General features: G+C 59.5%; 58 protein-coding genes (2 of these 58 only partly in view). 25 read left to right on the forward strand and 33 right to left on the reverse strand.

Translation table 11 applies throughout. From position 1 onward, the window contains the following. The 5 genes from SMD27_RS10200 to SMD27_RS10220 form a co-directional block, all read right to left on the reverse strand. A protein-coding gene (locus tag SMD27_RS10200; protein WP_320508260.1) for a beta-ketoacyl-ACP synthase III crosses the window boundary here: on the reverse strand, positions 1-137 show its 5' end (the start). The gene continues 838 nt to the left of window position 1, outside the view; 137 of the gene's 975 nt are visible here — the first part of the coding sequence; it begins with the start codon at positions 135-137; its stop codon lies beyond the left edge, outside the window. A gap of 1 nt (position 138) precedes the next feature. Next, the gene (gene plsX, locus SMD27_RS10205) at positions 139-1,188 is read right to left on the reverse strand and encodes a phosphate acyltransferase PlsX (protein ID WP_320508261.1); all 1,050 of its coding nucleotides are present in this window, start codon (positions 1,186-1,188) and stop codon (positions 139-141) included. A gap of 40 nt (positions 1,189-1,228) precedes the next feature. Beyond that, positions 1,229-1,411, reverse strand: coding sequence for a 50S ribosomal protein L32 (gene rpmF, locus SMD27_RS10210; protein WP_320508262.1), 183 nt, complete (start codon positions 1,409-1,411; stop codon positions 1,229-1,231). A gap of 163 nt (positions 1,412-1,574) precedes the next feature. Beyond that, complete coding sequence (locus SMD27_RS10215; protein WP_320508263.1) at positions 1,575-2,138, reverse strand: YceD family protein; 564 nt, start codon at positions 2,136-2,138, stop codon at positions 1,575-1,577. A 20-nt stretch (positions 2,139-2,158) separates the two neighbouring features. Beyond that, on the reverse strand, positions 2,159-2,707 hold the full coding sequence (locus SMD27_RS10220; protein WP_320508264.1) for a ubiquinol-cytochrome C chaperone family protein: 549 nt from the start codon (positions 2,705-2,707) through the stop codon (positions 2,159-2,161). 151 nt (positions 2,708-2,858) lie between these two features. Between SMD27_RS10220 and SMD27_RS10225 the strand changes: the two genes are divergently transcribed. Next, positions 2,859-3,377, forward strand: coding sequence for an outer membrane protein assembly factor BamE (locus SMD27_RS10225; RefSeq protein WP_320508265.1), 519 nt, complete (start codon positions 2,859-2,861; stop codon positions 3,375-3,377). A gap of 77 nt (positions 3,378-3,454) precedes the next feature. Here SMD27_RS10225 and SMD27_RS10230 read toward each other — a convergent pair whose 3' ends face one another. The 19 genes from SMD27_RS10230 to SMD27_RS10320 all read right to left on the reverse strand — a co-directional run bounded on the left by SMD27_RS10230 (position 3,455) and on the right by SMD27_RS10320 (position 21,724). Next, entirely contained in the window at positions 3,455-5,545 is a 2,091-nt protein-coding gene (locus tag SMD27_RS10230; RefSeq protein WP_452094324.1) for a sodium-translocating pyrophosphatase, read from the reverse strand. A gap of 213 nt (positions 5,546-5,758) precedes the next feature. Further along, the gene (locus SMD27_RS10235) at positions 5,759-7,375 is read right to left on the reverse strand and encodes an AMP-binding protein (RefSeq protein ID WP_320508266.1); all 1,617 of its coding nucleotides are present in this window, start codon (positions 7,373-7,375) and stop codon (positions 5,759-5,761) included. Positions 7,376-7,573: 198 nt separating this feature from the next. Continuing rightward, a complete protein-coding gene (locus tag SMD27_RS10240; protein ID WP_320508267.1) occupies positions 7,574-8,020 on the reverse strand; it encodes a hypothetical protein in 447 nt (148 codons plus the stop codon). Positions 8,021-8,136: 116 nt separating this feature from the next. Further along, positions 8,137-9,156: a thiamine-phosphate kinase gene (thiL, locus tag SMD27_RS10245; RefSeq protein WP_320508268.1), complete on the reverse strand. Its 1,020-nt coding sequence runs from the start codon at positions 9,154-9,156 to the stop codon at positions 8,137-8,139. A 2-nt stretch (positions 9,157-9,158) separates the two neighbouring features. Continuing rightward, a complete protein-coding gene (nusB, locus tag SMD27_RS10250; protein ID WP_320508269.1) occupies positions 9,159-9,677 on the reverse strand; it encodes a transcription antitermination factor NusB in 519 nt (172 codons plus the stop codon). Positions 9,678-9,721: 44 nt separating this feature from the next. Continuing rightward, positions 9,722-10,183 (reverse strand): 6,7-dimethyl-8-ribityllumazine synthase, encoded by a 462-nt coding sequence (locus SMD27_RS10255; RefSeq protein ID WP_320508270.1) that lies wholly within the window; start codon positions 10,181-10,183, stop codon positions 9,722-9,724. A gap of 14 nt (positions 10,184-10,197) precedes the next feature. Continuing rightward, positions 10,198-11,307, reverse strand: coding sequence for a 3,4-dihydroxy-2-butanone-4-phosphate synthase (gene ribB / locus SMD27_RS10260; RefSeq protein ID WP_320508663.1), 1,110 nt, complete (start codon positions 11,305-11,307; stop codon positions 10,198-10,200). Positions 11,308-11,321: 14 nt separating this feature from the next. Further along, on the reverse strand, positions 11,322-11,915 hold the full coding sequence (locus SMD27_RS10265) for a riboflavin synthase (RefSeq protein ID WP_320508271.1): 594 nt from the start codon (positions 11,913-11,915) through the stop codon (positions 11,322-11,324). 76 nt (positions 11,916-11,991) lie between these two features. Continuing rightward, positions 11,992-13,092, reverse strand: a complete 1,101-nt coding sequence (gene ribD, locus SMD27_RS10270) for a bifunctional diaminohydroxyphosphoribosylaminopyrimidine deaminase/5-amino-6-(5-phosphoribosylamino)uracil reductase RibD (RefSeq protein WP_452094325.1) — start codon at positions 13,090-13,092, stop codon at positions 11,992-11,994. Then, positions 13,079-13,540 (reverse strand): transcriptional regulator NrdR, encoded by a 462-nt coding sequence (gene nrdR / locus SMD27_RS10275; protein ID WP_320508272.1) that lies wholly within the window; start codon positions 13,538-13,540, stop codon positions 13,079-13,081. Before nrdR ends, ribD begins: the two co-directional genes overlap by 14 nt. 35 nt (positions 13,541-13,575) lie before the next feature. Beyond that, complete coding sequence (gene glyA, locus SMD27_RS10280) at positions 13,576-14,868, reverse strand: serine hydroxymethyltransferase (protein ID WP_452094326.1); 1,293 nt, start codon at positions 14,866-14,868, stop codon at positions 13,576-13,578. A gap of 54 nt (positions 14,869-14,922) precedes the next feature. Next, complete coding sequence (gene rpiB, locus SMD27_RS10285) at positions 14,923-15,363, reverse strand: ribose 5-phosphate isomerase B (RefSeq protein WP_320508273.1); 441 nt, start codon at positions 15,361-15,363, stop codon at positions 14,923-14,925. A gap of 144 nt (positions 15,364-15,507) precedes the next feature. Next, positions 15,508-16,644: a branched-chain amino acid ABC transporter substrate-binding protein gene (locus SMD27_RS10290; protein ID WP_320508274.1), complete on the reverse strand. Its 1,137-nt coding sequence runs from the start codon at positions 16,642-16,644 to the stop codon at positions 15,508-15,510. Between the two features lie 159 nt (positions 16,645-16,803). Continuing rightward, positions 16,804-17,148, reverse strand: coding sequence for a DUF6867 family protein (locus SMD27_RS10295; RefSeq protein WP_320508275.1), 345 nt, complete (start codon positions 17,146-17,148; stop codon positions 16,804-16,806). Between the two features lie 15 nt (positions 17,149-17,163). Further along, positions 17,164-17,871, reverse strand: a complete 708-nt coding sequence (locus SMD27_RS10300) for an ABC transporter ATP-binding protein (RefSeq protein ID WP_320508276.1) — start codon at positions 17,869-17,871, stop codon at positions 17,164-17,166. 13 nt (positions 17,872-17,884) lie between these two features. Continuing rightward, positions 17,885-18,718, reverse strand: coding sequence for an ABC transporter ATP-binding protein (locus tag SMD27_RS10305; protein ID WP_320508277.1), 834 nt, complete (start codon positions 18,716-18,718; stop codon positions 17,885-17,887). After that, positions 18,715-20,265 (reverse strand): high-affinity branched-chain amino acid ABC transporter permease LivM, encoded by a 1,551-nt coding sequence (gene livM / locus SMD27_RS10310; RefSeq protein WP_320508278.1) that lies wholly within the window; start codon positions 20,263-20,265, stop codon positions 18,715-18,717. The genes SMD27_RS10305 and livM overlap by 4 nt, the downstream gene beginning before the upstream one ends. A gap of 2 nt (positions 20,266-20,267) precedes the next feature. After that, entirely contained in the window at positions 20,268-21,185 is a 918-nt protein-coding gene (locus SMD27_RS10315; protein WP_320508279.1) for an ABC transporter permease subunit, read from the reverse strand. 317 nt (positions 21,186-21,502) lie between these two features. Next, positions 21,503-21,724, reverse strand: a complete 222-nt coding sequence (locus SMD27_RS10320; protein ID WP_320508280.1) for a DUF6898 family protein — start codon at positions 21,722-21,724, stop codon at positions 21,503-21,505. Positions 21,725-21,856: 132 nt separating this feature from the next. Between SMD27_RS10320 and SMD27_RS10325 the strand changes: the two genes are divergently transcribed. Beyond that, on the forward strand, positions 21,857-23,047 hold the full coding sequence (locus tag SMD27_RS10325) for an acyl-CoA dehydrogenase (protein WP_320508281.1): 1,191 nt from the start codon (positions 21,857-21,859) through the stop codon (positions 23,045-23,047). Between the two features lie 44 nt (positions 23,048-23,091). Here the strand turns inward: SMD27_RS10325 and SMD27_RS10330 are convergent, their stop codons facing one another. Genes SMD27_RS10330 through SMD27_RS10340 form a run of 3 tightly spaced genes read right to left on the reverse strand, consistent with a single transcriptional unit; the run spans position 23,092 to position 25,465 of the window. Next, positions 23,092-23,796, reverse strand: a complete 705-nt coding sequence (locus SMD27_RS10330; RefSeq protein ID WP_320508282.1) for an acylneuraminate cytidylyltransferase family protein — start codon at positions 23,794-23,796, stop codon at positions 23,092-23,094. Continuing rightward, on the reverse strand, positions 23,790-24,551 hold the full coding sequence (locus tag SMD27_RS10335; protein ID WP_320508666.1) for an SDR family oxidoreductase: 762 nt from the start codon (positions 24,549-24,551) through the stop codon (positions 23,790-23,792). The genes SMD27_RS10330 and SMD27_RS10335 overlap by 7 nt, the downstream gene beginning before the upstream one ends. 2 nt (positions 24,552-24,553) lie before the next feature. Continuing rightward, positions 24,554-25,465 (reverse strand): Gfo/Idh/MocA family oxidoreductase, encoded by a 912-nt coding sequence (locus SMD27_RS10340; protein ID WP_320508283.1) that lies wholly within the window; start codon positions 25,463-25,465, stop codon positions 24,554-24,556. A 180-nt stretch (positions 25,466-25,645) separates the two neighbouring features. Between SMD27_RS10340 and SMD27_RS10345 the strand changes: the two genes are divergently transcribed. Next, entirely contained in the window at positions 25,646-27,286 is a 1,641-nt protein-coding gene (locus SMD27_RS10345; RefSeq protein ID WP_320508284.1) for an aldo/keto reductase, read from the forward strand. Between the two features lie 28 nt (positions 27,287-27,314). Here the strand turns inward: SMD27_RS10345 and SMD27_RS10350 are convergent, their stop codons facing one another. Then, on the reverse strand, positions 27,315-28,598 hold the full coding sequence (locus SMD27_RS10350; protein WP_320508285.1) for a hypothetical protein: 1,284 nt from the start codon (positions 28,596-28,598) through the stop codon (positions 27,315-27,317). Between the two features lie 276 nt (positions 28,599-28,874). On the opposite strand from SMD27_RS10350, the gene SMD27_RS10355 reads away from it, so the two are divergent. Next, positions 28,875-29,984: a mandelate racemase/muconate lactonizing enzyme family protein gene (locus SMD27_RS10355; RefSeq protein WP_320508286.1), complete on the forward strand. Its 1,110-nt coding sequence runs from the start codon at positions 28,875-28,877 to the stop codon at positions 29,982-29,984. A gap of 67 nt (positions 29,985-30,051) precedes the next feature. On the opposite strand, the gene SMD27_RS10360 is transcribed toward SMD27_RS10355, so the two are convergent. Next, positions 30,052-30,513 carry a MarR family winged helix-turn-helix transcriptional regulator gene (locus tag SMD27_RS10360; protein ID WP_320508287.1) on the reverse strand — a complete coding sequence of 154 codons (462 nt, stop codon included), beginning with the start codon at positions 30,511-30,513 and terminating at the stop codon, positions 30,052-30,054. 206 nt (positions 30,514-30,719) lie between these two features. Next, on the reverse strand, positions 30,720-31,739 hold the full coding sequence (locus SMD27_RS10365) for an enoyl-CoA hydratase/isomerase family protein (protein WP_320508288.1): 1,020 nt from the start codon (positions 31,737-31,739) through the stop codon (positions 30,720-30,722). A 223-nt stretch (positions 31,740-31,962) separates the two neighbouring features. On the opposite strand from SMD27_RS10365, the gene SMD27_RS10370 reads away from it, so the two are divergent. From SMD27_RS10370 to SMD27_RS10400, 7 genes are all read left to right on the forward strand, one after another. Beyond that, positions 31,963-33,276 carry an O-acetylhomoserine aminocarboxypropyltransferase/cysteine synthase family protein gene (locus SMD27_RS10370; protein WP_320508289.1) on the forward strand — a complete coding sequence of 438 codons (1,314 nt, stop codon included), beginning with the start codon at positions 31,963-31,965 and terminating at the stop codon, positions 33,274-33,276. A gap of 145 nt (positions 33,277-33,421) precedes the next feature. Next, complete coding sequence (hemB, locus tag SMD27_RS10375; RefSeq protein ID WP_320508290.1) at positions 33,422-34,513, forward strand: porphobilinogen synthase; 1,092 nt, start codon at positions 33,422-33,424, stop codon at positions 34,511-34,513. Between the two features lie 343 nt (positions 34,514-34,856). Further along, a complete protein-coding gene (locus tag SMD27_RS10380; protein ID WP_320508291.1) occupies positions 34,857-36,125 on the forward strand; it encodes an amino acid ABC transporter substrate-binding protein in 1,269 nt (422 codons plus the stop codon). Positions 36,126-36,344: 219 nt separating this feature from the next. Next, complete coding sequence (locus SMD27_RS10385; RefSeq protein WP_320508292.1) at positions 36,345-37,217, forward strand: branched-chain amino acid ABC transporter permease; 873 nt, start codon at positions 36,345-36,347, stop codon at positions 37,215-37,217. Between the two features lie 11 nt (positions 37,218-37,228). Beyond that, the gene (locus tag SMD27_RS10390; protein WP_320508293.1) at positions 37,229-38,215 is read left to right on the forward strand and encodes a branched-chain amino acid ABC transporter permease; all 987 of its coding nucleotides are present in this window, start codon (positions 37,229-37,231) and stop codon (positions 38,213-38,215) included. Beyond that, positions 38,212-38,964 carry an ABC transporter ATP-binding protein gene (locus SMD27_RS10395; RefSeq protein ID WP_320508294.1) on the forward strand — a complete coding sequence of 251 codons (753 nt, stop codon included), beginning with the start codon at positions 38,212-38,214 and terminating at the stop codon, positions 38,962-38,964. Before SMD27_RS10390 ends, SMD27_RS10395 begins: the two co-directional genes overlap by 4 nt. After that, entirely contained in the window at positions 38,961-39,674 is a 714-nt protein-coding gene (locus tag SMD27_RS10400) for an ABC transporter ATP-binding protein (protein ID WP_320508295.1), read from the forward strand. Before SMD27_RS10395 ends, SMD27_RS10400 begins: the two co-directional genes overlap by 4 nt. A 14-nt stretch (positions 39,675-39,688) precedes the next feature. Here the strand turns inward: SMD27_RS10400 and SMD27_RS10405 are convergent, their stop codons facing one another. Genes SMD27_RS10405 through SMD27_RS10415 form a run of 3 tightly spaced genes read right to left on the reverse strand, consistent with a single transcriptional unit; the run spans position 39,689 to position 41,962 of the window. Beyond that, complete coding sequence (locus SMD27_RS10405; protein ID WP_320508296.1) at positions 39,689-39,916, reverse strand: hypothetical protein; 228 nt, start codon at positions 39,914-39,916, stop codon at positions 39,689-39,691. 11 nt (positions 39,917-39,927) lie between these two features. After that, on the reverse strand, positions 39,928-40,782 hold the full coding sequence (locus SMD27_RS10410) for an alpha/beta fold hydrolase (protein ID WP_320508297.1): 855 nt from the start codon (positions 40,780-40,782) through the stop codon (positions 39,928-39,930). 28 nt (positions 40,783-40,810) lie between these two features. Further along, a complete protein-coding gene (locus SMD27_RS10415; RefSeq protein WP_320508298.1) occupies positions 40,811-41,962 on the reverse strand; it encodes a type III PLP-dependent enzyme in 1,152 nt (383 codons plus the stop codon). A gap of 233 nt (positions 41,963-42,195) precedes the next feature. Here SMD27_RS10415 and nthA point away from each other — a divergent pair, with 233 nt between their 5' ends. The 14 genes from nthA to SMD27_RS10485 form a co-directional block, all read left to right on the forward strand. Further along, complete coding sequence (gene nthA, locus SMD27_RS10420; RefSeq protein ID WP_320508299.1) at positions 42,196-42,840, forward strand: nitrile hydratase subunit alpha; 645 nt, start codon at positions 42,196-42,198, stop codon at positions 42,838-42,840. Then, on the forward strand, positions 42,837-43,499 hold the full coding sequence (gene nthB / locus SMD27_RS10425; protein WP_320508300.1) for a nitrile hydratase subunit beta: 663 nt from the start codon (positions 42,837-42,839) through the stop codon (positions 43,497-43,499). Before nthA ends, nthB begins: the two co-directional genes overlap by 4 nt. Further along, positions 43,486-43,884 carry a nitrile hydratase accessory protein gene (locus SMD27_RS10430; RefSeq protein ID WP_320508301.1) on the forward strand — a complete coding sequence of 133 codons (399 nt, stop codon included), beginning with the start codon at positions 43,486-43,488 and terminating at the stop codon, positions 43,882-43,884. Before nthB ends, SMD27_RS10430 begins: the two co-directional genes overlap by 14 nt. Next, on the forward strand, positions 43,881-46,190 hold the full coding sequence (locus tag SMD27_RS10435) for a penicillin acylase family protein (protein WP_320508302.1): 2,310 nt from the start codon (positions 43,881-43,883) through the stop codon (positions 46,188-46,190). Before SMD27_RS10430 ends, SMD27_RS10435 begins: the two co-directional genes overlap by 4 nt. Further along, a complete protein-coding gene (locus SMD27_RS10440) occupies positions 46,187-47,482 on the forward strand; it encodes a threonine ammonia-lyase (protein ID WP_320508303.1) in 1,296 nt (431 codons plus the stop codon). Before SMD27_RS10435 ends, SMD27_RS10440 begins: the two co-directional genes overlap by 4 nt. Before the next feature lie 111 nt (positions 47,483-47,593). Then, the gene (motA, locus tag SMD27_RS10445; protein WP_320508304.1) at positions 47,594-48,454 is read left to right on the forward strand and encodes a flagellar motor stator protein MotA; all 861 of its coding nucleotides are present in this window, start codon (positions 47,594-47,596) and stop codon (positions 48,452-48,454) included. 18 nt (positions 48,455-48,472) lie between these two features. Further along, entirely contained in the window at positions 48,473-49,492 is a 1,020-nt protein-coding gene (motB, locus tag SMD27_RS10450) for a flagellar motor protein MotB (RefSeq protein WP_320508305.1), read from the forward strand. A 115-nt stretch (positions 49,493-49,607) separates the two neighbouring features. After that, positions 49,608-50,117 carry an RDD family protein gene (locus SMD27_RS10455; RefSeq protein ID WP_320508306.1) on the forward strand — a complete coding sequence of 170 codons (510 nt, stop codon included), beginning with the start codon at positions 49,608-49,610 and terminating at the stop codon, positions 50,115-50,117. A gap of 110 nt (positions 50,118-50,227) precedes the next feature. Beyond that, positions 50,228-50,968 carry an arginyltransferase gene (locus SMD27_RS10460; protein WP_320508307.1) on the forward strand — a complete coding sequence of 247 codons (741 nt, stop codon included), beginning with the start codon at positions 50,228-50,230 and terminating at the stop codon, positions 50,966-50,968. A gap of 180 nt (positions 50,969-51,148) precedes the next feature. Beyond that, positions 51,149-52,252, forward strand: a complete 1,104-nt coding sequence (locus tag SMD27_RS10465) for a TRAP transporter substrate-binding protein (RefSeq protein ID WP_320508308.1) — start codon at positions 51,149-51,151, stop codon at positions 52,250-52,252. A gap of 153 nt (positions 52,253-52,405) precedes the next feature. Continuing rightward, positions 52,406-53,281 carry an N-carbamoylputrescine amidase gene (aguB, locus tag SMD27_RS10470; RefSeq protein WP_320508309.1) on the forward strand — a complete coding sequence of 292 codons (876 nt, stop codon included), beginning with the start codon at positions 52,406-52,408 and terminating at the stop codon, positions 53,279-53,281. 302 nt (positions 53,282-53,583) lie between these two features. After that, positions 53,584-54,786, forward strand: a complete 1,203-nt coding sequence (locus SMD27_RS10475; protein ID WP_320508310.1) for a polyamine ABC transporter substrate-binding protein — start codon at positions 53,584-53,586, stop codon at positions 54,784-54,786. 225 nt (positions 54,787-55,011) lie between these two features. After that, the gene (locus SMD27_RS10480; RefSeq protein WP_320508311.1) at positions 55,012-56,244 is read left to right on the forward strand and encodes a polyamine ABC transporter substrate-binding protein; all 1,233 of its coding nucleotides are present in this window, start codon (positions 55,012-55,014) and stop codon (positions 56,242-56,244) included. 81 nt (positions 56,245-56,325) lie between these two features. Continuing rightward, positions 56,326-56,519, forward strand: partial view of an ABC transporter ATP-binding protein gene (locus tag SMD27_RS10485; protein ID WP_320508312.1) — the 5' portion only. 952 nt of this gene lie beyond the right edge of the window; the window shows 194 of its 1,146 coding nt (coding positions 1-194); its start codon is at positions 56,326-56,328; its stop codon lies beyond the right edge, outside the window.

Consider the following 56,519-nt stretch of genomic DNA (forward strand, 5'->3'; position numbering starts at 1 on the left):
AGATGGCGCTGTCGAATGCCGGTCCGCTGCCGGATCCATTCGTCACTGGTATCGACCTCCCGCGCGAGGTCGTCATTGGTGACGATACGGTTGGGAAGATATGAGCCGGCACTGAGAAGACGGGAGCGGCTTACCATCTCAGACAGCCGCGGTTCCGGTGACGGCTCCAGGAATCGTCATCATCTGATCAAAATCCCGCTTCATATTTTCGATCGCGCCATTCTGCACCATATCGACGGCCACCCCGATCGCATTGGCAAAACCGAAAGCGTCCGTACCGCCATGGCTCTTGATGCAGATGCCATTCAAGCCCATGAAAATTGCGCCATTATAACGCCGCGGGTCGACCCGTGCACGCAAAGCATTCAAGGCGGGGCGCGCCAGCAGATAGCCGAGCTTCGCGAGCAAAGCCGACCCGAAGCTCTGGCGCAGAAAATACCCGTAGAGCTTCACGGTTCCCTCGATCGATTTCAGCGCGACATTGCCGGTGAAGCCGTCGGTGACAAAGACATCGACGGTTCCCTTGGCCAGATCGTCGCCTTCGACGAAGCCATGGAAACGTCCCGGCAGATTGGCCTGGCGCAGGATGGCGGCTGCTTCGCGGACGGCATCGTGACCCTTCAATTCCTCGGAACCGACATTGAGGAGCCCGGTGCTGGGTTCGCGCACGCCGAGCACGGTGCGGGCAAAGACGTTTCCCATGACGGCGAATTGCACCAGATTGCTGGCGTCGCAAACGATATTGGCGCCGAGATCCAGCATGACGCTTTCGCTGCGCATCGTCGGGAAGAAGGAAGCAATGGCCGGTCGGTCGATACCCGGCATGGTCTTCAGCACGAACTTCGCCATCGCCATGAGGGCGCCGGTATTGCCGGCGGAAACCACCGCATGGGCGCTGCCGCTTTGCACGGCATCGATCGCCAGACGCATGGAGCTGCCGCGCCCGCCCCGCAGGGCCTGGCTCGGCTTGTCTTCCATCTTGATGACGGTATCGGCGTGGTGAATTTCGCTGGTCGCGGCGAGCGCCGGAAAATCCTTGAGCAGCGGTTTCAGCCGCGCCTCATCCCCGAAGAAGAGAAAGCGCACCTGGGGAAAGCGCTGGCGTGCGATATCGGCGCCACGGACCACCATGTCTGGCGCGTGATCTCCGCCCATCGCATCCAGCGAAATAGCCAGGCCGGCGCTCAACCTCAAACACTCCCTTCCTGGCTATGCTCGAGATCGGTTGTTAGGCTGCTTGCGTCCCGGTAACTTCCCGGCCGTCGTAATGACCGCAGGAACCGCAAACGTGATGCGGACGCTTCATTTCGCCGCAATTCGGGCATTCCGTCGACTTCTGCACATCCAGCGCGTGATGGGCGCGGCGCATGTCGCGACGGGAACTGGAGACCTTTTTCTTGGGAACTGCCATGATCACTCACTCACAAAAAATAAAGGCAGCCACTAATGCCGCCGTTCGAGCGCTTCTTATCTAAAATTGCCGCTTAAAGCAAGCAGGTTAACTTCTATCGCCCGGTCGGCGGACAGGGACGCACAACGGTCATTTACCGCCGGAAAGCGTCGGATGCAACCGCTCAATCTTCCCGTTTGGGTGTCTTGATCTGTTTCAAGACTTCGAAGGGATTGGGCTTTTCTTCCTTTCGAACGGCCTCCAATTCCGCCTCGGTGGTCGTCTGCCAGCCGCCCGGCAAAGCAGCGCCGGCCGCGCGCGGATAGGGATCGAGATTAAGGCCGAGCTGTTCCGCCACCACTTCGCCCAGGTCGATCTGTCCGCCCTGGACCGGTTCGGGTGGGTCGTCGTGATCGTATTCGACCGTCAGGTCGGCTTCCGTCGCGCCGACATCCTCGCTGAAGAACATTTCGAAATCGACCTCCAGCTTGGCCGGCACCGGCTTGAGGGAAACCACGCAAGACTGCACGACATCGGCGGAAAGATGGCCGTCCAAACGAATCACTTTCGCGCCGGTCCGCCGCAAACGCAGATCCGCTTCCAGGCGATCAAGGCCCAAGAGGTCGAACCGGGTTGCCAAAGCTGCTCGCTCCGCGGCATCGGCAGCAACATGCCGGCCGGTTTCGGTCATACTGATCTTATCGAGGGTAATAAGACGAGAAAATTCCACATTATCATTTGATTGCATGGCGGCTCTCACAATCTGGATTAGATTGCGGCGGGATCCACAAAATGAAAATCTGCCGCGACGATCCGGTCGGTCTGCTGACTCTCCAGGGTAGAAATGGCCAGTTTCAGATAACGGATCATGCGTTCGAGACTGGTCGCCGAGGGGTCGACAGTACCGTAGAGGTTCCGTTGCAAAGCAGCGGTCAGCGACGCATCGTCATCATTGGCGGCCAAGCCCTGATCATAAAACTGGATGCGGCCATTCATCGACTCAGCCATATGCTTAATGCGCCGGCCCACGCCAAGATCCGCCGCGCCCATTTCTCGCAAAGCCAGGTCCAGCTCCTTGAACATTACGTCATAGATGGCCTGCGTCAGCCGATCGATCGCTTCGCCCTGCCCCTTCAACCGGCGAAACAGGATATAGGCTTGCAGCACCACCATCTCGAAACGGCCGTCGACCGTGTCGGGAACCTCATAAGACAGATAAAACGCCGGATGCCGCGCCTGTTGCGCGACCACGGTATATACCGCCGCCGCTGCCGATTCGAGCTTCTCGTCTTTGAGAAAACGCCGCAGAAACAACATGATATCTATCCTGATCCAAGCCGGGCATACCTTGACAGGTCCCCGGCACAGTGCAATCTTGCGCCGTGAATTTCAGAGTGGCGCGATGCTGGTGGCTTAGCTGGCTAAAGCCAGCTTTTCAAGGCAGCTTCTGCTAAGGGGTATGATCGTTATGATGCGTTGGTCAGGCGGGCTTGGGGGAAGTCGGCGCAGCTATCGGTTTCCGACCTTGGCGCTGGGCATGGCCTTGGGTGCTGTCTTGATGGCTGGCGCCTGCACCGCGCGGATCGACCAGCGCGGCAACAAGCCGGATGAGGATCAGGTCGTCCAGATCAATCCGGGTGTGGATGACAAGAATCGGGTCGCCGAATTGCTGGGTTACCCCTCATCCGTGTCGACCTTCAACGACAACACTTGGTACTACATTTCCAAGCGGACCAAGACGATCGCCTTTTGGGATCCGGACGTGCTGGATCAGGAAGTCCTGCAGATCAGCTTCGATAATTCGGGCATCGTGCAGGACATGAAGATTTACGGCCAACAGGACGGCGAGACGATCGCTTATGTCGACCGCAAGACGCCGACACCCGGGAACGAGCTGACGATCCTGCAGCAGCTCTTCGGCAATCTCGGCAAATTCAATACTGACAAGCTGAATAAGGGTGCCGGCGCACCCGGCGGCGGGCCCTGATAGATTCATACCGGCCAGAAACGAAACCCCGGCAGATCGGTCTGCCGGGGTTTTTTCTTGGGTCTTTCCTTGCCCTGTCAGCTCGCGAGTGCCGCGAGCAGCAGCAAGGCGACGATATTGGTGATCTTGATCATCGGATTGATCGCGGGGCCGGCCGTGTCCTTATAGGGATCGCCGACCGTGTCGCCGGTCACCGCCGCCTTATGGGCATCGGAGCCTTTGCCGCCGTGATGATCGTCCTCGATATATTTCTTGGCATTGTCCCAGGCGCCGCCACCCGATGTCATCTGAATGGCGACGAAGAGGCCGGTGACGATGGTGCCAAGCAGCATGGCACCCAGCGAGACGAAGGCCTCAGCCTGACCGGCGACCACCCGGATCACGACATAGAGGACAATCGGCGCCAGGACCGGTAGCAAGGACGGCAGGATCATTTCCTTGATCGCGGCCGTGGTCAGCATGGCGACCGCCTTGCCGTATTCCGGCTTGGCGCGCCCTTCCATGATCCCCGGTATTTCCTTGAACTGCCGGCGCACTTCGACCACGACGGCACTGGCCGCGCGGCCGACCGCCATCATGCCCATGGCGCCGAACAGGAACGGCAAGGCACCTCCCAGGAACAATCCGATCACCACGTAGGGATTGTTGAGCTGAAAGGTGATCTGCCCTTGGAGATCGGGGAAATAGTGCTTGAGGTCTTCGGTATAGGCAGCGAAGAGCACGAGAGCTGCGAGACCGGCGGAACCGATCGCATAACCCTTGGTCACCGCCTTGGTGGTGTTGCCGACAGCGTCCAGCGCGTCGGTCACCTTGCGGACATCCTTCGGCAGATCCGACATTTCGGCGATGCCGCCCGCATTATCGGTCACCGGACCATAGGCGTCCAAGGCCACGACGATACCGGCCAAAGACAGCATGGTCGTCGCCGCGACGGCGATGCCGTAAAGGCCTGCCAGGCTGTAGGAGGCGATGATCGCCGCACTGATGGCGATCACCGGCAGAGCGCAAGCCTCCATCGCCACGGCAATGCCCTGGATGATGTTGGTTGCATGGCCGGTGGTCGAAGCCAGAGCCACGCTGCGCACCGGTCGAAAAGCGGTCGAGGTATAATATTCGGTGATCCAGACCAGCAGGCCAGTCAGCACCAACCCGACGACGGCACAGCCGAACAGGCTGCCGCCGGTGAAGGTCAGATTGCCCATGGTGAAAGCCGTGCCGAAGCCGATGATCTGATTGATGCAGAGGGCAATCAGAATGGCCGAAATCACCGCACTGACAATCAGGCCCTTATAGAGAGCCCCCATGATATTCTGGCTGCTGCCGAGCTTGATGAAGAACGAGCCGATGATCGAACCGATGATGCTGACTGCGCAAATGACCAGCGGCAGCAACATCATCCTTTCCTGATCCGCGCCGGTAAAGAAGATGCTGCCGAGCAGCATCGTCGCCACGACGGTGACGGCGAAGGTTTCGAACAAGTCGGCTGCCATCCCGGCGCAATCGCCGACATTGTCGCCGACATTATCGGCGATCACCGCCGGGTTGCGCGGGTCGTCTTCGGGAATGCCGGCTTCGATCTTGCCGACCAGATCGGCACCAACGTCCGCACCCTTGGTGAAGATGCCGCCGCCGAGACGCGCGAAGATCGAAATCAGCGAGGCGCCGAAGCTGAGGCCTACAAGGGCTTCCAGCATGGGCCGCATTTCGACCTGGGCGTTGCGCAGAACGAGGTAATAGCCCGCGACGCCGATCAAGCCGAGGCCGACCACCAGCAGGCCGGTAATGGCCCCGGATTTGGCGGCAATCGCCAAGGCCGGGGCGAGACCGCTGCGGGCGGCTTCCGCGGTGCGGACATTGGCCCGGACCGAAACATGCATGCCGATATAACCGGTCGCGCCCGAAAGCACGGCGCCAATAATGAACCCAAGAGCTGAAAGTTTGCTGAGAGCGATGAAGAGAATGACGGCGACGATGACGCCGACGATACCGATCGTGGTGTATTGTTTGTTCAGATAAGCCTGCGCGCCTTCTTGGACTGCACTTGCAATTTCGCGCATGCGGTCGGTGCCGGTCGGCGCCGCCAAAACTGATCTTGATGCCCATATACTGTAAATCAGGGCTAGCGCACCCGACACAATCGCCAGCCAGTAATACATCGAGCCCATCATTCTTACCCCTTCATCTCGTTGAGGTTTGTTTTGGAACTAGACGCAACTGATATGTAGACTCGCCGAACCCTTCCCCCGAGCCGGCTGAGCGCGTGAACGGTAAAGCAATCGGCAGGCCATGGCAAATTGTCGCAGGCAAGGGTGCTGACGGCTTTCTCGCAAGACTTCGCGGACGGCGCCGAGTTTCAGAACCTCTCTTTCGCAAAAGTCCCGTCAGATATCGCGTGCCCCCTGGCGCAACAGATATTTCTGGACCTTCCCGGTCACGGTTTTCGGCAGTTCGCCGAAGATCACGTGGCGTGGCCGCTTGAAATGGGCCATCTGGCTATCGCACCAGGAGAGTACCGACTCGGCTGAGACCTCCCCCGCTCCCTCCTTCAAGGCGATGAAAGCACAGGGAACCTCTCCCCAATGAGGATCCGGCTTAGCGACGACGGCGACCTCGCGCACCGCCGGATGTCGCGCCAATATCTCCTCGACTTCCAGCGAGGAAATGTTCTCGCCGCCCGAGATGATGATGTCCTTCAGCCTGTCCTTGACCTCGATATAGCCGTCGGGATGACGAACGCCGAGATCGCCGGACCTGAACCAACCATCACGAAAGACCGCATCGCTCGCTGCCGGATTAAGCAGATAGCCCTTCATCACCGTATTGCCGCGCAACACGATCTCACCCATGGTCTGGCCATCCATCGGTACTTCCTCGCCGCTTTGCGGATCGATCACCGAGGCACCGGCGGAGGTTATCGAACGAACGCCCTGGCGTGCCAGGAGGCGGGCGCGCTCGGCCAAGGGCTTGTCATTCCAATCGGGCTGCCATTCGCAGGATGTCGCCGGACCATAGGTCTCCGTCAGACCATAGGCATGCATGACGACGAAGCCCATCGCCTCCATCCGGGAGATGATTGTGCTGGTCGGCGCGGCACCGCCGGTGATGATCTTCACCGGATGCGCCAATCGAAATTCCTCCGCTTCCGGCGCGAAGGCCAGCATCGACAGCACAACGGGTGCGCCGCACATATGCGTGACGCGATGCGCGGCGATCCTGTCGAAGATCTGTGCGGGGATGATGGCGCGCTGGCAGATATGCGTGCCGCCGACCGCCGTTATCGCCCAGCTATAGCTCCAGCCATTGCAATGGAACATCGGCAAGGTCCAGAGATAGACGCTGTCGGCCGTGAGCTGCACGGCCAGGGCATTACCGAGCGCATTCAGATAGGCGCCCCGGTGGTGATAGACGATCCCTTTAGGATTGCCTGTCGTGCCAGAGGTATAATTGAGAGAGATCGCCTGCCATTCATCCGTCGGCCAATCGATCGCAGCCTCCGGATCGCCATCAGCGATGAAATCTTGATAGGTTATCCAGTCGCTGCTGCGTGGCCATCCGGGGGCCTCGATCTCGATGACCGATATATCGCGGCCGAGATATGACAATGCAGCCTTAGCCTGCGGCACTAATTCGCTGTCGACCAGTAAAGCCTTGCTGTTGCCGTGATTGAGGATGAAGGCAATGCTGGGCGCATCCAGGCGGTAATTGATGGCGTTGAGCACGGCGCCGGCCATCGGCACGGCATAATGCGCCTCCAGCAAGGCCGTGCAATTAGGTGAGAGCACCGACACGGTATCGTCGCGGGCGATGCCCAAGCGACGGAGGCGATCGGCGAATTGCCGGCATCGCTGGAACATCTGCCGATAGGTGATGCACCGGTCCCCATCGATGATGGCGGGATCATCCGGGTGAACGGCAGCGGAACGGTCAAGAAAACTAATCGGCGTCAGCGGCACGTAATTGCTGGTGTTGCGATCCAGCCCGACGTCGTAAATCGACATCCACGCCTCCCGAAGTTTGCCGCGCTTCTTATCCGGCGAGAGCCTGTCGCCGCTGCGTGCTTGATCTTCAGGATGCGTCAGGTGATCCGCAATGGGCAAGCGCGTTTACTTGAATCGGAGAAGACCTATCTCTTGATGCGGTCGCATTTTCTTCACGGGGACCGGCGTCCACTTCGCTCGAAATGCTCCAATTGCGTGCTATTTGAAGTCCTTGCGGTCGACATTGGCGATGGTGACCTGATGCACTGTGCCGTCGCCGGTCACACGGTCCGCGACTTCTTGCAATCGGGCGATGATCAGATCGGGATCGTAATTGGTTTGTTCCATCAGCTTGCGGGCCAGCAACTGGTGCAGTTCCGTGTTGAAGCCGTCGATCAGGCGCGGCATCAGCATTTGTGCGCGGGCTTGGCGTTCCGGCGCATCGAATAGCAGGGTGAAGCGGAAAAAGAAAACCCGGGCGACCCGGTTATTCTTCACCACCGACACCGGCAGGATGTCCATCGTAACCGATGTGATCGGTGCGGGCGGCGGCGGTTCCGCCTCGGCGGTCTGAGGCGCCGATTTATGCAAATAGAGCCAATAGCCAGCCCCGCCGCCTGCACCGAGCAGGAGCAGCAAGATCAGGATGAGCAAGAATTTTTTCATCCGCTGGTCGACCTAATGGTTCAATCGGGCGCGCCGACATCCGCGCAGTCGGGCCAATTTAGCTTAAAATGGTTAACGGAGGCTGACTAGATTCCGCCGGTCCGGGTCCCCGAAGCTCAGAAATGCTGGTAGCCGCGCTGCGAGATATCCAGGGGAGCTCCGTCCCGGTCGAGAATGCGGACGCTGCCGCTATCGGTCATTTCTCCCAGTTCGGTCACGGGGATACCTGCTTTTCCGGCAATTTCACGCAAGCGTGCCGCATTTTCACGCCGGATGGTCAACAGGAGTTCGTAGTCGTCGCCGCCGGTGATCAGCTTCACGAGCAAATCGGGCTCGTGCGACAGAAGATCGGCGGCCGCCCCCGATAATGGTGTTCGTTCGGCGTGAATGACGGCGCCGCAGCCCGAGGTTTCGGCAATATGCCCCAGATCGGCAACCAATCCGTCGGAAACGTCCATTGCGGCGGTTGCGATACCGGCCGCCATGATTTCCCTGCCCAGGGCCAAGCGCGGCTCCGGCAATTGGTAGCGGTCGGTCAGGAACTGGCGGTGGCCGAAGGAGAGATCAGGCCAATCCGCTCGCAGGACGCGGAGGCCGAGATAGCCATCGCCGATCGTCCCGGTCACGAAAATCAGGTCACCCGGCTGCGCTCCCCGGCGGCGCAAGGCGCGTCCCGCTGGCACCGTGCCGATTGCGGTCAGCGACAGGCTGAGCGGACCGGGGGTGCGGATGGTGTCGCCGCCCATCAGATGAACGTCGAATCGACGCTGGTCCTCGGCCAGGCCGCGGGCAAAATTCGCCAGCCAGGAGGATGTGATGGTGTTATCGACGGCGATTGTCATGAGATAGCCGACCGGCTTCGCGCCCTTGGCCGCGAGATCCGACAGATTGACACGCAGCATCTTCCGGGCGACGAGATCGGCCGGGTCGTTGCGCAGGAAATGCACGTCGGCCACCAGCGCATCGGCAGTCAGCACCAATTCCTCGCCGGCCGGCGGCAGATAGGTGCAGGCATCGTCGGTGAGATCCAACGCGCCGGGCATCCCCGCGGCAAGCGGTGCGAAATAGCGGCGGATGGTCTCGAACTCGCCTGGCAGGGCGTCTTCGCTGGTCTCAGCCTGGGAAGAGCCGGCCATGCTTAAGAGGCAGAGCCGCCGCGCTGTCCCATCTCTGTCGGACGCAGGCCGCGGGCCAATTGATCAAGGATGCCATTGGTGAGGCCGGTTTCCCGCGCCCCAAAGAAGGCGTCGGTGACGGCGACATATTCCGCGATGGTGACCTTGGGCGGCACATCGGGCCGGTGTGCCAGCTCATAGGCGCCGCAGCGCAGGATTGCCCGCAAAATCGCTTCCAGCCGCTCCACCGTCCAATCCTCGGTCAGCACGGCAGCGATCATATCGTCCAGTTCGCGCACATGGGTGGCAGCGCCGATCACTATATTGGTGAAGAGCTTGGCATCGGCGGGAGGCAATTCCTCGCCGTCACTCATATTGTGATTCCGGTGATCGGCGAATTCCCGCACGATCGCCTCGGGCCGGCCGCCGGCGACTTCCCACTGGTATAAAGCCTGCACCGCCGCCAAGCGTGCGGCGCTGCGCGTCAAGGCAAGCTGCTTGCCGCGCTGCATGAAGGCTTCCTTTTTATCCGAACTGCTCATCTGGTCAGTTCCATCTCACAGCGTTGCGCTTTGGGTCCGACATCTCAACCCACCAGACCGAAATGCCGCTGCAGTGCAATCATATCGAGACATGCCTGTGCCGCGCCACCGCCTTTATCCTTATCCGTCACGCGGGCGCGCGCCCAGGCCTGATCATCGTTCTCCACCGTCAGGATACCATTACCGATCGCCAGATAGTGCTGCAAAGACAGGTCCATCAAGCCTCGTGCACTTTCGTTGCAGACCGTCTCGTAATGCGTGGTTTCGCCTCGGATCACGCAACCCAAAGCGACAAAACCGTCATAGCTGCGTGCCAGTTTGCCTTCGGATTGCGCCTTCACCGCGAAGCGGATTGCCGCCGGAATTTCCAGCGCGCCGGGAACCGTGATGCGATCGAAAGTCGCACCGGCTTTTTTCAGCGTCTTCTCGGCGCCCTCGATCAGCGCATCGAGAATGTCTTCGTAAAAGCGCGCTTCGACGATCAGAACATGCGGCTTGTCGTTCATGGTCGGTCCTTATCCTATGCCTGATCGAGCGGAACGGGATGCTCACCGACCACTGTGAGTTCATAACCGTCCAGGCCGATAATGGTTTTCTTGCGATTGCTGAGCAAGGTCATCTTGTGAATGCCAAGATCCAGCAGGATCTGTGCGCCAATACCATAATCGCGCAATTCCGCGCGGCCGGAACCGCTATTGGTCGCTGCATCATGCCGGGCGCGCACTGCATCGGAGAGACTGGTCGGCAGTGGTTCCCGGATCAGTACGGCGACACCACGTCCCTTCTCCGCAATGATGCGCATGGCGGTGGCCAATTCACCGGCGCGGCCGCTATCGGCATCGCCGAGCACGTCATCGAGAACGCTCATCGCATGCATGCGGACCAGGACCGGCTCGTCACCGCCGAGATCGCCTTTGACCAAAGCGACATGTTCGGAATGCGCGATTTTGTTGGTGTAGACATACATCTTGAACTCGCCGCCATGGCGGCTGTTGAAGGTCGTTTCCAACGTCCGTTCGATGATGCGATCATGCCGGCGGCGATAGGCAATGAGATCGCGGATCGTGCCGATCTTGAGCCCATGCAGCTGCGCGAATTGCATCAAGTCGTCGCGCCGCGCCATGGTGCCATCGTCATTCATGACTTCGCAAATGACACCGGCGGGAATGAGGCCGGCCAGACGCGCAATATCGACGGCGGCTTCGGTATGGCCGGTGCGTACCAGCACGCCACCATCACGCGCCATCAGCGGAAAGATATGGCCTGGCGAGATGATGTCATGCGGACCCTTCGCAGGATCAATGGCGACCGCCACTGTACGAGCGCGATCGAAAGCCGAAATGCCGGTCGAGATCCCTTCCCGCGCCTCGATCGATACGGTGAAGGCGGTCTGGTGGCGTGTGCCGTTGCGCTGCGCCATGAGCGGCAGACCAAGCTGTTCGACCCGCGACCGGTCCATCGCTAGGCAGATCAGGCCCCGGCCATGCTTGGCCATGAAGTTGATCGCTTCGGCGCTGGCCATCTGCGCCGGGATGACGAGGTCGCCTTCATTCTCCCGGTCCTCGTCATCGACCAGAATAAACATGCGCCCGGCCTTGGCATCCGCAATGATTTCGGATGTCGGCGACATGACCTCTTCGAAACTCACAACGCCTCCTTGCCGAGAAGGCGGGCAACGTATCGCGCGATGAGGTCGATTTCCAGGTTGACCCGGATGCCGGATTTGGCGACGCCGAGATTGGTGGCGGTCTGGGTGATCGGGATGATATTCACACCGAAGACCGGGCCGTTTACCTCATTCACCGTCAGCGAAACGCCGTCGACCGTGATCGAGCCCTTGGCAGCGATGGAGCGCGCCAGATTGGCCGGTGCTTCGATATCGATGCGGGTGCTGCCGCCATCCTGGCGAATATCGGTGATCCGGCCGACGCCATCGACATGGCCGCTGACCATATGGCCGCCGAGTTCGTCGCCCAGTTTGAGCGCCCGCTCCAAATTGACGGGGGTGCCGGCCTTCCAGTCGCCCAAGGTCGTCTTGTCGATGGTCTCGTTGCTGGCCTCGAAAGCCACCCAGCCGGGGGCTTTTTCCACCACGCTGAGGCAGATGCCGTTGCAGGCGATGGAGGCGCCAAGATCGATGCCGGCGGTGTCGAAGGCGGTGCCGATCTTCAATCGGGTGACGGCACCCGGGGTGATCTCCAGCACCTTGCCGAGATCAGTGATGATTCCAGTGAACATGCCAAAAAACTCGAACGCTAGCAGATGTGAACCGCACGGCTGCGAACCGGGCGAATATGAACCAGTTGAGCCTGTCTTACGACAAACGGTCGTAGGTTTCCAGACACTCGCCTTGGATGATTTGCGCAGCCCGGAGGTCGAAACGGCGCATAGCTGCGAGCTGGTCGAGGCCCAACTCGCCGATGGCGGCCAAAGCATCGCCGCCGAGGATGCCTGGCGCGCGCATCCAGATGAGCCTGTCGATGGCGTCCGCTGCCAGGAAAGCTGATGCCACTTGGGCGCCGCCCTCGATCAGCAGCCGGGTCAATCCCCGCCCGCCCAAAGCCGCGAGGATTTCTTGCGGCCCGGCCTGACCAGGAAGCTCGATCACCTCGACGCCGGCAGAGCGAAAGGCCGCGAGTTGCCCGTCGCCATGAGCCGAGCCGGTCACCAGCCAAGTCGGCGTCTGGTGGGCAGTCTGGACCAGGATGCTGTCCAGGGATAGGCGCAGGCGGCGGTCCAACACGACCCGGACGGGCGATCTGTGAGCCAGTCCGGGCAGGCGGCAGGTGAGCGTCGGGTTGTCGGCCAGGGCTGAGCCCGACCCAACCAGGATGGCGTCGTAGCTGGCCCGCAACAGATGGCCGCGCTGCCGAGATGCCGTTCCGGTGATCCATTGGCTTTCGCCTGACCGCGTGGCGATGCGGCCATCCAACGTAGTGGCCAGTTTCAGCGCGGCCAGTGGCTGGCCCTGGCGGATGCGTTTCAGAAATCCGGCATTCAGCCGGTCTGCCTCAGCCTGAAGGACCCCCTCGGTGACGTCGATGCCAGCTTCCCGCAATAGCGCGAGGCCGCGCCCCGAGACGCGTGGATCAGGATCGCCCAAGGCGACGACACAGCGCTTGATGCCTGCGGCAATCAGGGCCTCAGCGCAAGGCGGTGTCTTGCCGTAATGCGAACAAGGTTCCAGGGTGACATAGGCGGTGCCGCCGCGCGCTGCCATACCGGCCTGGCGCAGGGCCTCGGTTTCGGCATGCGGGCGCCCGCCCGGCTGGGTATGCCCCCGGCCGACGACATGACCTGTCGGATCGGTAATGACACAGCCGACCGCTGGATTGGGCCAGACACGTCCCAGGCCACGAGCCGCCAGACTGAGGGCGGCGCGCATATGGCCCAGGTCGGTTTCAGTCGTGGTCACCGCCGCCAATTTTGCCGACGAAGGTTTCGAAATCCTTGGCCTCGCGGAAATTACGATAGACCGAGGCGAAACGGACATAGGCGACCTTATCCAGGCTCGCCAAGGCATCCATCACCGCCTCGCCGATCATGCCGGTGGGAATTTCAGTTTCGCCCGAGCTTTCCAGCCGGCGCACTATGCCGTTCACCACCCGCTCCAGCCTTTCGGCATCGACCGGGCGTTTGCGCAGGCTGATTTGCATGGAGCGCAGCAGTTTTTCGCGGTCGAAGGGCTCGCGCTGCCCATTGGTCTTCACCACGATCAGCTCGCGCAGCTGCACGCGCTCGAAGGTGGTGAAACGGGCACCGCAATTGGTGCATTGCCGCCGTCTGCGGATCGCCGAATTATCGTCGGTCGGTCTGGAATCCTTGACCTGCGTATCTTCGTTTCCGCAGAACGGACAGCGCATGCATTACCCCCTCTTACACTGCGCCCGCAGTGCGATTACCGGTAAACCGGGAACCGCTTGCAGAGCGCACGAACCTCTTCACGCACGGCCTTTTCGACCGCGCTGTTGTCGCTTGGATTGGCCACCAGACCGTCGAGCACCCGAACGATCATCTGGCCGACCTGCTTGAACTCCGCCGGACCGAAGCCGCGCGACGTGGCCGCCGGCGTGCCGAGACGGATGCCGGAGGTGATGGCCGGCTTTTCCGGATCGTACGGGATGCCGTTCTTGTTGCAGGTGATACCCGCTTCCTCGAGGCTGTGTTCCGACGCCTTGCCGGTCAGCTTCTTCGGCCGGAGATCAACCAGCATCAGATGGTTGTCGGTACCGCCGGTGGTGATGGCGAGACCGCCTTCGACCAGCGTCTGCGCGAGAACCTTGGCGTTCTCGACCACGGTCGCGATGTAGTCCTTGAATTCCGGCTTCAGCGCTTCGCCGAAAGCCACCGCCTTGCCAGCGATGACATGCATCAGCGGGCCGCCTTGCAGGCCAGGGAAGACGGCGGAGTTGAACTTCTTGCCCAAATCCTCGTCATTGGTAAGGAGCATGCCGCCGCGCGGGCCGCGCAGGGTTTTGTGCGTCGTCGTGGTCACGACATGCGCGTATGGCAACGGGCTCGGATGCGCACCGGTCGCGACAAGACCGGCGAAATGGGCCATGTCGACCATGAAATAGGCGCCGATCGAATCCGCGATCTTGCGGAAGCGCTCGAAGTCCCAGATGCGGGGATAGGCGGAACCGCCGGCCAGGATCAGCTTGGGCTTGTGTTCCTTGGCCAGCTTCTCGACCTCATCCATGTCAATTCGCTGGGTATCCTCGCGCACCGTATAGGGCGCGACCTTGAACCACTTGCCCGACTGGTTGACCGGCGAACCATGGGTCAGGTGACCGCCAGCGGCCAGATTGAGGCCCATGAACGTGTCGCCCGGCTGCAGCAGCGCGAAGAAAGCCGCCTGGTTGGCCTGGGCGCCGGAATGCGGCTGCACATTGGCATAGGCGCAGTTGAACAGCTTCTTGGCGCGGTCGATCGCCAATTGCTCGGCGATATCGACGAATTCGCAGCCACCGTAATAGCGCTTGCCGGGATAGCCTTCGGCATATTTGTTGGTGAGGACAGAACCTTGAGCCTCCAGCACAGCCTTCGAGACGATGTTCTCCGAGGCGATCAGCTCAATCTGATCCTGCTGCCGGAACAGTTCTTTGCCGATCGCGGCATTCAGCTCGGGATCGCGCTCAGCCAAAGAACCGGTAAAAAAGCCGGGCATGGGGGTATAGGAAGAATTGGCCATGTTGTGACGTCCTTGTCGCGTTCTAACCTGTTGGGCCTGCGCCTTTTTTGGGGATTAGCCCAATTTGGCGACGCGATTTTGGTGCCGACCTCCCTCAAAATCTGTCGTCAAAAACACCTTCAGACAATCCTTAGCGACATCCACTCCGATAAGCCGCTCGCCCAGGCAAAGTACATTGGCATCGTTATGCAGACGGCACAGCCGCGCACCGAGAGCGTCATGCACCAGAGCAGCGCGGATATGCTTGTGCCGGTTTGCCGCGATCGAAATCCCAATGCCTGAACCGCAGATCAGCACGCCGCGTTGCGCCCGTCCCTCGCCCAAAGCCGCTGCCAGCGCATTGGCGAAATCCGGATAATCGACCGGCGCATTGCTGGCGGGGCCGAGATCGAGCACTGCGCAGCCGAGGCTCTCAAGCTCCGGCTTCAACACCTCCTTGAGGGTGAAACCGCCGTGATCGCTGGCGATGGCAATGGCTTCCGAACGGTCTGGCATGGTCCTTTAACGAAATCCGGCAATAGATTGATAAGAACGGCCGCTACCATATCTCCCCCGCACCCTCGCCGCCAACCACAATCTATCGAAAAAAGAAGCCCGGGATTGCTCCCGGGCTTCGGCCATTCCCGATGGGAAACTGGCTTACATCGTTGGTTCCTGGGCTGCCTTGCCATTGTGATAGACATACCAGGCATAGTTGACCTTGGTCAGGTCACCCTTCTCGTCCCAGGACAGCTCGCCGATCACGGTCGGAATCGGACCGCTGCGCAGCGCGGCGGCCACCTTCTCGCCATCGGTGGTGCCGGCCTTGGTGGCGGCCGCCGCCCAGGCCTGAACCGCCGCATAGCTGTTCAGGGTGTAACCTTCCGGCTCGTAGTTCGCCGCGCGGAATTCGGCGACGGCGTCCTTGGCAGACGCCAGATTGACCGCCGAGGCGCCATCGCTGTAGCGCAGGCCTTCGCCCGCCGGGCCGGAGATCGACCAGAATTCCTGGGTGTTGAGGGCGTCGGCCGAGATGAAGTCAGCCTTGAAACCCTGTTCCCGGGCCTGGCGGACCATGAGGCCCACGTCATTGTGATAACCGCCGATATAGACGGCATCGATCTTGGCTTCCTTCATCTTGGAGATGAGGGCCGAGAAATCCTTTTCCTTCTGCGTGTAGGTTTCACGCAGGGCAGTCTTGTGACCGGAGCTTTCCATGTTCTTTTGGGTTTCGTTGGCGAGACCCTGCCCATAAGCCGACTTGTCGTCGAGGATGGCGACATTCTTGCCGGTATAGGTCTTGGCCAGCCAGGGGCCAGCGAACTTGCCCTGGGCATCGTCACGGCCGCAGGTGCGGAAAATCGTGGTCACACCCTTCTTCGCCGGGGCTTCCGTGAAGTCCGGATTGGTCGAAGCCGGCGTGATCTGAACGATGCCTTCCTCCGCATAGACATCCGAGGCGGGGATAGACGAACCCGAGCAGAAATGGCCAGCCACGAAGACCGCGCCCTTCTTCACGAGATCATTGGCCACCTGGACGGCCTGCTTCGGATCGCATTGATCGTCGCCGATTTCCAGCTTCAACTGCTTGCCGAGCACCCCACCCTTGGCATTGATGTCCTTCACCGCCATCTCAGAGCCGCGGCGCAACTGTTCGCCGAAAGCTGCAAGGTCACCCGTCATCGGACCAGCAACGGCGATGGTGATGTCATCCGCCTTGGCCGAAGGGCCAAAGGCAAACGCCCCTACGGCAAGAGCCGCAGCGAGCGCCGTCGTGGTTGCGAATTTTTTCAACATGTCTCCCTCACGTCAAACTGGGTTGACACTTGACCGCACGGTCAAGCTGACCAGCATCTTCTCGCTGATCTGCAACCGGGTCAACCGATACCGGCTGCGTTTTCCACCAGGACGACGCCGTTTTCGGGGCGCCGGCCGCTTTTCCTCCCGTTAACCAGCTCAACTGCCAGTGGTAGCCTTTTCCCGCCAGGATATCAGCCCGGATCGCTCATAAAGCCAGGGATACTGCCAGACCATTTTGCGCGCTTGGGTTATGCGATAGGCGAAGAGCGCGATGCCGACGATGACGACGGCATCGAGCACATATTGCTTCCAATCGCTCCAGGAGCCGCCAAACAGCGCACCGTCGAAAAATCGGTTGGCGGCCGCCAGCAGCAACCCGTAGGGCACATTCTGCCACATTGGGCGCCAGGTCTCGGCAATCGCCTGTCCCATCATGAAGGATGCGCCGCCGAACAGAATGACGGTCAGACCGATAAAAACGTAGATATTGAACTCAGCCATGATCGCGCCCGCCCATTAATGTCCCTCGAGATACGCGCTGCGCACCTCGGCATTGCTCAGCAGTTCCCGCCCGGTGCCGGACAGCGTGATCTTGCCGTTCACCATGACATAGCCGCGATGGGCCAGCTTCAGAGCGTGATTGGCATTCTGTTCGACCAGAAAAACCGTGACGCGCTGCTGCTGGTTGATCTCCCGAATGATCTGAAAGATCTGTTTGACGATCAGCGGCGCCAGACCCAAGGACGGCTCATCGAGTAGCAGGAGGCGTGGCCGGCTCATCAAGGCGCGAGCGATGGCCAGCATCTGCTGTTCGCCGCCGGAAAGTGTACCGCCCCTCTGCTGCTGCCGTTCGCGCAGCCGGGGAAATATCTGGAAGACCCGCTCCAGATCCTCATCGAAATGTTTCGGGTCGGTGGTGATGCCGCCCATCCGCAGATTTTCCAGCACGCTCATGCGCGGAAAAATTCGCCGGCCTTCGGGCGATTGCGCGATGCCGAGACGCATGATCTCGTAGGTCGGCTTGCGGGTGATGTCCTTGCCTTCGAAGACGATGCTGCCGTGACGCGCCTGGGGCGTGCCGCAGATGCTCATCAACAAGGTTGATTTGCCCGCCCCGTTGGCGCCGATCAACGTGACGATCTCACCCTCCTCGACATCGATGTCGACGCCTTTGAGAGCTTCGATATGGCCATAGAATGTCCGAACGCCGGAAATCTTGAGCATGGCGATCTGATCCCTATTCCTTTTCTTCTTCGCCGAGATAGGCGCGGATCACCGCCGGATCGGCTCGGATCTCGGCCGGCGTTCCGTCGGCGATCTTACGGCCGTAATCCAGGACGACGATGTGATCGCAGATTCCCATCACCACGCTCATATCATGTTCGATCAGCAGGATGCCGATACCGAACTCGTCGCGGATCGATCGCAGCAATGTATTGAGCTCAGCTGATTCACGCGGGTTGAGACCGGCCGCCGGCTCGTCGAGGCAGAGCAGGACCGGCTCCGTGCACATGGCGCGGGCGATCTCCAAACGCCGCTGGGCGCCATAAGGAAGGCTGCCGGCGGGTTCATCGGCGAGATGCGTGAGGCCGACCCGGTCCAGCCAATGCACGGCCAGATCCCGTGCTGCTTTTTCTGCCCGGTTGAAGCTCGGTAAGCCGAACAGGCCAAGGAAGGTATAGCCTGAAGCACGCATCAGCTTGTTGTGCTGCGCCACCATCAGGTTCTCCAGCACGGACATGCCGGTGAAAAGGCGGATATTCTGGAAAGTCCTCGCCACCCTTGCCTGCTGCCCGATCCTGAAGCCTTCCATTTGTTCGAGCAGCATCGTCGGGCGATCCGCGGCGGCAAGCGTCAGGCGGCCGACGGTCGGTTTGTAGAAACCGGTGATGCAGTTGAAGAGGGTTGTCTTACCGGCGCCGTTCGGCCCGATCACGCCGGTGATTCCCCGATGCGCGGCTGCGAAAGACACGTCATCGATGGCGACCAGGCCGCCGAAACGCATGGTCAGGTGTTCAACCGTGAGAAGCGGCGTGGCCGGATCAGTCATTTGCTGCAGGGCTGCGTTCATTTTACTGTCCCCGAAACCATCGCCTTCTTGTTCTTCGCATGCAGCAATATCGTCGGTTCACGATAAGACAGCAGCCCTTTGGGACGCCAAAGCATGATCAGCACCATGCTGGCGCCGAAAGCCAGCATGCGGTACAGCGCCAATTCGCGCAGCGCCTCCGGCAAGCCGATCAGCAGGATGGCCGCCAACGCGACGCCGACCTGGCTGCCCATCCCACCCAGCACGACGATCGCCAGAATGACGGCCGATTCAATGAAGGTGAAACTTTCCGGGCTCACGAAGCCCTGGCGCGTGGCGAAGAAGGATCCAGCGAAACCGGCAAACATCGCACCAAGGGCGAAGGCGGTCAGTTTCGTATTGGTCGGATTGATGCCTAAAGCCCGGCAGGCCGTTTCATCCTCGCGTAACGCCTCCCAGGCGCGGCCGATCGGCAGCTTGCGCAGCCGGATCGTGACGAAGTTGGTGATCAAGGCCAGGACGAGAATGACGTAATAAAGGAAATAGACCCGGTGTGCGCCGCTGAATTGCAGGCCAAAAAGATCGTGAAAAGCGGTCACGCCTTCGGGAACTTTGCGTTCGAAGGGAAAGCCGAAGAAGGTGATCTTGCCGATGCTGCCAATGCCATTCGGACCGCCGGTAAAGACCTGCCAATTGATCAGCACGATGCGGATCATCTCGCCGAAGCCCAGCGTCACGATGGCCAGATAATCACCACGTAGACGCAGCACCGGAAAACCCAAGGTGACGCCGAAGGCAGCAGCGAGGGCTCCGGCGATCGGCAGGCTTTCCCAGAAGCTGAGGCCGAGTTCCGTCGACAGCTTGGCGTAGGTATAGGCGCCGACCGCATAGAAGGCGACATAGCCAAGATCTAGCAGACCGGCCAGACCCACGACGATATTGAGCCCCCATCCCAGCATGACATAGGTCAGAACCAGAATGAGGCTGTCGACCAATTGCCGGTCGCCCCAAGGCGTCCAGGGCAGAACGATCGCGATGGCGACCAAAGCGGGACCAAGCACGCCGGACAATCTTTTCGCGAAATTGGCGCGACGTGCTTCGGCAGCCTCGCGCGCCGGCAGGGTCTGTCTGCCCTCCCCGGCTGTCCGGATCGATTTGATAGCCGTGCCGCAGACCAGCAGCGCACCGAGGCCGAAGATCACATTAACCATCGGTTCTTCAAAGGGCAGCGGCAGCGTCTTGTAGACGTCCAGCTCCATGACGCCGGTCGATCCAGCGCCGAAGAAATATAGGAAAGCCAATCCGCCGACAATCAGGGCCGGCCAGGATATCCCCTGCCGGTCGAGCGCCAGGAGGAACCGTCCGATCGGCACGATGGCCACGGCCCAAATGACATCGCTGAAGCGGGTAACGAAGGAAAGATACTGCCCTTGTATCGCTTGCGTCTGGAACCCCACCATCAGAATACCGAGCAGGAAGACCAGCACGGCTGTGAAAATGGTTTCCTTGATGGCGACGAGCAGTGGCGATGGTGCGTTGCTGGTGACAGCTTCGCCGGGCAGCCGTTTTTCCATAGTTGTATCAGTCATAATCACACCTTCTCCACTTCCGGCCGTCCAAGCAGACCGGTCGGACGGAAGATGAGAACCAGGACCAGGACACCGAAGGCGGCGACGTCTTTATACTCGGCGGAGAAATAAGCCGACCAGATGGCCTCGATGAGGCCGATCAGGATGCCGCCCAGCATAGCGCCCGGCAGCGAGCCGATGCCGCCAAGGACGGCGGCGGTGAAAGCCTTGATCCCGGCAACGAAACCCATGAAGAAATCATTCACGCCGTAATAGAGCGTCACCATCATACCGGCGACGGCGGCCAGGGCGGCACCCATGATGAACGTCTGCGAGATCGTCAGATCAACGTTGACACCCAGGAGCGACGCCATCTTGCGATCCTGTTCGCAAGCCCGCTGCGCCCGGCCGAGCGATGTTTTCGCGATGACATAGGCAAAGACGGCCATCAGGGCGACGGTGAGCAGGATGATGATGATCTGCAGATATCCCAACTGCACCACGAAACCGGTGTCGTTGCCGGTAAGTGCAAAGCCACCACGGATGACTGGCGCGACGGGTTTCGGCCGCGGGCCCTGGAGCAGTTGCACGTAATTCTGCAAAACGATTGACATGCCGATCGCGGAAATCAACGGCGCCAGGCGGGTCGATCCGCGTAACGGGCGATAGGCGATACGCTCCACTGTCCAGCCATAGGCGGCGGTGAGTACCAAAGCGACAATCAACATGAGCGCAAGCTGAAGCGGGACCCAACTGATGCCGAGGGCGCCGACGATCATCAAAGCGATCATGGCCTGAAAGGCGCCGACCATATAGATGTCGCCATGCGCAAAATTGATCATGCCGATGATGCCATAGACCATCGTATACCCGATCGCGATCAGCCCATAGATGGCGCCGAGCGTCAGCCCGTTGATCAATTGCTGTAGCAAATATTCCATTGGTCTCCAGACTCCCTCGTGCCGGCCCGGCGCCGAGCATCATTTACCGGCGCATTTGGACGCAAAAAATCTTCGCCGCTCGTCAAGCGAGCGATCGTCTTCCTGCGTCTGTGGCAGATCTTACACGTAATAAGCCCCCTGTTTGGCTGAACCGGTCTTCATGCCGGCCTCCGAACAGATTTTGTCATTTTATTGCGTGGACCGTAGCGCAAAGGCGGAAGAGTCGACAAGAGATTTTGCGCAGCCGAACCTGTAATTTCGTTTTCTACCAGTGATGCGAGCGTTTCCTGGACGGGATTCGAGTGCCGAAACCGAGATTACCATCCGCCACGGGAACTTGAGGGACCGCCTTTCCCGCCTGCCTTTTTCGCCAGAACATATTCCAGTTTACGGATCGCGGCCTGCGCAAGATGCTGGCGCGTCAAGGCCGGAGCTCCGATAATAGCCACCTCCGTTAAGGTTTTCGGGTCCATCGCGGTGACCTTGATACTGTTTCCAATTTGGTAAAATTCGATGATATAGCCATCCGGCTGCGTCATAGGGCTATGTCTCCGGGCCACTGCCAAGGTCGGAAATGGCATGATATATGCCAAGCGGCATTATTAGGTAACGAGCTGTGTTTACAGTGAATGAACGCAGCTACAGCACAATTCAAGGCAAAGGAAGAGATAATGAGTAGTTCCGCCAAGCCCGAATTTCAGTGGGAAGACGCCCTTCTGCTCGAAGATCAATTGAGCGAGGAAGAGCGCCTGGTGCGCGATACGGCGCGGAATTACTGCCAGGACAAGCTGATGCCGCGGGTCAAGGAAGCCAACCGGCATGAGCGGTTCGACCGCGAAATCATGAATGAACTGGGCGAATTGGGCCTGCTCGGCTCGACCATCGACGGCTATGGCTGCGCCGGCACCAATTATGTCGCCTATGGCCTGATCGCCCGTGAGGTCGAACGGGTCGATTCAGGCTACCGCTCCGCCATGTCGGTGCAGTCCAGCCTGGTCATGCATCCGATCCATGCCTACGGCACCGAAGAACAGCGCCAGAAATTCCTACCGCGTCTGGCCACCGGCGAGATCGTCGGCTGCTTCGGCCTGACCGAGCCCGATCATGGTTCCGATCCCGGCGGCATGAAGACCCGCGCGAAGAAGGTCGATGGCGGCTATATCCTCAAGGGCGCCAAGATGTGGATTACCAATTCGCCGATCGCCGATGTCGCGGTGGTCTGGGCGAAGACGGAAGACGATGTGATCCGCGGCTTCATCGTCGAGCGTGGCATGAAAGGTTTCTCCACCCCGAAGATCGAAGGCAAGTTCAGCCTGCGCGCCTCGATCACCGGCGAAATCGTGCTGGAAGATGTGTTCGTGCCGGATGAAAACTATCTGCCGAATGCCCGCGGGCTGGCCGGCCCGTTCGGCTGTCTCAACAATGCGCGTTACGGCATTTCCTGGGGCGCGCTCGGCGCCGCCGAATTCTGCTGGCATGCAGCGCGGCAATATACGCTCGATCGCAAGCAGTTCGGCCGCCCCCTCGCCGCCAATCAGCTCATCCAGAAGAAGCTTGCCGATATGCAGACCGAAATCACGCTCGGCCTCCAGGCCTGCCTGCGGCTGGGCCGGCTGAAGGATGAGGGCCGCGCTGCGCCGGAAGCGATCTCCATGCTGAAACGCAATTCCTGCGGCAAGGCGCTGGACATCGCCCGGACCGCCCGCGACATGCATGGCGGCAATGGCGTCTCCGACGAATATCACGTGATCCGCCATGTCATGAATTTGGAAGCGGTGAACACCTATGAAGGCACCCACGACATTCACGCCTTGATTCTGGGCCGTGCCCAGACCGGCTTGCAGGCCTTCACCGGGGCCTGAGAAAAGCACCTGGAGAATGAGGGCCGCCCGCAAGGCGGCCCTTTTCATTTGGCGAATGACGTTTGGGCGACAGCTCTCGCCAAGGTGAGATCGTCTTCCGTGTCGATATCGATCGCCGCCCGCCACGACAGTTCGAAGAAGCGATGGCCTGGGCCGTAAAAGGTGGCTGCCTTCTTCAGAGGTTCCGACCGAGCAATCCAGATTGCGCCCGTTGGGCAATACAACTTCGGCAGATCTTGGGAGCGGCTTTTGAAAGCTTCGGGGAATAGGGCCGAGGGATTGCCTTCGCTATCGAGTGTTACGGCCCAGAACGGATTGGCCAAACTGTATTGGAAGCAACTAAGCTGGAAATCGGCCTGGCGGGCGTCGAAGTGATTCTTGGCGGCCAGGATGTCTGACGCCGTGCGAAGCGGGCAGTTCGGCATCAGCTGCATGACGATGTCGTAGCTTGCTCTGCACCTCTCCGCGAGCTGGTCGAGCGCATCGAGCGTTGCCAGGGAAACTGGCGATATATCGTCGGCCGACGCCCGGCGCAGGAACGGAACCTGCGCCCCGTAGTGCCGGGATATATCGGCAATGTCCTCGTCATCCGTGCTGACTAGGACCATGTCAAAAATGTCAGATTGCAGCGCAGCTTCGATGGTCCAGGCTATGAGCGGCTTGCCACAGAAATCGACAATGTTTTTCCGGGGGATGCGTTTAGATCCGCCTCGTGCCGGAATGACGGCGATCATTCCTGACGCTACCATACGGACCATCCGCCATCGACGACGATATTCTGGCCGGTAATGCTCTCGGCGCTTTCTGACATCAGGAATAGGACACTGCCCATCACTTCATCGTCCCGCAGCATTCGGCCCGTCGGACATAAGACGCCATAGCGGGCCTGGAAACCTGCATCGACCCGCCCTTCCACGCCGCCATAGGAAACGGCGTTGACAGCGATTTGCCGCTTGGCAAGTCGCACGGCCATCTCCTTGGTCAAATGCAACAACGCGGCCTTAGCAACGCCGTAATGTATCGGCGCACGCTGCTCTTCCTTTTCGTAAAGGGCCTCATTCGTCGCAACAATCCCATAGATCGAACTGATATTGACAATCCGGCGCAGCTTGCCATTGGGCAGGTTTGCTAATCGCCAGCCGAGGTCATGGGCTGCGACAACCGCCAGGTTGAACTCGTTCAGCCACTGGTCTTGGGTCGGCGTGTCCCTGCCCTTTAATGCCAGATTGGCTTGATCGCGCGCATTGTTGATCACGCCGTGGATTTCGGCCGCCTTATCGCCAAGACTCTGGACGAGTTTGCTAGCTGCGTCCGGCACACAGAGATCGACGCCGATTGGGTGCAAACGATCGCCCGCCTTTAGCGGCTCAAAATGCCGTAGGACCTCGTCTGCCGAGTTGCGCGATCGGGTGGTAAAGATGACCCGGTCACCATTTTCAAGAAAACCTTCGATCAATTTGCGGCCGATCTTGCCGCTGCCGCCGGTGAGGAGGATCGTGCGCATCGTCACTGCCGTACTGCCTTATCCATTTCTTGTGAACCGCATTCGATCAATTCGGTGACCAATGACTGGCGCTTCAAATCGAACATGCGCTGCCGGTTCTGAACGCCCGTGCAGAAACGCTGCAAGCTGGTCTTAAAAGCATTGAAGCTATCGGCAAATACACGCTGCTCATGACCGTCGGTACCGAAGATATCGAAGGTTATTTTCGCCGGCAAAGAACCAGTCACCGTGAAGGTTGCGGATTTTCCGTTTTCCCATCGTGCCACCAGGATGACCGCTTCGCCGCTTCTCATTACTTCCGTCTGGACGGGTGAGGAATTGAGATCGAGATAAGCGAGCACCGGTTCGATGATGTGCACCGCGTACGTGTTCCAGTATTTCGGTGTGACCGCGTGAACGTGACGAATCTCACCCAGTTGCTCCTGCGTCGCTGAATCCAGCATGAGTTCCACCGCATGGGTAAGCGGGGTTCCAGTATAGATCTGACCGGGGAAGCGCTCCTCAGCGAAAATCCGCCGTTCCGTTTGTCGATCGAGAGCGAGAGGCTTGTCTATATAAACCGGCATGCCGGCGCGCAGGAAGGGCACCGCCATTTCTTCGTGGTGTTCGGCATCATCCCGGGCGAGCAGGACGCCATCTACCTTGCCGATTAAGTCCGAAAAGTTGTCCACGACATGGGCGATCCGGCTGGCTTGGGCAATATGCCGCGAATTCTCCGGATCCTGAGTCCAGATATGGGTTACCTGCCCATTCGCTAGGCGATCCTCCGGGAATCTTTGTTTTGCGAGATATGCTGGAATGACTGGGTACGGGCATTCGGCCATGGCGTCCGGTTCGTATCCATTGAAGATCGCCGACCAGGAGTAAGGGTGACCATTGCCGGGGCTGGAGCCAATGATACCGAGTTTCAACATATGCGAACTCGCAGATCTTTTGCGTGGTAACTCAGTCAAGACAGATGTTTATCCACTATATCTACAAGCTTTGTTAAACTAAAGTATGCCTTGGTGTCTCCGAGAGAGAGAGTAATGGGAGGCGTAAGACCGCCATAACGCGACTTTCTCGGGTCTGGCATAAGGGGCGATACCTGGATTATGCGAATTATTATCCAAGCAAGAACGTCTTCCGGTAGGCTTCCCGGCAAGTCGATGCTGCCGATACAGGGCAGTCCCATTGTGGCGCTCGCGGCTCATCGAGCGGCCCGGAATGGCGCAGATGTAGTCGTTGCTACCTCGAGCGACCCGACCGACGACGCGCTCGCGAATTTCATTTATTCATTGGGTCTGCATGTTATTCGCGGTCCCCTCGATAACGTTTTTGCTCGGTTCCTGGAGGCGACCGCAGATCTGGACGATAGCGCGATTGTGGTCAGGTTTACGGCCAACAATGTCATTCCGGATGCGGACTTCGCACATTTGCTGGCAGCTAGGCTGCATGAGGATCCGGAGTTGGAAATCTTCGGCACCCGGTGGCCGGAAAGTGGCCTCCCTTATGGCATCTTCGGCGAAGCCTTTCGCGTAAGTGCCCTGCGTAAGGCAGCCAAGGCGCAACTGACGACCTACGAGACGACGCATGTCACGCCTTGGCTCTGGCGTCATTGCAAATCCGCCCTGTATCAGCATCCGCATGTCGACCGTGCCCTGATGCAAACCCGGTGTGCGATCGACAATTTCGGCGATTACCAGCGAATCCAGGAACTGTTCACGAAGACCGATGCCGTGCAGATCAGTTGGCTGCAATTGCTGGATCGGGTGAAGCTGAACCACGACGTCACGCCGGTTATCGTGACGCGCCGGTCAATCGGCGGGAATGCAAAGCCCAATTTCGTTCTTGGTACCGCCCAACTTGGCATGGCTTACGGAACGCTGCGCCGAACGACGATGCCGGAGCAGGACGAAGCGATCACCTTGGTGCGGGAAGCAATACGGAAGGGCATTGTCTACATCGATACGGCCCGGGCTTATGAATTAAGCGAGGACCGTATCGGGAATGCTCTGGCGGGTGAATGGTCGGAATGTGCCATCATCATCACAAAACTCGACCCCTTGTCATTCGTTCCTGCAGATGCGCCCGAATGGGCGGTTCGTGCGGCCGTTCAGGCCAGCATATACGCCTCGTGCCGGTCACTTCGGATAAAAGCCCTTCCGGTCGTGCTGTTGCACCGGGCATCGCATCGTTCCGCGTGGCGGGACGGCGCCTGGCGCGCCTTGCTTGATCTGCGAAACCAGGGCGTCATCGGGAAATTGGGAGCTTCCGTTCAAAACCCTGGCGAGCTGCTGACGCTCATCCGTGATCCGGACGTCGAATATGTCCAGATCCCCTTCAACATTCTGGATTACCGATGGCATCAAGCGAACATACCGGCCATCTTGTCCGATCGATCGGACATCATTGTGCATGCGCGCAGTTGCTTTCTGCAAGGAACGCTGCTGCAAACGGATGCTGACCACTGGCCGTGCGCGCGCGATTTTGGCCCCAGGGAAAGTATCACTTGGTTGGCGCAAACCGCGAAATCGCTGGGACAGCAATGCGTCGCGGATCTTTGCATGGCTTTTGTCAGAAGCCAGCCCTGGATCGACGGCCTGGTAGTCGGTTTGGAGAGCGCATCCCAGCTTCAGGACAATCTGCAATTCTTTGGCAAGCCTGAGCTGACGGCCGAGCAATTGCAGCAGATTATCCAGGACCGTCCGATGATTCCGGAATGGGTGCTGGATCCGGCACAGTGGCGCGATTAGGCGCTGCGGCTCAATCGCTTTTCGATCTTTACTGCGGCAGTAGCGAGCGAATGAAGTGTTCGACTTCGTGGGATGCCTTTTTCGCCGGATCGACCTTGGAGTGCAGGGAAAAACGCTCGAGCTGCTTTTCGCGCGACCCCTTCGGCGCCAGCGTGCCGTTGATCGCCTGTTCGAGCAGTTGGTGCAGCTCCGTCGGTGATTGCGGGAAATAGCAGACCTGTTGGTCGAGCGGATTCTCGAAATGCATCAGGCTGCGATGCTGATCGCGTTTCGAATCTGCCCAGCAAGGAACAACGACTGCCGTTTCCGCAAGCAAAGCTTCGAGAACTGCCAATGTGTTGTAACCGATGACGATACGGGAATCGGCCAGCAGCTGGGGCAATGGCAAATCGGCGCTGACGACAAGCCCGGAGGAGGCATAATTAGGATCAATCTCCCCAAGCCAGACCTCATCGCGCTTCTTTTTTAGCTTGACGACGAATTGCAGATCGCCGTTCGGGTGTTGCGTCCGATAGGCCCTTGCCAGACCTACAAATTCTCGGAACACATCGGCAAAATTTTGCGCCGCATATTGCACCGCCTGGGGATCGGCATAGGACATCAAAGTCAGTGATTTACGCTCTGCGGCAGGTTTCAATGGCTGCTCGAGCCAGGCATCGTAGCGAGGCCAGCCCGTCGCGCGCACCTGCGCCTTGTCGAGGGAGCCGCAGGCACTCAGGAAGTCTTCGCAGCGTTGTGACGCAACAGCACAACCGGCACCGATGAAGTCGAACTTTGCGCGGCGATAGACATCCGTGACGTATTCGCGGCCACGTCCAATGCCATAGCTTTCCCGCGATAAGACCAGAAAAGGAATGCCCATCTTCCGGCAGGCCAGTTTCAGGGCTTCATCCTGCCAATAATCGGTGTTTGCCGCCATGACGCCATCGATCTTGTGGTGATCGGCGGCTGCCGCCAAAAACGCGCAGCCAAACCGTTCTAAGAGGGGCGCTAATTTGCGAGCGTCTTGCGTCAGGTCATAGGCCAAGAAGGTTTGCCGCCGCCATTGCGGCTTGACCCAGGCATTCTGGAACTTCTTGACTCGGGTGGCACGGACCGTCACCAGATTGAGGTCGGTCCAGCGCCGCATTTCAGCAAGATCTTTTTTGAACAAGGCACGATCCAGACAGAGGATGGTGGGCCGGCCTGCCCGCCAAGTCGTCCAGTCGATCCTGTCGGCCAAGCGTTTGGCGGATCTTTCCACACCGCCAGTAAGTGAGTCGATAGCGCCGCGAAGAGTGTAATAGACGTCTAGCATGATGCCGCTGTTCATATGGAAAATATGCGTCGATCTCTAGCGGTGCGGTTCAAAGAGGTCAATAAGCCCCCAAGTCATGCAGCCGCCATGACATATTATTTGCCTAACCTAATCTATAACGGGAAATATTGTAAATATTTTCTATCCCTAGTTTCCTTTATACTGGACCAAAAACTCCGTCATCAGAGACCGCGAACTCATGAGAAAATGAGAAAAACGGCGTGGAAAAGATCTAATGCGGGCGGCACAGTATCAGCCGAATCTACATAAGTCTGTCAGTCGGGCATCAGCATGAAAATCACCAAGATCGAGATCAGCCATCATCGCTTGCCGTTGGACCCGCCGTTCCGGGCGAGCTGGGATACCCGACCGCGGACGCAGTTTGATGCGGTCATTACGCGGGTGGAAACTGATGAAGGACTCGTCGGGATTGCCTCCGGCGATATGATGGTTGGATTTGCCGGACATGAGCATCTTTTCATCGGCCAGGATCCGATGGCGATCGAGCGGCATTACCGAGTGATCAATAATATCAACTTCCATTATGGCCGCTGCTGGCCGCTTGATCTCGCTTTGTGGGATCTCGCCGGCAAGATCACTGGACAGCCGGTCTGGCGCCTGATCGGTGGGCTTAACAGCAAGGTCCGCGCCTATGCCTCTTCAGGCACCTTGCGCAATCCGACAGAAATGGCCGAGCTTGCCCAGCGTTTCCTTGCCCAGGGGTTCCAGGCGATGAAAGTCCGCTTCCATCGAGGCGACTGGAAGGATGATATCAAGGCGCTCGAGGCCGTCCGCAAAGCGGTGGGCGACCAGCTCACCCTGATGGTCGATTGCAATCAGGGCTGGCGCATGTCCTGGGACACCGCGACACCCTGGACGCTTAAAGACGCGGTCCAGGTGGCACGTGAGCTTGAGCGTCTCAATGTCTACTGGATGGAAGAGCCGCTGCATCGCGGCGACCACAAGGGGATGGCGGAATTACGCCAGATGGTCGATGTGCGGATCGCCGGCGGCGAGATGACCCGCGAGCTTTACGAATTCCGGATGCTGATCGAGAACCGGGCCCTGGATATTCTGCAGCCAGATGCCGCGCTGGTCGGCGGCATCACGGGTCTGCGGCGAGTCGCCATGCTGGCAGCGGAACATAACACCACCTTTACCCCGCATACCTGGACCAACGGCATGGGTGTCGTCGCCAATGCCCATTTAACGGCCGGGCTGACCGACGGATTGTTTCTGGAATTCCCGTTCGATCCGCCGGAATGGAGCCTGGAGCGACGCGATTTCATGATGGCCGAGACCTTCAAGGTCAGCAGCGACGGCTGGATCCAGCTGAGCGACATGCCTGGCCTGGGCTATGAGCTCGATGAAGAGATGCTGAAAAAGACCCGGATCGGGTAAGCATCAAGACGAGGCAAATAGGAAGGGCCGCTTCGCAGCGGCCCTTCCTCGTTTCAGACGTAAAGCGTTAAGCCGTGCGCATGGCGTAGTTCAGCCCATGGCCCCAGAAGCGTTCCAGCTTGCGCAGGGTCGTGTTCACATGTTCCAAATCGCTCTGGCTGGCGACCTCATTCGACATCGCCTTCAGATGCCGATCATACATGTCATGCATGCGGTCGCAGACGACGAGCGCCTTTGGCGAAAGCTTCACATGAACGGCCCGGCGATCATGCGCTGAACGTTCCTGTAGAAGATAACCATTCTCGACCATCTTCTTGACATTATAGGAAACATTGGAGCCGAGGTAGTAACCCCGATTGGTCAATTCGCCCACCGACAAGGTGTCCTTGCCGATATTGAACAAGATCATGGCCTGAACGTTATTCAGATCGCGAACTCCCTGGCGATCCAGATCCGCCTTGATCACTTCAAGGCATTCCCGATGTAGTCGCTCAATCAGCGAGATCGTCTCGAGATAAGCCTGTTTCACCCTATCGTACTCCGACTTGAAAGGAGGTCGGCCCCCATGGCCAATTCCCTGCTCTACAGCCGCGCAATCGACTCGCGACCGTCCCCGCGATTCAGCCCGCTACGCTAGGCTTTTGCCGTAAAAAAGTGGTTAATTTCACTCGTCTTCGACGTGTCCGGAAAAGCTAGCCTAAATGGGCAGCTAGCGGATTCGGCTCGAAGTTTAGATCAATTTCCGTCGAAATACAGCTCCGGTTCATCCGATAACGGAGCGAAGTATTCCTCAATGACCGAATTGGCAATCTTCCCGATCTGCGTTTCTTGCCAGCGCGGCGCACCGTCTTTCTCGAGGAACTGGGCCCGGATGCCTTCGAATGGTTCGGGTCGACGCAGCAGGCGGCGAGTGATGCGGTATTCGGTCTTTAGAACCTCTTCCAGCGGCTTTCCCTCGGCGCGGGTCAAATGGGCAAAGGTCAGGAGCAGCGACAAAGGTGAGCCACGCATGATCTGGCCTAAGATGTCCCGGAAGCCCTGTTCCGAGCGGGAAGACAAGACGGTCAGGATTTCCGAGAGGGATCGCTGGCCGAAGCAGCGGTCGATCTCAGGTTGAATCGCGGCCAGGGGAATTTGTGACGGCTGGATGGCAAGTTCGTCCACATTACCGGCGCCCAGCAAATCGATCCGTTCGGGCGGCACCAAATGCGTGCCTAAACCGGCATGCAGCATACCTGGAGCGCGGATTTCCATGCCGGTCAGCCCCAGGAAGAATCCAATCTTGCCGGGGCACCGATTGAGGTAAAGCCCGGCCCCCAGATCGGGCATCAGGCCGATCCGGCATTCCGGGGAGGAGAACACAGAAAGCTCCGACACCACCCGGATATTCGCGGCCATGGCGAGACCGGAGCCAAACCCCATCACAATGCCGTTGATCAAAGCGATGGTTTTCTTGGGATAGGTCGCAAACAGGTGCACTAGGCGATATTCGGCACGCAGGAACGCTGCCAGGGCAGCCTGATCGCCGGCAGCCCCTGCCTGATGGATCACCTTCAGATCGGCGCCGGTAGAAAATGATCGGAAGCCATCCCCGCGAAGCATCACCGCCTTGATGCGGTCGTCCTGCCGCCAGCGCCGGAGCTGCGTATCCGCGGCCTGGATCATGTCCAGATCGAAGGCGTTCAGCGCGAATGGCCGGCTGATGGTGATGGTGCCAAGGCCCTCGGCCTCGGAAATCTGGATTGCGTCGCTCAAGATCGGCAGGCTCCATCGCGGAAATGGCAGTGAGTTCATTGCGCCACGTTCGCCATGACGCATCGCCGACGGTCTTTTCGACCAGCCGTTCCGATCCGTCAAGCGTTACCTCCGGCATTTTCTCCCAGGCCCGCCTTAGAGAGACCCGCGCGAGTTTTGCCAGCTTGACAGGTAAGTCGGCGCCTGCACCGATTGACCCCTCAAAGACCGCTGGAGATCGATTATGACGGCCAATAGCAAGAATCCCGAAACCATCGTGCTGCATGCCGGCCATCGCCGCGACACGGCGACCAACGCCGTAGCCGTGCCGATTTACCAGACAACCTCCTACCAGTTCGATGACACGGCCCATGCCGCCAACCTGTTCGCCTTGAAGGAGTTCGGCAATATTTACACCCGCATCATGAATCCGACGACCGACGTGCTGGAGAAACGTCTGGCGGCATTGGAGGGCGGTGCGGCGGCCCTGGCCGTCAGTTCCGGCCAGGCGGCCTCGGCGATGTCGATCCAAAACATCGCGCGGACCGGTGACAATGTGGTGAGTTCGACCGATCTCTATGGCGGCACCTGGAACCTGTTCGCCAATACGCTCAAGGATCAGGGTATAGAGGTACGTTTCGTCGATCCGGCCGATCCGCAGGCCTTTGCCCGAGCGACCGATGACAAGACCCGCGCCTATTATGCGGAGACTTTGCCCAATCCGAAGCTGAAGGCTTTCCCGATCCGCGAAGCAGCGGAGATCGGCCGGAAGTTCGGTGTTCCTTTGATCATGGATAATACCTCAGCGCCGATCATCGCGCGTCCTCTGGATCATGGTGCCGCCATCGTTGTCTATTCGACCACCAAATACATCGGTGGCCATGGCACATCGATCGGTGGCGCAATCATCGATGGCGGCAATTTCGATTGGGCGGCCAATGCCGCGCGCTTCCCCGGTCTCACGCAGCCAGATCCCAGCTATCATGGCGCCATCTGGACCGAAGCGGTGAAACCGATCGGCCCAGTCGCCTATATTATCAAGGCGCGTGTCACTTTGCTGCGCGACCTCGGCAACGCCATGAGCCCCTTCAACGCCTTCATGTTCCTGCAGGGATTGGAGACCCTGCCCCTGCGGATGCGCGAACATTGCCGCAATACCCAGGCGGTGGCCAATTTCCTGAAAGACCATCCGGCGGTGACGCAGGTGATCTATCCAGGACTACAATCGGGCGAGGATTTACGGCGAGCGGAGACCTATCTGTCCGGCGGCTTCGGCGGCCTGCTCGGCTTCGAACTGACCGGCGGCCGTGAGGCCGGCCGCCGGTTCATCGATGCGCTGCAGCTTTTCTATCACGTCGCGAATATCGGCGATGCCCGCAGCCTGGCGATCCACCCGGCCAGCACGACCCATTCCCAATTGACGTCTGAGGAGCAAGCCGCAACCGGCGTAACCGAGGGCTATGTCCGCCTGTCGGTCGGACTGGAGCATATCGACGATATCCTCGCTGATCTGGAACAAGCCCTGGCTGCGGCGACCTCCGCCAAGGCCGCGCAATAGGTCGGTTTCAGCGACCGTTCCAGATCCACGCTGCGACAATCGGCCCGCCTGGACATAGCAGGCGGGCCGTTCTTGCATATGGAAGTTTACGCCCTGCCCCGATACATTGCCATTCAGAGACAGCATTCCTGATCGGGACCTTTCCATGAGCGCCGGAAAAAAGGCCAAGACAGCCAATCTGAAATCGGAAGCCGCGGACAAGCAGCAGGTCGAGCGTCTGTCCTCCCTTCCCGCACAGCCCCAGCCGGTCGGCCAGTTTCCGCGGATCAGAATGCGCCGGAACCGGGCCGATGACTGGTCACGGCGGATGGTGGCGGAGCGGCGCCTGGGCCCGCAGGATTTCATCCTGCCGGTCTTCGTGAAGGAAGGTGGAGCCAAGCGCGAGGCGATCGATGCCATGCCCGGTGTCAGTCGCCACACCATTCCATCGCTGATTGAGCTGGCGGAGCAAGCCGCTGAACTTGGCATCCCTGCCCTTGCCTTGTTTCCCGTGGTGCCGCGTGAGCTGAAAAGCGGCCAAGCGGAAGAAGCTTATCGTGAAGACAATCTGTGCAACCGCGCGGTCGCCGCATTGAAGAAAGCGGTGCCGGAGATCGGCCTCATCTGCGATGTGGCGCTGGATCCTTACACCGATCATGGCCATGATGGCGTGATGGAAGATGGCGTCATCCTCAATGACGAGACGATCGATGTGCTGATCCGCCAGGCGCTAGGCCAAGCGGCGGCCGGCGTCGATGTGGTTGCACCGTCGGATATGATGGACGGCCGCATCGGCCGTATTCGGGACGCGCTCGATGCCGCCGGTTTCCAGCATGTGCGCATCATGTCTTATGCCGCGAAATATGCCTCTGGCTTCTATGGCCCGTTCCGCGAAGCCGTTGGCTCGAAATCAGCGCTGGGCCGCGGCGACAAGCGTACTTATCAGATGGATCCGGCCAATGGCGATGAAGCCCTGCGCGAATGCGCGCTCGATGTCGCCGAAGGGGCCGATATGCTGATGGTAAAACCCGGCCTGCCCTATCTCGACATCGTCCACCGCGTGAAGCAGGAATTCAAAATGCCGGTCTTCGCCTATCAGGTCAGTGGCGAATACGCGATGATGAAGGCGGCTGCGGCTAATGGCTGGCTGGATAATGACCGCGTGGTGCTGGAAAGCCTGATGTGCTTCAAGCGCGCTGGCGCTGATGGCGTGCTGACCTATTCCGCCATCGAGGCTGCGCAGTTGCTGCGCAGCTAGTTGCCCCGGGTGCTGAAGAAGGCCTGTCAGGTCTGCTTCCAGAGCCTTCCTGAAGTCCGCGGTTGAGAGGGAAGCGAGCCTGACTGAATAAATATCCGCCGACACATCGACATCCGCATCGGTGGGTCTCGCTTTCGCTCTTGCATTTGAGCCGAACGGACATTGCGAAACCTGCGCGCGGCCGCGGATGAGAAACAACTCTCTCGAGACTGGATTTTTTCGCTTAGTGAACTACCACTAACAATTGACACCCCCCACAAGTAATTCTTGTCGGGCCTCAGGACATGTGCTGGTATTAAGGAAAATGCAGTTTCCAATCTGATAACCGGATAAGGGAGTTCGCATGATGTCCACCAGCACCAGGGGTTTTTCACGTCGCCGTTTCCTTGAAGGCGCTGCAATAGCAACCAGTACATTGGGGATGCCTTTCATTCGAACGGCGCGCGCCGATGCACCAACCTTCAAGGCAGGCGTCATCACCTCACTGTCAGGTGAGAATATTCTCGGCGGCAATCTGACCAAGCGCGGCTATGACCTATGGGCCGACGCTATCAATGCCAAGGGTGGCGTTGAGGTCGCCGGTGAGCGCTTCAAGGTGGAAATGTTCTATGGCGACGACCAGAGCAATCCCGCGACGGGCGCCGATGCGGCTGAGCGACTTATCGTGCAGAATGAGGTCGATGTCCTGTTCGGCCCATATACCAGCGGCTCGACCATTGCCGTGCAGCCGATCTGCCAGAAGTACCAGGTGCCGATGATCTCCGGCTCGGCAGAATCGCCGAATGTGTGGAAGGCAAAGCCCGAATTCAACTTCGGCATTATTCCTGCGGTTGATATCACGGCCGGCAAATCACTGGGTGTGCTGGCCAAGACGGCGAATCCGACGCCCAAGACCATCGCCGTGATTGGCGTCAACGAACCTTTCTCCAAGGAAACCGGCGAAGGCTTCCGGGACGGCGCCAAGGAAGCGGGGCTCGAACTCGTGGCCTATGAGCTTGTGCCCGCCGAAGGCGATCTCACTCCGGTCATCTCCAAAATCTCGGCACTCAAGCCCGACATGGTCGCGGTGGGCGGACACGAGGAACCCCTGATCAACGTGGTCAAGACCTCGAAGTCGCTGAATTTCCGGCCGAAATCGCTGATCATGCATTACGGCGTCACCGATCCTGCCTTCGCCCAGGCTTTGGCCGCAGATGCGGACGGCACCTGTGGTGTCGTCGTCTGGCTGCCGAGCGTGCCCTACAAGGACGACCTTTTCGGCACAGCCAAGGACTTCGCTGAGATGGCACAGAAAAAGTCCGGCCACGAGCCCGATTATACAGAAGCCGGCTGCGCGGCCAGCGGCCTCGTTTTTGGCGATGCCGTCAAACGGCTGGGCAAGAAGCCGGGCCTCAAGCCGGAGGACCGCGTGGCGCTCAAGGATGCCATCACCGAAACGGATCTTCATACCTTCTATGGGCCGATCAAGTTCGAGAAGGACGGCGATCATTTTCACGACAACATTCAACCCGTGCCGGTGCTGGTCCAGATCCAGGGTGGCAAGACCGTCGCGGTGGGACACGAAGCAGGCGCAGGTGCAGCGCTGACCTACCCGCTGCCGGCATGGAAGTGATATCGGCACACAAGTGACGAGGATGGCCGGGAGGCAGAGCCCTGCCCTCCCGGCTTCGTATCCTGCGGCTTCAGGAATTTCCGGAACCTTTAGCGTCATCGGGGATTCTATGCAGCCTGCGGATCGGACCAGGCGGTTGTTCGCATGAAGGGTATTTGCCCGAATCAGGCTTTGCGTCATCCTGTCCAGTAAGCAATCTAAACCGAGGAACGGGGACAGTTGGATCTCTTACTGCAGACCTTGCTCAACGGGCTCTTGATTGGCGGCGTCATCGCCACCTTCACGATCGGGTTTCAGCTCACCTTCGGCGTGTTGCACGTCATTGATTTTGCCGTGGGTGGCTGGGTGGTGCTGGGTGGCTATCTCGCTTACTACATGACCGCCCTGCTGAAACTCGACGGCTTCTTCGCCATACCGGTGGCGTTTCTGCTATTCGGCGCCATCGGTTATCTCATCGGGCCAATCCTCTACAATGTCCGCAACAGTCGGACGGCCCGTCCCGAACTGATGGCGCTGGCGTTGACCTTCGGCCTATTTACCCTGCTGCGCGGTGGCATGCTGACTGTCTGGGGCTTCAACACCCATACCGTACCGACGGCATTAAGCGGCGAAAGCCTGGCGGTCGGGCCAGTAACCGTGCCCATGATCCGCGTTGCCGCAGCTGTCTTTGCCATTGTCATTGCCGGCGGGCTTTTCCTGTTTCTTTACCGCACCCGCTATGGGCTGGCGATCCGTGCGACGGCAGAGAACCGCCAGAACGCAGCGCTGATGGGCGTGAACATCCGGCGCCTCAGCGCCAACGTCTACGGTCTCTATGCCGGCATTACCGCAATGGCCGGCGTGCTGATGGCCGCGATCTTCTCCGTCAATCCCGAGATCGGCCTCCGCTACACGCTGTTCGCCTTCTTCGTCGCCGTGCTGGCGGGCTTAGGATCGGTCGGCGGCGCTTTGGTGGCGGCGCTGATGCTCGGCGTCATCGAAGCCTTCGTGTCGACCTATGTCGGGTCGAGCTATTCGCTGCTGGCGATCTTCGCCACGCTATTCCTGGTGCTGCTGGTGTCCCCGCGCGGGATACTCAGGCGTGGTTTGTGAGGCGGCAAGATATGAAATCACACTGGGCCGACCTCATAATCCTAGTCGTGGTGGTCGTCGTGCTGGCACTGCTGCCCGTACTGGTCAATAACTACTGGCTGCGCATCGCCACCGGCGCGCTGATGTGGGCGGGATTGGCCTGTTCGTGGAACATGCTGGGCGGCTATGCAGGCTACATAAATTTTGGCCAGTCCGCATTCTTTGGCTTGGGCGCCTATACCACGGCGCTGTTGATGGGCGATCCGATAAACCTGCCTTTCTTCGCCACCATACCCGCCGGCATCGCGGTGACTGCGATCTGCGCCATCATCATCGGCGCCCCGACACTGCGCCTGCGCGGCGCCTATTTCGCCATCGCCACCTGGGCTTTCGCCGAGGCACTGACCCAGTTCGCCAATGTCATGGACTTCACCGGGGGGATCGGCGGCCTCAACCTGCCTCCCTTTCTGAACGAGCGCTTCTTCTATTTCACGATGTCCGGTGCGGCGGTGCTGACCTATCTCGTCACCTGGGCGCTGTTCGAGCATTCCCGCTTCGGACTGAAAGTCAAGGCGCTGCGCGACCATGAACCGGCAGCCGAGGCGATGGGGATCAACACGTCGCTGGTGAAGCTGCAGACCTTCGTGTTGAGCGCCGTGACGGCTGCGGTATTTGGCGCGATCTTCGCCTACTGGGTCACCTTCATAAATCCCAAGAGCGTCTTCGGCGGGGACATCACAGACCAGATGGTGGTGATGGTGCTGCTGGGCGGCCTGGGCAGTCTGAGGGGGCCAGCCATTGGCGGTATCGGCCTGTTCGTCGTCAGTCGTCTGATCTGGATGCGCTGGGGCGACACGGCGTTCTATATCGCCATCCTGGGCGCGGCGATCGTGCTGGTCGTGCTGTTCCTGCCCAATGGCATTGCCGGTCTTTTTGCCCGGCGGCCGGCCAAGTCGGTCACGGTCCTGGATAAGGCTGCCGGCAAGCTTGCCGGCACTGGCGAGGGAGGCCGCAATTGAACACGGCGACGACTTCCTCCCCGCCGAGCCAATCGTCGGACCCGATCCTGACGGTGCGCGACCTCTTTCGCCAATTCGGCGGCATCAAGGCTGCCGATGGCGTCAATCTGGAGGTTGGCCGGTGCGAGATCGCCGGCCTCATCGGCCCGAACGGTTCGGGCAAATCGACCCTGTTCAGCCTCGTTGCCGGCACGGTAAAGCCCGATAGCGGCCAGATCCGCTTTGACGGGCGTGAGATCGCCGGCATGAACGCACATCGGATCGCCCGGCTGGGACTGGCTCGCACCTTTCAGATTCCCGCCATGTTCGACAACATGACCGTAACGGAAAACCTGCTGGCGGCGGCGGCGCAAGGCCACTGGCACGGCGCGAAAGACCGAGCGGCCGAGACGCTCTCCCTGCTCAAACTTGATCAGGTCGCCCAGAACCGCGCTTCCGATCTTTCCGGCGGCCAGCAGAAGCTGCTGGAGTTTGGCCGCGTCGTCATGCGACAGGCCTCGCTGATCCTGCTCGACGAGGTAACCGCGGGCGTGCATCCCAATATCCGCAAGATCATCCTCGACGCCATCGCGCGGCTGCGCGAGCGCGGCATCTCCTTCTTCATCATTGAACATGACATGGAAATGGTGCGCAACGTATGCGACCGCATCATCGTGATGGATGCCGGCCGCGTCGTGACAAGCGGCGCCTTCGAGGACATCGTGCGCGATTCCGAAGTTATGCAGACCTATCTGGGACGGCCGCAATGAGTACGCTCGCCGCCGAAAACATCGTCACCGGCTACGGCAAGCAGGAGATCGTCCACGGCGTGTCGTTGACTGCCGAGGCCGGCAAGATCACCTGCATCTTCGGGCCGAACGGATGCGGGAAATCCACCCTGCTCAAGGCGATTGCCGGGGCATTGCCCGTGTGGAGCGGCACGGCCAGCCTGGAGGGCACAACGCTTTCGAACCTGGCCGTGCATGAGATCGTTCGGCGAGGCCTCGTGCTGATGCCGCAGGGCGGCGGCGTGTTCCCGCGCCTGACGGTGATGGAGAACCTGCGCATGGGCGGCTATGCCATTGCCGATAAGCGCGTAGTGGAACGGCGCATCGAGGCGCTGATCGATCAGTATCCGTCGCTGGCGCGGCGGCGGCGCACGGCGGCGGGATCGCTTTCGGGTGGCGAGCAGGCGATGCTCTCGCTCGCACGAGCATTGGTCTCCGAGCCGCGCTTCATCTTGCTGGACGAGCCGTCGGCCGGCTTGTCGCCAGCCATGGTGATCGAGACGCTGGAGCGCATCACCGGGCTGATCGCCCAAGGCATTGGCATATTGATGGTCGAACAGAACATCCGCGAGGCCATGCCCATTGCCGACAAAATCTATATTCTCGCCGCGGGCGAGAAACGCTTTGAGGGCACGCCAAGCGACGTGCGCGACGACCGCCAGATCATGGATATCTATATGGGCGGCGTTTAAGCAGCCGTGATCATCTACGCCGCCGCTGCTGCGGTCAGGAACTGACGAATAGCCACGCGCGGCATCAGGAGACGCAGCCGCCGGTATTTCGACCAATCGATATCGCGAAAGATCGATGCCGGGATCCATGGATCATTGGCAGCGTGAATGAGCAGGGTCGGCCGGTGAATCCCGCCCAGCAAAGGCTTTGCCGAAGACCGCCGGTAGTAGTCATGCGCGGGGATATCGAAGGATTCCGCCATCGGACGCTCCTTCAGCGATGGTCGGCCAACCAGCTGCGGACGATATCGATTTGATCGTCGCTCATCAGGGCCGGAGCGTGACCGATATCCGGGAATGCCACGAAACTCGCTCGCGGGCCACGCTCAGTCATCGCCTGCGCCGTTTCGGCCGAGAGAATGTCGGAGTCAGCGCCGCGGAGAACAAGAACCGGACAGGCAATGCGGTCCCAAATCGACCAGAGATCGACGTCGGCAATGCCGAGCTTCACATTGTCGGCAATGCGCGGATCGTAAGCCAGGCCGAAATTACCATCGGTCAATTTCCGGCTGCCGTAGAGCGCCATATGTGCCCATTGCTGATCCGTCAGCGGACCGAAGGGTGCATGGATCTTACGCAAATGCCGCTCCAGCGCTTCGACCGAGGAAAAACGATAATCCAGCCCGACATAATCCGAGATGCGCTGCAGCGCGGCCTTGCCGATGAAAGGACCGATATCGTTCAACACCAACCGCTTGATTGGCGTGTTGGGTTGTGCTGCCAGCAGCATGCCGATCAACCCGCCCATCGACGTGCCGATCCAATCGATGGCATCCACCTGCAACCGTGCGATCAGGGCGGTCATGTCCGACAAATATTGCGGATAGCCGTAATCGGCCGAATTGGCGAGCCAGTCGCTGGCACCGCGGCCGACGACATCCGGGCAGATTACCCGGCCGTGATCGGCTAAAGCGGCGGCCAGCCGATCGAAGTCATGGCTGTTGCGCGTCAGCCCGTGCACGCAGATGGTGACGGGTCCGGCGGATGACGGATCGCCCCAGTCGAGAAAAGCGACATGATGAAAACCGGCCGAACTGAGGCCGAGAAACCGATCTTGTCGTGCTGTCACCGGGCGCGGCGTCATCAATCAAGGTGCATCAGCGCTGTTGCGACAAGGGCTCGTCATGCACTGTCACCAGCGTTTCGGGATAGAAGCCATTGAAACGGGTGGCTAGCGCATGGGAATACGCGCCGACGCGATCGATCTCGATCCAATCCCCCTCCTCCACATCCGCCGGCAGGCTGAAAGTCGATGGCAGAACATCAAGCGAGTCACAAGTCGGCCCGTTCATGGTGAACTCCCGCATCTCGGTTGAAGGCTCGCCCTTCAACCGCAACAGCCGGGCCGGCAGACGGATGCCCGCATCCACCATTTCCGACAACGAGCCGTAAATGCCATCATTGATGTAGAGCTGATCATCCTTGCGCAACTGCACCTGCACGACCAGCGAAATGCCATGTGCAACCAATGCCCGGCCGGGCTCGCACATCAGCACGCAGTCGCGGCGCAGGCGCAAAGCCTTCACCCCTTCCTCGATCTCGTGGATAAAGTCCTCCAGTGGCGGCATATTGGTGCCGATATATTCCGCTGGGAATCCCCCGCCGATATCGAGACCGGCGAGATCGACCTTGGCTTTTTCCATCACCTCGCCAACCAGCCTCAGTGCGACGCCATAGGCGCCGGGAACCACGCATTGCGATCCCACATGAAATGCGATGCCGACCTGGCAGCCGCGTGACTTCGCTTCCCGCAACATTGCCGCCGCTTCGTCGGGCTCGGCGCCGAATTTTGCAGAGAGATGATAGAAAGCACCTTCGACAGGTGGTGTCTTAACCCGGACGAAGATCGTGACGCCTTCGCCGCCATCGGTTTCATCTAGAATCTTATCCAGCTCGCGCGGGTGATCGATTACATAGGTATCGACGTTGTAGACTCGTGAAGCCGTGCCGATGACGGCGCGCCCCTTCACCGGATGCATGAAATAGCAGGCTGCATCGGGAAAGCCTTCGCGCACCTGGGCGATTTCCGGCAACGAGGCCGTGTCGAAATGACGGATGCCGGCGCGGTACAGCGCCTTCAACACTTCCGGATGGGGATTGCATTTCACCGCATAGAGCACGCGGCCGGGAAACAGTTCGAGAAAACGCTTCACCGTATCGGCGATAACCTTCGGACGCAGACAATAGACCGGGTAACTCGGGGTCAGTGCCTCCACCATGGCGCGCACTGTGGGAAATTCCTTGGCCATCCTTAGCTTTAAACCTCCGCTGCCAAGCTGGGACGATGCGACCGGCCTGACCCTGAATTGCACCATAAACGGCGGAAAAGCTGCACCTTCTGAATCGGCTTTTAACCCATCGATTTGGACTTGTCATCCTACTGGATAGGCGTAGCCGCCCTTTGCAGCTTCGGATGGACGATTATATGACAATCGGCGCAGTCCAGATTGTCAGACCGGCCGGACGGGATTAAGCTCGTTCCATGACACAGCATGACGATCATCACCATCACGATCATACGCATGACGAAGCTGGCTCGGCTCTCTCGGACATCGCCTTGCGGGTTCGGGCGCTGGAAACGGTCCTGTCGGAAAAAGGCTATGTCCAGCCTGGCGTGATCGACGCCATCGCCGAAACCTACGAGACGAAGATCGGGCCGCGCAACGGCGCGCAGGTCGTTGCCAGGGCCTGGAGCGATCCCGAATACCTGGAACGCCTGCGGCAAGACGCCACCACCGCGATCGCCGAGCTTGGTTTCGTGGGCCGGCAGGGCGAGCATATGGTGGCGGTTGAGAATACGCCGACGCAGCATAACCTTGTCGTGTGCACCTTATGCTCCTGCTATCCGTGGCCGGTTCTTGGCCTGCCGCCGGTTTGGTACAAATCGGCACCCTATCGGGCCAAAGCGGTCATCGATCCGCGCGGCGTCCTGGCCGATTTCGGTGTGACCCTGCCGGCGGAAACCAAGATCCGGGTTTGGGATTCAACGGCGGAGCTCCGCTATCTGGTCATCCCGATGCGGCCGGCCGGCACCGATGGTTGGAGCGAAGAAAGGCTGGCCTCCCTGGTCACCCGGGATTCCATGATCGGCGCCGGCCTGGCGTTGCCGGCGGGAGAAGGTGCATGAACGGGGCGCAAGATCTCGGCGGCATGATGGGTTTCGGGCCCGTTCTGCCCGAACCGAATGAGCCGGTTTTCCACGCCGATTGGGAAAAGCACACGCTGGGCCTCACACTGGCCGCCAGTGCGCTGGGCGAATGGAATATCGATATTGGCCGCCATGCGCGCGAGAGCCTGCATCCGGCAGACTATCTGTCCTCGAGCTATTACGAGATCTGGTTCAAAGGCTTGATAAAGCTGCTGGCCGAGCGCGGGATGCTGACGCCGGCCGAATTGGAGGCCGGCCACAGTTTGCAGGCCCCGGCCGCGACCAAACGTCCGGCCCTCGCTGCGGCTCATGTACCTGCGGCCCTGACCACAGGTGGGCCTTGCGATCGTCCGGTCGAACGGCCCGCCCTGTTCTCCGTCGGCGAGAAGGTGCGTACCCGTAATATGAACCCCGTCGGTCATACGCGGCTGCCGCGTTATGCCCGCGGCAAAACCGGCATTATCGAGCGCGTGCATGGCGGCTTCGTTTTTCCCGATACCAATGCGCATCGCGCCGGTGAAAATCCGCAATGGGTTTATTCCGTGGTCTTCACGGGACCAGAGCTCTGGGGCGACGGCGCGGATGCCGGCTTGACGGTCGCTCTTGATTGCTGGGAATCCTATCTTGAGCGTCTCTAAGCAATCTGCTCCCGCTGATCCTTCGATTCTTGCCGCCTTGCCGACAATACCGCGCCAAGGTGATACGCCAGTTTTCCAGGAACCGTGGCAGGCGGAAGCCTTCGCCATGGCGGTTGCCTTGCATGAAGGCGGGCTTTTCTCCTGGAGCGAATGGGCGGCTGCGTTGGCGAAGGAAATCAAGGCAGCGCAAGCTGCAGGCGATCCTGATCTGGGCGACAGCTATTATCGGCATTGGCTGGCAGCGCTCGAGCGGCTGGTCGTCGAGAAGAACATCGCCAGCAGGCAGCAATTGGACTTGACCAAAACGGCCTGGGACCGCGCTGCCCGGGCGACGCAGCATGGCCAGCCGATCCTTATCGAGAACGACCCAGACCGGATTCGATGACCTTACGTCATTGGATCCTGAGCCTGGCACTTGGCCTGGTGCTGATCGTCGCGATTGCGATCGGCGGTGGCTATCTCTGGCTGCGCAGTTCCCTGCCGCAGATCGACGGTGACATCACGGTTGCCGATAAAAATTTACAGCACAGCGTGACCATCGGCCGGGACCGTTACGGCATGGTGGAGATCAGAGCCGAGACCGACCAGGACGCTGCTTTCGCCCTAGGCTTCGCTCATGCCCAGGACCGGCTGTTTCAGATGGATTCGATGCGGCGATATGGCAGTGGCCGCCTTTCGGAGATCATTGGCCCGGCCATGCTCGCCACTGACCGCAGGATGCGCATCCTTGGCCTGCAACATCAGGCGGAGGCGCAGTATCAATCGGCAAGCGCCAATCTGCGCCATCTGCTCGATGCCTATGCTGCCGGGGTCAATAGTTTCGTGACGCAGCAACGCGGCGCATTGCCACCGGAATTCCTGCTGTTGCGCTATCGGCCGGAACCCTGGTCGCCGGTCGACAGTCTGATCTGGGGACGCTTGATGGCGTTGCAGCTCAGTGGCAATTGGCGCGACGAATTATTCAATGCGCGGCTGGAGCAAAAGGTACCGCCCGCGCTATTCGATCTGTTGACCGATCGTACTTCGCAATCCGCATCGATCGACTGGCTCGGACGCAGCCGGGCTGCATCGAACAACTGGGTGATCTCCGGCAAGCTGACGGCGTCAGGCAAACCGATCCTCGCCAATGATCCACACCTTGGCCTGACTGCACCATCCCCCTGGTATCTTGCCCGCATCGTCACCCCGGGCCGCGTTTTGACCGGGGCAACGGCGCCGGGTCTCCCGTTGCTGGTCATCGGCACCAACGGCAAAGTCGCCTGGGGCTTCACCACCACGACCAGCGACACCGAAGACGTCTTCGACGAACGTTTAAGCGCCGATGATCCGACGCGATACGACACGCCGGACGGCCCCAAAGCTTTCGAAACACGGGATGAACGGATCAAGGTCAAAGGCGAATCGGATGTCGTGCTGACGGTTCGTCACACGCGGCATGGGCCGGTCATCAGCGATGCCGGCGACGTCTCACCCGAGCCCGGCCATGTCCTGGCCTTGGGCTGGGCCGCCTTGCAACCGGGTGACCGGACGCCGGATGCGCTCTTAGCCATGAACCGTGCGGCGAATGCGGCCGATTTCGAAAAAGCGTTACGCGATTTTGCTGCGCCGCAGCAGAATATTGTCTTCGCCGATGTCGCGGGCGAAATCGGCTTTGTCGCGGCCGGCAGGGTTCCGATCCGGCGGCAGCTTTATGACAAATCCCTGCTGCCAGTTCCCGGTTGGACCGGCGCGACGGATTGGACCGGTATGATCGATTTCGATGCCTTGCCGCAACTGCACGACCCGCAAGCGGGTTGGATCGCGACGGCCAATAACGATGTCTCCGCCTATGCCAAAGGTGGTTTCTTTGGTATCGGCTGGGACAGCGATGCCCGCTATCGGCGGATTGCCAACGTTCTGACCCAGTCGTCGAATCCGCTCGATTTGCTTCAGACCGTGAAGCTGCAGAGCGATATCGAATCGACCCCATTGAGAGATGCCGTACGCTCCTGGCTGCCGCAAACGACTGGCGGCGCACATGCCGATATCGTCGCTGCACTTGGCGCCTGGGACGGCCGGATGGATCGCCAGCGGCCGGAACCGCTGATCGCGACCGCATGGCTGGATCATCTGGCGCGTCGTATCTTGGCCGATGATCTTGGCCCGCTTTTTGACGATTGGTGGTTCTGGCAGATCGACAGTCTGCGGCACGTGATGTCGGAGCAAGCCTGGTGCGACGATAGCAGGACGTCCCCGGTCGAGACCTGCCGGCAGCAGGTCGACTTGGCATTGAACGATGCCTTGGAGGAGCTCACTCAACATTACGGCGCGAATTGGCGGAAGTGGCAATGGGGTGATGCGCACCGCGTCAGCTTCGCCCATCCGATCTGGCGAAATGTACCCCTGCTGCGGGACTGGCTCGATGCCAAGCTGCCGACCGACGGCGACAATGCTACGGTTTCGCGCGGCTCGCCGCTACCCTCGCAAGGTGACGGGCTCTATCCCCATATCCACGGCGCGACGTTACGCTTCGCGATCGACCTGGGCAAACCTGATCAGCCGCTTTTCGCCTTGGCCGGCGGTCAATCAGGTAACCCGCTTTCTTCCCATTACGACGATCTGCTGACGGCATGGCGGGACGGCGATGTCCGGCCTATCCTGCAATCAGTGACACACCAGATAACCCTCAAACCAGCAACCAGCGTGCAATGATGACCGTGCCGTCGACCGACCCTGCCTCTGCGACCTCCGCCGCGACCTCGCAAACTCCGGCTCAACACGTTCCGGACCTTGCCGATATCCGCGAGGCTGCCAAGACCATCGCCGGCGAAGTCGTGTTGACGCCTTGCGTCCAGGCCCCCCGCCTGGCCGCCCAGCTCAGTGTCGCTGATCTGTACCTCAAGTTGGAAAACCAGCAGTTTACCGGCTCGTTCAAGGATCGCGGCGCGCTCAACAAGCTTAAAAGCCTGACTCCCGAGGAAGCCAAGCGCGGCGTCATTGCCATGTCGGCCGGCAATCATGCACAGGGTGTCGCCTATCATGCCCAACGGCTCGGCATTCCGGCCACCATCGTCATGCCGGAAGGCACACCTTTCACGAAAATCGAGCGCACCGCCAGTTTCGGACCGCGGGTCATCCTGCAAGGCGAAGGCATCGATGCTGCCGCGACCTATGCGCGGGAGGTTGCGGCCCAGGAGAATCTTGTTTTCGTCCATCCCTACGACGACCCCTATATCGTTGCTGGACAAGGCACGGCGGGATTGGAGATCCTGGAGCAAGCAGGCGATCTCGATTGCCTGATCATTCCGATCGGCGGGGGCGGCTTGATCAGCGGCATCGCCACGGCGGTGAAGGCATTGAAGCCGGAGATTGAAATCTACGGCGTCGAATCGGCACTTTATCCCTCGATGCATCATGCGGTGAACGGCCTCGCCCCGGCCAATGGCGGTCAGACCATCGCCGAAGGCATCGCCGTCAAATCACCGGGCGCCCTCACCCGCAGCATCGTCGAGCGTCTGGTGAAGGATGTGCTGCTGGTCGATGAAATCGCCCTCGAACGGGCGGTACATATGCTGGTCGAAACCCAGCGCATCGTTGCCGAAGGCGCCGGCGCTGCCGGCCTGGCAGCGCTGATCGCTTATCCCGAACTGTTCCAGGGCCGCAAGGTCGGCTTGGTGATCTGCGGCGGCAATATCGATGCGCGCGTCTTGGCTCAGGTCATGATGCGCGGCCTGGTGCGGGAAGGCCGCATCGCGACCCTTCGGATCGAAATTGCCGATCAGCCGGGCGTGCTGGCAAGCGTTGCCAAGCTGATCGGATCGACCGGTGCGAACATCATCGAGGTGCATCATCAGCGCATGTTCTTCGACCTGCCGGTCAAGCGCGCGGATATCGATGTTTCCTTGGAAACTCGCAATCCGGCCCATGTCGACGATATCATCGCCCGGCTGAAGGAAGCCGGATTCCTCACGCGTCGCCTCTCCAGCCATTCCACCGAAGGGTGAGTCCGGCAGGTTAATTTTCGCAATTTCTGGTTCCGCAGCCTAACCAGTTTTTAACTAACTTGGTTAATCTTGGCCTAGTCTTTCAATCCTTGGGTTGCCGGAAGCAGATTCATGCTGATTATCATTGGCGCCGTTGTCGTTCTGGGCTGTGTTGCCGGCGGTTATCTTATGGCCGGCGGCCATTTCATCGTCCTGCTGCAATGGAACGAGTTCCTCATCATTCTTGGGGCGGCCACCGGTGCCTTTATCACCTCAAATACAAAAGCCAATATCAAACAGACGCTTAAGGGCCTGAAACGCGCCCTCAAGGGGCCTTCATATAAGAAATCAGATTACGTTGAGCTGCTCAGCGTCCTTTATCAGGTTTTCAAGGTCGCCAAGACCAAAGGCATGCTGGCGCTGGAACAACATGTCGAAAAACCGGATGAGAGCCAGCTTTTCGGCCAGTTCCCCAAATTCCAGGGCGATCACCATGCCATGGAATTTCTGTGCGACTATTTGCGCTTGATGACCCTCGGCACGGAAAATCCCAATGAGGTGGAAACCCTCATGGATGCCGAGCTTGAAACCCATCATGAGGAACTGCACGGCGCAACGCATGCGCTGCAGACCATGGCGGACGGCATGCCCGCGCTCGGTATCGTCGCCGCCGTGCTCGGCGTTATTCACACCATGGGCTCGATCACCGAGCCGCCGGAAGTGCTCGGCCACCTGATCGGCGCGGCGCTCGTCGGTACTTTCTTCGGCGTGTTGTGCTCCTATGGCTTCGTGGCTCCTCTGTCAAACGCAGTCAAAGGTGTCGATGAGGTCGATGCCAAGTATTACCAGTGCATGAAGAACGGCATGCTAGCCCATATGCAGGGCTATCCGCCGGCCGTCTCGGTGGAATTCGCACGCAAGGTGATCAACTCGACGGAACGCCCGACATTCTACGAGGTCGAACAGGCCGTCAGCACCCTCCCGCCGATCTGACCGGGCTGAGCGATCGCCGTGGCCGACGAACGTCCAATCATCATCAAGCGGATCAAGAAATCCGCACCCGGCCATCATGGCGGCTCGTGGAAAGTCGCCTATGCCGATTTCGTGACCGCGATGATGGCATTCTTCCTGCTGCTGTGGTTGTTGAGTGCGGTCACCGAGGAACAGAAGCGCGGCATTGCCGATTATTTTCGGCCGACTCTGGCGCCGCAGGAAAACCAGGGCCAGACCATCATCCTGGAGGGCCAGCCGGCCATCATGCAGGCGACCCAGGGCTCCACTGGTGCTGAATCGGATGTCGATGCCGACAGCGAGGGCGCCAATACAAGCGACGGCGCCGCAAACAATGCCGAGCCGGCGAAGAATACCGAAAAGCCGGTCAGCGAAGAAGAGGCCCGCGACGTTGTCGCCAAGGCTGAGCAGAAGCAATTTGAACAGGTGAAGCTGCAGATCCAGGAAGCGATCAAGCAGTCGCCTGAACTGCGCGACCTGCAGAACAACCTGCTGATCGACCAGACACCGGAAGGCCTGCGCATTCAGCTGATCGATCGCGACAAGGTTTCCATGTTCGCCTCAGGCAGCGCGGTGATGAACCAGCGCAGCCGCGACTTGCTGCAGAAGGTGGCACAAACCATTCGCAGCTTGCCGAACAAATTGTCGATCTCCGGCCATACCGATGCAGCGCCCTATGCCGGCGTGAACGGCTATACCAACTGGGAGCTCTCCAGCGACCGGGCGAACGCCTCGCGTCGCGGTCTGGTGGAGGACGGCATCGATCCGAACCGGGTGCAGGCAGTCAATGGCAAGGCGGCCACCGAGCCGCTCGATCCGAAAGATCCGCTGGCGCCCTCCAATCGACGCATCAGCATCATCCTGCTGCACACCGTGCCGCCGGTTCCCCAGACGCAAGGCCAGCTCCAGAACGACCGCAAACAGCGCGAGGCGGCGCAACGAGCGGCCGCCATCGGCGACCCTGCCGCCCGCGCCAATGTGCCCAAGATCGTTCCGCCGGCAACATTGCAGAAAGAATAAGGGTGTTTGCGGAACGGTCGCCTGGCTTGGCTTCGCGCTGAAAATGCCCCTACTTGCGATCAGGTCCGATCTTGCCAATATGAAGCTCATCCGATCCAGTTGACGGCAGATCGACGTGAGCGAGCGACCATACTCTTCCATCATCCTGCGGCCCGGTTCATCCGATGCCCCGACGACCGAGGCATTGCAGCGGCCCGAATTGTTCGAGGGCATCTTGTTTCGGCGCTGCATGGCCTTCTTCATCGACTGGGTGGTGCTGTTCTGTCTGTTCGCGCTGGGCCACCTGGCGACCTGCACCACCGCCGTCATCACTTTCGGCACGCTGACGCCGATGATGGTCCTCGCCGTCAGCTTGCTGCCGATCATTTACGGCACCTGTACGGTCGGCGGATCATCGCATGCCACACCCGGCATGCGGGCGATGGATCTCACAGTCCGGACTTGGGACGGGCGGCGCCCGGGTCTTATTCAGGCCCTGCTGATGACGATCCTGTTTTATGCGACCACCGTGCCGACCGGAGGCCTGGTCCTGTTGATCGCCCTGTTCGACCGGCGGCTGCGATGCCTCCACGATCATCTGTCAGGCCTGGTGATGGTCCGGCGCAGTGTCATCGGCGCGGTCTGACTTCCTGCCAGGCTCCAAAGCTTGCTCGAACGGCACTTGCCGAGACAGGGATGAGACAACGGCTGCGACATGGGCTGGCAGGAAACATTTAATTCTCATAGAATTGCCCTATGAGCGTTTATAGCCGCGGCTTCCCGATCCCTTTCCTGGTCACCACTGAGGTGCCTTGCCCATATCTGCCCGATCGGCAGGAGCGGAAGATCATTACTGAATTGGGCGGTGGGCAGGCGCCGGAATTATTCGAATTGCTCTCCCATGCCGGGTTCCGCCGCAGCCACGGCATCGCGTATCGTCCCGCCTGCCCCGGCTGCCAGGCTTGCGTGCCGGTCCGTATTCCGGTGCGGGATTTTGTCTGGACGCGGTCGCTGCGCCGGATCTGGAAGCGAACAGCGGACCTGACAGCGACAGTCTCCGAGAACATTCCGACCCAGGAACAATACGATCTCTTCTCGCGCTATCTCGAAGCCCGGCATAATGACGGCGAGATGGTCGGCATGGGCCCCCAGGATTACGGCAGCATGGTAGCCGACAGCCCGGTCGACACGCGTCTGGTCGAATTCCGCGATCCAGCCGACCGGCTGATCGCCTGCTGCCTGACGGATTGGGGCGCCGACGGGATTTCCGCAGTGTACAGCTTCTTCGATCCGACCCGCGCTGAAGACAGCCTCGGGAGTTTCATCATCCTGTGGTTGGTCAGCGAAGCCAGCCGGCAGGACCTAGCCTATATCTATTTGGGCTATTGGGTCGCCGGCAGCCGGAAGATGGCTTACAAGGCACGTTTCCAGCCTATGGAAGCTTATGGTCCGGACGGCTGGCAACGCCTGCCCGAAACCGGACCCGGCGGTGTTTGATCCATCCATTCGTTCCCATTTTCCACGGACCATCCTAATTGCCCGCGGCGGTTGCTCGGCTGTTTCATTGCTTGGTCGAGCTTGTTAGGGTATGACCCTGCGCAGGAACAATAATGGCGGCCGAAACATTGAGGCATGTGGAACGGCCTGCCATTCCGACTTGACGGAGGTCATGAGTTTATGAAGCGCCGCAATTTCCTGACAGGTGCCGGGGTGGCCGCCGGCGCTGCCTTGGCGACGTCCTTTCCCAAGCCGACCATCGCGCAGGACAAGATGGAATGGAAGATGGTCACGAGCTGGCCGAAGGGCCTGCCGGGCCTTGCGACCGGCGCTGAACGCCTGGCCGACCGGATCGGGAAGCTGAGCGGCGGCAGGCTCACCGTCAAGGTCTATGCCGGCGGTGAACTGGTGCCGGCTTTCGGCTGTTTCGATGCGGTGTCCCAGGGAACCGCTGAGATGGCCCATGACGCCGCGTATTACCATATCAACAAGATCTCGGCCGCCGGGTTCTTCACCTCTGTTCCCTTCGGCATGACGGCGAATGAGCTGAACGGTTGGATCTATTTTGGCGGCGGTCAGGAATTGTGGGATGAGCTGTTCGCCGCCTTCGGCGTTAAGTCGTTCCTGGCCGGCAATACCGGGGTGCAGATGGGCGGCTGGTTCCGCAAGGAGATCAAATCTCCGAAAGATTTTCAGGGCCTGAAATTCCGGATGCCTGGCCATGGCGGAGAGGCCCTGGCCAAGCTCGGCGCCACTGTGGTGCAACTGCCCGGCGCCGAGATCTTCGGCAACCTGCAGTCGGGCGCCATCGACGGCGCCGAATGGGTCGGGCCGTATAACGACCTGTCGCTCGGCTTCTATAAGATCACCAAGCTCTATTACTGGCCGGGTTTCCAAGAGCCCGGCTCGGCCCTGCAATGCATGGTCAACAAGGGCAAATACGATGCCCTGCCGGAAGAATTGAAGCAGATCGTGGCAGCGGCCTGCGCGGCCGAGAACGACATCATGCTGGCGGAGTTCAACGGCCGCAGCCCGGCGGCCCTCTCAACCTTGGTGAATGAACACAAGGTCGAGTTGAAACAATTCCCCAAGAGTGTCCTTTTGGCCCTCGGTACGGCTTCTGGCGAAGTCATGCAGGAACTGATCGACAAGGGCGACGAGATCACCCAGCGGATCGCCAAGTCCTATTTCAAGTTCCGCCGGGAGGCTAAAAATTACACCAAGATCACTGAAATCGCCTATGCCACGTCCCGCGACCTGAATTTCCGCTATCCGCAGGGCTGAGCGCCATGGTGGCGGTATGGCCATTCGCAAAAGCCGGGTCCAGAACCCGGCTTTTTTTATCGGCGCTAAGCCCTGTCCCTGGCGCGAATAGATGCTTGATCCACCTGCCGATGCCGCTATGAATCAGGGAGTGGGTTTGAGGGAGCAAACAGAATGACCGAAGTGACGGTAGCCGCCACGCAATTCGCGTGCGAGACGTCGATCGAGCGTAACGTTGCCAAGGCGGAGGAAATCGTGCGTCGGGCGGCGTCCCGGGGCGCGCAGATCATTGTCCTGCAGGAGCTCTTCGAAACCCACTATTTTTGCAAGGATGAACGCAAGGCGATGTTCGCCCTGGCGCGGCCGGTCGATGATCATCCCACCATCGCCCGCATGCAGGAACTGGCCCAAAGCCTGAAGGTCGTCCTGCCGGTCAGCTTTTTCGAGCGGGCCAACAATGCCTATTACAACTCGCTGGTCATGATTGACGCCGACGGCGAGATCATGGGGCTTTATCGCAAGTCACATATCCCCGATGGGGTAGGCTATGAGGAGAAGTTCTACTTCAATCCTGGCGATACCGGTTTCCGGGTCTGGGATACCATGTATGGCCGGATCGGCGCCGGCATCTGCTGGGACCAGTGGTTTCCCGAATGTGCAAGGTCAATGGTCCTGCAAGGCGCAGAGATTCTCATCTACCCGACCGCCATCGGAAGCGAACCGCTGGATCCGAAATATTCCAGTGCTGAACATTGGCAGCGTGTCATGCAGGGCCATGCGGGCGCCAATATGGTGCCCCTGGTCGCCAGCAACCGCATCGGCAGTGAAATCGGCGAAAGCTGCTCCCTCACCTTCTATGGCCGATCCTTTATCGCCGATCAGCTGGGCGCGATCGTCGCCGAAGCCGGTGACGAGGAGGCCATCCTGCTGGCCAAATTCGATCTCGACGTGATTAGAACTCAGCGCGCGGGTTGGGGGCTTTTCCGTGACCGCCGTCCCGAACTTTATACAACTCTGATGACATTGGACGGACAGAACTGGACCGAATAAGCACGACCTCGGCGCGTAAAGGAGACTCGTGGCTGTTCTCTTTCCGCTTCGGAGACAAACTCAGATTTTGACAAGAAAAAACCAGTTAACCTGCTTATTTTACTGTATAAAGTGGTAAATACTCTGGTGGCTCAAGCTGTCGGCGAGCACAGCTAATTGACAGTTTTTGTCGAGCAGAGCGAAAATGACCACCGGATGCTAAAACACGCAGAATGAGGTTCGTGGGCCGGCTGGCTGCCGGATCAAGTTCGGCGTGATAAGAAATAAAACCACGATCAAAAGTGCCTTGGAGGGATACGATCTTGAGCAAATTCAAATTAGGTGCCGTGGCTTTCGTCTCGGTTTTGCTGCTCGCAGCTTGCGGTGAAAAGAAAGAGCAGTCGCAGGGCGAACAGAGCAGTGCGACCGAGCAACAGTCGCAGCAGCAGCCTGCCGCTGAGCAGCAGGCCGCGGCGACCCCGAGTGGCGGTGACAGCGAAAAGCAAGTCAACGTCTATAACTGGTCCGATTATATCGGCGAGCACACCGTCGAGAATTTCCAAAAAGAAACCGGCATCAAGGTTCAGTACGACGTCTACGATTCCAACGAGACGCTTGAGGCCAAGCTGATGGCCGGCAATACCGGCTATGACGTCGTGGTGCCCAGCGGCGCCTTCCTCGGCCGCCAGATCAAAGCCGGCATCTATCAGAAGATCGACAAGTCGAAGCTAAAGAATTACGGCAATATCGACCCGCAGATCCTCGAAGCGCTGAAGGCTTTCGACCCGAATAACGAATACGCGGTCCCCTATTTCTGGGGAACGGTCGGCATCGGCGTGAATGTCGACAAGGTGAAGGAGCGTTTGGGCGACAACGCGCCGATCGACAATCTCGATCTGCTGTTCAAGCCGGAATTTGCCGCCAAGTTGAAGGATTGCGGGATCGCCATGCTGGATTCGCCGTCGGATGTCATGCCGATGGTTTTTGCCTATATGGGTAAGGATCCGCATACCAAATCGGCCGAGGATTACGCGGCAGCCGAGAAGCTGTTCCAGAGCATCCGTCCCTATATCAAGTATTTCCACTCCTCCAGCTACATCAACGATCTCGCCAATGGCGAGCTCTGCGCCGTGCTGGGTTGGAGCGGTGACGTCTTCATTGCCGCCTCGCGCGCCGACGAAGCCAAGAACAACAACCACATCGAATATCATATTCCGGTGCAGGGTTCGTTGCTCTGGGTGGACTCGCTGGCGGTGCCGAAGGATGCCAAGCACCCTGATAATGCACTCAAGTTCATCGACTATCTGCTCGATCCCAAGGTGGCGACGGATGGCGTCAATTATGTGACCTATTCGAGCTCCGTGAAGATCGATTTGATGCCCGGCGTCGATAAGGAGATTTCCGGTAACCCCGGCATCTACCCGACCCCCGAGGTCAAGAAGAAGCTCTTCTCGGATGTGATCGCCGATGCCGATACCGAGCGGCTCCGGACCCGGACCTGGACGACGATTAAGACCGGCCAGTAAGGTGCCGGTGATATCCTAAGTTAAAGCGCCCCGCCCCGGCGGGGCGCTTTTTCGTTAGGACCAGGATTTTTTGAACGAAGAATCAAATTTTACCCACATTACCGTCACGAGTGGTTGACAATGTGCCGGCGGGAAGGCTCAGATAGATGGGCAAGCCAGCGTGGCAAACAATGAAAACAAAGGTACACGCTTGCTGCAATGCCGCATACTGGGAGGTCATTTAAGATGAAAGTAGCACTGCGTGGCGCAGCGATGTCCTGCGTCCTCCTGCTCGCTGCCTATGGGTCTCAGGCAAGCGCGCAAGAAACTGCCACATCCACACCCCTCGCCACGCAGGCCGTCACGGCCGCAACCAAGGCCGCAACGAAGGCTGCTGGCGATATCGGTTTACAAAGCATCGTCACCGCTGCTGGCGATGTCGATACGGATGCGGAGAAAGAACTTAATATCTACAACTGGTCGGATTATATCGGCGAACACACGGTCGAGAATTTCACCAAGGAATATGGCATCAAAGTTCATTACGACACCTATGACAGTAATGAGACCTTGGAAGCCAAGCTCATGGCCGGCCATACTGGCTATGACCTAGTGTTCCCTTCCGCCAATAATTTCGCCCGCATGATCAAGGCGGGTATTTTTTTACCCCTGGATAAGTCGAAGCTGACCAATCTTTCGAACATGGATCCCACCATCGCGAAGATCGTGTCTGACTCGGCGGATCCCGGCAACAAATATGCCGTCACGTATATGTGGGGCACCAACGGCTTCAGCTACAATGTCGATATGATCAAGAAGCGCATGCCGGATGCGCCGCTCGACAGCCTGAAGATGATCTTCGATCCGGCGATTCTGTCGAAGTTCACGGATTGCGGCGTCAGCTTCCTGGACTCCCCGGAAGACGTCGTGCAGCTCGCCCTGCTCTATATCGGCAAGAGCCCAGTCTCGCAGAATCCGGATGACATCAAGGCAGCTTTCAAGATGCTTGCTAAGGTCCGGCCCTATATCACGATGTTCGACTCCCAGGGCTATCTGAACGCCCTGCCGAATGGCGACCGCTGCATCGCGATGAGCTGGTCGGGCGACTATGCAACTGCCCAGACTCGCGCCGATGAAGCCGGTAAGGACATCCATCTGGCCTACACGGTGCCGAAGGAAGGCGCCAATGTTTGGTTCGACGGCATGCTGATCCCGAAGGACGCGCCACATCCTAAGAATGCGCTTCTTTTCCTGAATTACATGATGCGGCCGGAGGTGATCGCCGACACCACCAATTACATCAACTACGCCAATGCCAATGCCAAGGCGACGCCCTTGGTCAATAAGGAGATCACCAGCAATCCGGCGATTTACCCCGATGCCGAAACCATGAAACGGCTGTATCCCGCCGTGGAGCGCAAAAATGACATCCAGCGCATCCTCACTCGGGAATGGACCCGTTTTAAGGCCGGGCAGTAAGATTTTTGGTCGACGTCTCCGTCAGGACGCCTAAGATCAGGTGTCCTGACGGAATTCTATGTTTGTTAATCAGGTAGGATCATGGCTGCAGAGAAACAGAAGCCGCAATCGACACACACCCTTTGGAACGATCCGCAAGCGGTACCCTATATCCGGATTGAGAACGTCACCAAGAGGTTCGGCGACTTTACCGCCGTCGATAATGTCTCGTTGAACATCTATCGCGGCGAGCTGTTTTCCCTGCTCGGCGGCTCGGGCTGCGGCAAGACCACTTT

The organism is Dongia soli, assembly GCF_034044715.1.
Classification (GTDB): Bacteria; Pseudomonadota; Alphaproteobacteria; order Dongiales; family Dongiaceae; genus Dongia_B; species Dongia_B soli.

What these genes read in the sequence shown, in the direction of transcription:
- rpmF (WP_320508262.1), bottom strand. Translation starts at nt 1,411, where the DNA reads ATGGCAGTTCCCAAGAAAAAGGTCTCCAGTTCCCGTCGCGACATGCGC.
- SMD27_RS10215 (WP_320508263.1), bottom strand. Translation starts at nt 2,138, where the DNA reads ATGCAATCAAATGATAATGTGGAATTTTCTCGTCTTATTACCCTCGAT.
- SMD27_RS10220 (WP_320508264.1), bottom strand. Translation starts at nt 2,707, where the DNA reads ATGTTGTTTCTGCGGCGTTTTCTCAAAGACGAGAAGCTCGAATCGGCA.
- SMD27_RS10225 (WP_320508265.1), top strand. Translation starts at nt 2,859, where the DNA reads ATGATGCGTTGGTCAGGCGGGCTTGGGGGAAGTCGGCGCAGCTATCGG.
- SMD27_RS10230 (WP_452094324.1), bottom strand. Translation starts at nt 5,545, where the DNA reads ATGATGGGCTCGATGTATTACTGGCTGGCGATTGTGTCGGGTGCGCTA.
- SMD27_RS10235 (WP_320508266.1), bottom strand. Translation starts at nt 7,375, where the DNA reads ATGTCGATTTACGACGTCGGGCTGGATCGCAACACCAGCAATTACGTG.
- SMD27_RS10240 (WP_320508267.1), bottom strand. Translation starts at nt 8,020, where the DNA reads ATGAAAAAATTCTTGCTCATCCTGATCTTGCTGCTCCTGCTCGGTGCA.
- thiL (WP_320508268.1), bottom strand. Translation starts at nt 9,156, where the DNA reads ATGGCCGGCTCTTCCCAGGCTGAGACCAGCGAAGACGCCCTGCCAGGC.
- nusB (WP_320508269.1), bottom strand. Translation starts at nt 9,677, where the DNA reads ATGAGCAGTTCGGATAAAAAGGAAGCCTTCATGCAGCGCGGCAAGCAG.
- SMD27_RS10255 (WP_320508270.1), bottom strand. Translation starts at nt 10,183, where the DNA reads ATGAACGACAAGCCGCATGTTCTGATCGTCGAAGCGCGCTTTTACGAA.
- ribB (WP_320508663.1), bottom strand. Translation starts at nt 11,307, where the DNA reads ATGTCGCCGACATCCGAAATCATTGCGGATGCCAAGGCCGGGCGCATG.
- SMD27_RS10265 (WP_320508271.1), bottom strand. Translation starts at nt 11,915, where the DNA reads ATGTTCACTGGAATCATCACTGATCTCGGCAAGGTGCTGGAGATCACC.
- nrdR (WP_320508272.1), bottom strand. Translation starts at nt 13,540, where the DNA reads ATGCGCTGTCCGTTCTGCGGAAACGAAGATACGCAGGTCAAGGATTCC.
- glyA (WP_452094326.1), bottom strand. Translation starts at nt 14,868, where the DNA reads ATGGCCAATTCTTCCTATACCCCCATGCCCGGCTTTTTTACCGGTTCT.
- rpiB (WP_320508273.1), bottom strand. Translation starts at nt 15,363, where the DNA reads ATGCCAGACCGTTCGGAAGCCATTGCCATCGCCAGCGATCACGGCGGT.
- SMD27_RS10290 (WP_320508274.1), bottom strand. Translation starts at nt 16,644, where the DNA reads ATGTTGAAAAAATTCGCAACCACGACGGCGCTCGCTGCGGCTCTTGCC.
- SMD27_RS10295 (WP_320508275.1), bottom strand. Translation starts at nt 17,148, where the DNA reads ATGGCTGAGTTCAATATCTACGTTTTTATCGGTCTGACCGTCATTCTG.
- SMD27_RS10300 (WP_320508276.1), bottom strand. Translation starts at nt 17,871, where the DNA reads ATGCTCAAGATTTCCGGCGTTCGGACATTCTATGGCCATATCGAAGCT.
- SMD27_RS10305 (WP_320508277.1), bottom strand. Translation starts at nt 18,718, where the DNA reads ATGAACGCAGCCCTGCAGCAAATGACTGATCCGGCCACGCCGCTTCTC.
- livM (WP_320508278.1), bottom strand. Translation starts at nt 20,265, where the DNA reads ATGACTGATACAACTATGGAAAAACGGCTGCCCGGCGAAGCTGTCACC.
- SMD27_RS10315 (WP_320508279.1), bottom strand. Translation starts at nt 21,185, where the DNA reads ATGGAATATTTGCTACAGCAATTGATCAACGGGCTGACGCTCGGCGCC.
- SMD27_RS10320 (WP_320508280.1), bottom strand. Translation starts at nt 21,724, where the DNA reads ATGACGCAGCCGGATGGCTATATCATCGAATTTTACCAAATTGGAAAC.
- SMD27_RS10325 (WP_320508281.1), top strand. Translation starts at nt 21,857, where the DNA reads ATGAGTAGTTCCGCCAAGCCCGAATTTCAGTGGGAAGACGCCCTTCTG.
- SMD27_RS10330 (WP_320508282.1), bottom strand. Translation starts at nt 23,796, where the DNA reads ATGGTAGCGTCAGGAATGATCGCCGTCATTCCGGCACGAGGCGGATCT.
- SMD27_RS10335 (WP_320508666.1), bottom strand. Translation starts at nt 24,551, where the DNA reads ATGCGCACGATCCTCCTCACCGGCGGCAGCGGCAAGATCGGCCGCAAA.
- SMD27_RS10340 (WP_320508283.1), bottom strand. Translation starts at nt 25,465, where the DNA reads ATGTTGAAACTCGGTATCATTGGCTCCAGCCCCGGCAATGGTCACCCT.
- SMD27_RS10345 (WP_320508284.1), top strand. Translation starts at nt 25,646, where the DNA reads ATGCGAATTATTATCCAAGCAAGAACGTCTTCCGGTAGGCTTCCCGGC.
- SMD27_RS10350 (WP_320508285.1), bottom strand. Translation starts at nt 28,598, where the DNA reads ATGAACAGCGGCATCATGCTAGACGTCTATTACACTCTTCGCGGCGCT.
- SMD27_RS10355 (WP_320508286.1), top strand. Translation starts at nt 28,875, where the DNA reads ATGAAAATCACCAAGATCGAGATCAGCCATCATCGCTTGCCGTTGGAC.
- SMD27_RS10370 (WP_320508289.1), top strand. Translation starts at nt 31,963, where the DNA reads ATGACGGCCAATAGCAAGAATCCCGAAACCATCGTGCTGCATGCCGGC.
- hemB (WP_320508290.1), top strand. Translation starts at nt 33,422, where the DNA reads ATGAGCGCCGGAAAAAAGGCCAAGACAGCCAATCTGAAATCGGAAGCC.
- SMD27_RS10380 (WP_320508291.1), top strand. Translation starts at nt 34,857, where the DNA reads ATGATGTCCACCAGCACCAGGGGTTTTTCACGTCGCCGTTTCCTTGAA.
- SMD27_RS10390 (WP_320508293.1), top strand. Translation starts at nt 37,229, where the DNA reads ATGAAATCACACTGGGCCGACCTCATAATCCTAGTCGTGGTGGTCGTC.
- SMD27_RS10400 (WP_320508295.1), top strand. Translation starts at nt 38,961, where the DNA reads ATGAGTACGCTCGCCGCCGAAAACATCGTCACCGGCTACGGCAAGCAG.
- SMD27_RS10405 (WP_320508296.1), bottom strand. Translation starts at nt 39,916, where the DNA reads ATGGCGGAATCCTTCGATATCCCCGCGCATGACTACTACCGGCGGTCT.
- SMD27_RS10415 (WP_320508298.1), bottom strand. Translation starts at nt 41,962, where the DNA reads ATGGCCAAGGAATTTCCCACAGTGCGCGCCATGGTGGAGGCACTGACC.
- nthA (WP_320508299.1), top strand. Translation starts at nt 42,196, where the DNA reads ATGACACAGCATGACGATCATCACCATCACGATCATACGCATGACGAA.
- nthB (WP_320508300.1), top strand. Translation starts at nt 42,837, where the DNA reads ATGAACGGGGCGCAAGATCTCGGCGGCATGATGGGTTTCGGGCCCGTT.
- SMD27_RS10435 (WP_320508302.1), top strand. Translation starts at nt 43,881, where the DNA reads ATGACCTTACGTCATTGGATCCTGAGCCTGGCACTTGGCCTGGTGCTG.
- SMD27_RS10440 (WP_320508303.1), top strand. Translation starts at nt 46,187, where the DNA reads ATGATGACCGTGCCGTCGACCGACCCTGCCTCTGCGACCTCCGCCGCG.
- motA (WP_320508304.1), top strand. Translation starts at nt 47,594, where the DNA reads ATGCTGATTATCATTGGCGCCGTTGTCGTTCTGGGCTGTGTTGCCGGC.
- SMD27_RS10460 (WP_320508307.1), top strand. Translation starts at nt 50,228, where the DNA reads ATGAGCGTTTATAGCCGCGGCTTCCCGATCCCTTTCCTGGTCACCACT.
- SMD27_RS10465 (WP_320508308.1), top strand. Translation starts at nt 51,149, where the DNA reads ATGAAGCGCCGCAATTTCCTGACAGGTGCCGGGGTGGCCGCCGGCGCT.
- aguB (WP_320508309.1), top strand. Translation starts at nt 52,406, where the DNA reads ATGACCGAAGTGACGGTAGCCGCCACGCAATTCGCGTGCGAGACGTCG.
- SMD27_RS10480 (WP_320508311.1), top strand. Translation starts at nt 55,012, where the DNA reads ATGAAAGTAGCACTGCGTGGCGCAGCGATGTCCTGCGTCCTCCTGCTC.